The following is a 57671-nucleotide window of genomic DNA, read 5'->3' on the forward strand; positions in this document are numbered from 1 at the left end:
GCGACCGGAGGCCGGTGCGTCCAGCAACGCCACCGGCGTGCGCTCGCCCATGGCCATGGCTTCGCCGGCGTAGCTGTCGTAGGAAACCGTGGTTACCGCACAGTCCGCCACCGGCACCTGCCAGGGACCAACCATCTGGTCGCGGGCCACCTGGCCAGTCACCGTGCGGTCGCCGATGGTGATCAGGAAGCTCTTGCTCGCCACGGTTGGCAGGCGCAGCACGCGTTCGGCGGCCTCGTTCAGGTCGATATCCTTGGTGCTGAACGCCTTGCTTTCCACCACACGCTTTTCCGCATCGCGGTGCATGCGCGGCGGCTTGCCGAACAGCACGGACATGGGCAGGTCGACCGGCTGGGCGTCGAACTCCTTGTCATTCAGCAGCAGGCGCTTCTCTGCGGTCGCCTCGCCGACCACGGCGAAAGGCGCCCGCTCGCGCTCGCAGATCTTCTCGAAACGCTCCAGGTCCTGCGGCATCACTGCCAGCACGTAGCGCTCCTGGGATTCGTTGCACCAGATCTCCAGCGGGCTCATACCCGGCTCGTCGCAGGGCACGTTGCGCAGCTCGAAATTGCCACCGGTGCCGCCGTCCTTGACCAGTTCCGGGAAGGCATTGGACAGGCCGCCGGCGCCGACATCGTGGATAAAGGCGATCGGGTTCTTGTCGCCCAGCTGCCAGCACTGGTCGATCACTTCCTGGCAGCGGCGCTCGATCTCCGGGTTCTGGCGCTGTACCGAGGCGAAGTCCAGGTCTTCGGAGCTGGAGCCGCTGGCCATACTGGAGGCGGCGCCGCCACCGAGGCCGATCAGCATGGCTGGGCCGCCGAGCACCACCAGCTTGGCGCCGGGTGCGAACTCGGGCTTGTCGATATGTTCTTCGCGGATATTGCCGTAGCCGCCGGCGATCATGATCGGCTTGTGGTAGCCGCGGCGCTCGTCGCCGAAATCCTCTTCGAAGGTGCGGAAATAGCCGCAAATGTTCGGGCGGCCGAATTCGTTGTTGAATGCAGCGCCACCGATCGGGCCCTCGACCATGATATCCAGCGCGGTGACGATTCGCCCGGGCTTGCCGTAATCGGCTTCCCAGGGCTGTTCGTACCCGGGAATCTGCAGGTTCGATACGGTAAAGCCGGTCAGGCCCACCTTGGGCTTGGAACCGCGGCCCACGGCGCCCTCGTCGCGGATTTCACCACCGGCACCGGTACCGGCACCCGGGAATGGCGCGATGGCGGTCGGGTGGTTGTGGGTCTCCACCTTCATCAGCATATGGATCGGCTCGATACTGAAGCCGTATTCCTTGGTTTCCGGGTCCGGATAGAAACGACCGGCCCTGTGACCCGTCACCACCGCGGCATTGTCCGCGTAGGCGGACAGCACATTGTCACCGCCCTTCTGGTAGGTGTTCTTGATCATGCCAAACAGGGAGTGCGGCATGTCCTCGCCATCGATAGTCCAGCTGGCGTTGAAAATCTTGTGGCGACAGTGCTCGGAGTTCGCCTGGGCGAACATCATCAACTCCACATCGGTGGGATTGCGCTCCAGATCCTGGAAGCTGGTCAGCAGGTAGTCGATCTCATCTTCCGCCAGCGCCAGCCCCAGGCTGACGTTGGCCTCTTCCAGCGCCGAACGGCCGCCGTCGAGTACATCGACCTTGGTCAGCTGGCGCGGCTTGTCTTCGTGGAACAGCTGTTCCGCCTGGTCGAAGCCGGAAAACACCGACTCCACCATGCGATCGTGCAGCTGGTCCGCCAGGGCTTGCCGTTCAGCTGCGGTTAATTCGACGCCGCTAATGTAATAGGCGATGCCGCGCTCGAGGCGGTGAATCTGGGTCAGGCCGGCGTTGTGCGCGATATCGGTCGCCTTGGACGACCAGGGCGAGATGGTGCCCGGGCGCGGAACAACCAAAAGCAGCTCGCCTTCGGGCTGGTGCTTTTCCTCGGTGGGACCGTACTGCAACAGTCTCTCGAGCAGCGCCTGCTCCTTCTTGTCCAGCTTTTTGCTGTCGGCGAAATGCACGAACTCGGCATAGACATCGCCAATCGCGGGCTGCAGCGCACGCAGTTGATTGAGCAATTTTTGATGGCGGAATTTCGACAGTGCGGGAGCACCACGCAGAACTAGCATCGCGGGAGTTTGCCTCTTGTCTGAATGTGAACCTGAATCAGGTTGGAGACCCCGCGCCGCAGAAGATCGCGCGAGGCCCCGGGAATTGGAGAGGGCGCAATTGTACCTGAAGCATCGCGACTCCAACACTGCCCAGCGGCACTTGTGGGCGCATTGTGCGGTCAAAATTCGCAGCGTACGTCCAGTCGTATCGGCTAGGCGTGTAGGCGCAAAAATTGGCGCGGTATTGATTCCCGCGCCAGGCTCGGCTTGGCAGGGCCTACTAGAATTACCGCATAGATGCAACTCCAGAAGTCACATCGCCACGCGGAATTGGGCAATCTGTCACCTGTTAGGGTAAAATTGCCGATCTTTTGCCGGCCCCGTCGCTCAGGATGAGCAATGCCGGTATCCGCTGCGATAAAAAGCGATAGCAGCTAAGGGACTGAGGGGACTGTGTATGATCATGAAAAGCCGCTTGCTGCGCTACAGCCGCCGCCTCGCCAAAGGCCTGGCCCTGGCTTGTTGCGCCTCGCTGCTGGTGGCGAGTAAGGCACCGGACATGCTGGAGCGCATCAAGAACTCCGGCAAGCTGGTCGTACTCTCCCAGAACGGTCCCACCACTTACTACGAAGATGCCTCAGGCACCCACACCGGGTTCGAATACGGCATGCTGCAGGCCTTCGCCGATGAGCTGGGCGTAATGCTGGAAATCCGCGATGTGCACGACCTGGATCAGATGTTCGCGCGCCTGCGCGACTCCGAGGAAGGCGCTCACCTGGCCGCCGCCGGTCTCACCGTAACTCCGGAGCGCCGGGAACAGGTGCGCTTCACCCCCTCCTACTTTGAAATCCGCCAGCAAGTCATCTACCGCCTCGGTGAACAGCGCCCGCGCAAGGCCAGCGACCTGGAGGACAAGAAGATTGCCGTCATTGCCGGCAGTGCCCACGCCGAGGAAATGCGCAAACTGGCCCACCGCTTCCCGGGGCTGCAGTGGGAAGAGGTCTCCGATGTCGGCGCCATGGAACTGTTGGAGCTGGTCGACCAGGGCAGGTACAACTACGCCGTCGTCGATTCCAATGCCTACGCCGTACACCGCGGCCTCTACCCGAATACCGCCATCGCCTTCAATCTGACCCAGTACCAGCCGGTAGCCTGGGCCCTGCCGCAGGGCGATGACGACAGCCTCTACCGCACCGCCCGGCGCTTTATGCTGAGAGCCAACACCAGTGGCCTGGTGGCGCAGCTGCGCGAGGAATTTTTCGGCCACGTGGGTAAACTGAACCCGGGCGGCGCCCAGGCTTTCGCCAAGAACAGCCGCGACCGCCTGCCCCAGTGGCGCGAAACCATGCAGAAGGTCGCAGACGACTACGAACTGGACTGGCACCTGCTGGCGGCACTCAGCTACCAGGAATCCCACTGGAATGCCCGCGCCAAATCCCGCACCGGCGTGCGCGGCCTGATGATGCTCACCCGCAACACCGCGCGCGAACTGGGTGTCGACCGCCTGAACCCGGAAGAAAGTATCGAGGGCGGTGCCCGCTATATAGTGCAGATCCGCGACAAGATCCCCGAGCGTATCCGCGAACCGGACCGCACCTGGATGGCGCTGGCCGCCTACAATGTCGGCTACGGCCACCTCGAGGATGCGCGGGTACTGACCGAGAAGATGGGCGGCAATCCGGATCTCTGGGCCGATGTGCGCAAGCACCTGCCGCTACTGGCCAAGCGCCAGTACTACAAGGACACCAAACACGGCTACGCGCGCGGCTGGGAGCCGGTCACCTACGTACAGAATATCCGCCACTACCAGGCGCTGCTGACCTGGAGCAGCCGCATCGAGGAACAGCGTCTGGCCGCAGCCAACGACGGCGCTGCCGAAGCGCTGGCCGATAACACTGAAGTTGATGCGGAAGCGGCCGGCGCCACCCCCGCCCTGTAATCGATCTCCCCGGCGCCCCTATAAATCCTGCCGCCAGGAGTCTGGCAAAAACTCCAGGTCCCGCGGCTCATCGATATCCGCGAGCATCTCCAGCCACTCACACCGCAACCCGCAGTGATCGAGGCGCTGCCGGGTCTGCGCCGCCACCACTTCCGTACTCCAGTGGATATTCTCAAACAGCGCGGCTTCGGCTCGTTTCAGGCCTAGTAGCGCGTAACCGCCATCGCGGGTGGGATAGATAACCGCATCGGACTTTTCCATTGCGGCGGCCGCCTTGCGCAGACGCTCGGCGGATAGCTGCGGGCAGTCGGTGCCGAGCAGCAGCACCGCCTCGCCCGCTTGCCGTGCGCGCCTGGCCGCGCGCCAGAGTCGCTGGCCGAGATCGCCGCCGCCCTGACTGCTCAGCGCTACGCCTTCCGGCAACCGGAATGACTGCCAGTAGTCGTGATTGCTGTCCGGCGCTACACACAGTTCGACAGATCCCAGTTGCGCGCGTACACACTGCTCCAGGGTGTACCGCAACATCCTCTCGGCCAGTGCCGCGGCACCCTGCTCGCCCAGGGCCGGAAGCAGTCGCGTCTTGGCGAAACCGGCGAGCGGCGCCTTGGCAAAAATAATCAGGCGCAGTGCACTGTTCGAGAGTTCAGTCATAGCGCCGCGCGAGTGATTCTGCGGGCACGCCGCGCCAGTACGCAAAGCGCAGCCGCCACATCAACAGTACCGTGCGGATCACGCCGTATTTCTGCCAACGTCGTCCCGAAGTCGCAGCTCGATGACCAATACAGGCCGGCCGCGAATGTTTCAGCAGGCGCTTACTGAGTTCTATGTCCTCCATCAGCGGCTGCTCGGGAAACCCGCCCGACGCTCGAAACAGATCGCGACGCACAAATATGGCCTGGTCTCCGGTGGCGATGCCGCTCAGCCGCGAGCGCCGGTTGATCAGGGTGGCGATCAGCGGAAACCAAATGCTGTCGCCGCTGATACGCAGGTCAAAGCGGCCCCAGCTAAATTTTTCTTTGGCCGCCCGCTGAATCTCTTCAAATGCACAGTCGGGCAAGCGGGTATCCGCATGCAGGAACAGCAGCCAATCGCCACTGGCAGCTGCGGCGCCGGCATTCATCTGCCGCGCCCTGCCCCGCTGTGCATCGAGCACATGCAGACCTGCCGCTGTCGCCAGTTCAACACTGCCATCGCTACTGCCGCCATCCACCAGGATCAGTTCGCAGTCCGCCCGCGCCTGCAGATAACGCAGGTGCTCGATCAGGTCCGGCAGCTGCTGCCGCTCGTTCAGCAGTGGAACCACAATGGTGTAACGCACTAGCCGCGCCTCCAGCGGTGAAAGCGCTCCAGCCAGCGCAGCAGCCTTGCCGGTGCATGCGCGCGCTTCCAGTTGCCCGCTGCATATTTATTGGCTTCCGCCATGGTCGGGTAAATATGAATGGTCGACAGCAGCTTGTTCATGCCGAGCCCGTGTTTTATCGCCAGTACAAACTCGGCGATCAGTTCCGCCGCACCCTCACCGACGATAGCGACGCCGAGGATCTTGTCCCGGCCCGGCGCTGTCAGAACCTTGACGAAGCCCTGTGCGGTGCCATCGACAATGGCCCGGTCGAGATCGTCGATACCGTAACGGGTGACTTCATAGGTAATATTTCTCTCGCGGGCCTGCTGCTCGGTCAGGCCTGCGCTGGCAACTTCCGGATCGACGAATACCGCCCGCGGCACCAGCGAATAATCCACGGCAAACTTTTTAAAGTCGCCAAAGAGTCCGTTGACCGCCGCATACCAGGCCTGGTGCGAAGCCATATGAGTAAACTGATAGGGTCCCACCAAGTCGCCAGCGGCGAGAATGTGCGGATGGCGGGTGCGCAAATACGGATCTGTGTGCAGCTTGCCTTCCGCGACAATACCCAGCTCTTCCAGACCGAAACCGGACACCCGTGCCCGACGCCCCAGTGCCAGCAGCAGGTGATCGAAATCCAGCGTCTGCTCCCCGTCGGCGCTGTGCAGGCGCACACTGCCCCCGGTCGATTCCGCGTTACCGCTTTCAAATGCGCGCGCCTCGTGTGCGGTCAACACGGTTACGCCGCTCGCTCTGAGCGACTGCTGCACCGCGTCGGAAACATCGCGATCTTCCAGCGGCAGCAATCGGTCCGCCTTTTCCACCAGCGTCACCCGCGTGCCCAGGCGCGCGAACGCCTGCGCCAGTTCGCAGCCGATGGCGCCGCCACCCAGCACCAGCAAACTGTCCGGCACCTGCGGCAGGCGGGCAAAGTTATCCCATAAGGTGTCGCTGGTAACGTATTGAATCCGGTCCAGCCCCAGCAGCGGCGGCACCAGAGGCTCGGCTCCGGTAGCGAGAATAATTGCGCGCGCAGTGAGTGTCTGCTCACCCCCTGCGTTCAGGGAGATTTTTACTGTCCAGGGATCGACCAGCCGGGCGCGCCCCTGCAGCACCTCCACCCCGAGGCCGGTGTAGCGTTCCACGCTGTCGTGCGGCTCGATCGCGGCGATGGAATTGCGCACGTGCGCCATCACCGCGGGAAAATCGATTTTCGGCTTGTCGAGCGCCACACCGAATTTATGCGCATCGCGCGCCTGCTGTGCCACGCGGGCGCACTTGATCAACGCCTTGCTCGGCACACAGCCGGTATTCAGGCAATCGCCACCCATTGCGCCGGCTTCGACCAGCGTGACTTTGGCCTTGACCGCCGCGGCGATATAGGCGCTCACCAGCCCGGCGGCGCCGGCGCCGAAAACAATCAGGTTGCGGTCGAACTTGCGTGGTTTGCTCATGGTAAAAAATCAGGCCGCACTGCGATGGCGCTTGAGCCAGCTTAAAAAATATTTCGCCAGCAGGGGGAAAATGCCCAGCAGCACGAAGGACAGCAGCAGCTGCGGCGACAGGATATCGCCGAGGCTCTCCACGCGCCCCAATTGCGTGCCCGCGTTCACGTACACGACTGTGGCAGCCAGCATCCCCAGCTGACTGACCCAGTAAAATGTCCAGGTCCGGATACGGGTGAGCCCCATCAGAATATTGATCACGAAAAACGGAAAAAGCGGCACCAGACGCAGTGCGAACAGATAGAAGGCACCCTCCCGCTCGATACCGGCATGCACCGCGGCGAGGCGCTGGCCGAAACGGCTCTGCACCCAGTCCTGCAGTAAATAGCGCGAGACCAGGAACGCCATTGTCGCGCCGATACTGGACGCAAAGGACACGATGACCGTACCCCAAAACAAGCCGAATATCGCACCGGCCGCCAGTGACATGATCGCCGCACCGGGCAGGGACAGCCCGGTGACCAGAATATAAAACAACGTAAACAACAGGCCCACGAGGAGCGGAGACTCCGCGCGCCACTGCTCGAACTGTTCCCGCCCGGCCTTGAGGCTCTCCAGCGTCAGCCACTGGTGCAGGTCGAACAGATAAAAGGCCAACCCCAGCACCAGCAATACTGCGATCAATAAAACTTTTTTGCTCACTTATATTTCTGCCTGATATGAAGTGGCTTCAAAACGTAGCGAGCGGGCGCCTGGTGGCGGCCGCCGGAGCGGAGGCACCGGAGTGTACACCGCGTACATGAGATGCCGACCGGGCTGGCGCACCAGCACCGCCGGACGCCGCCAGGCGCACGCGCAGTAGTTTTGGGGCCGCTTCACAGAGCGCCGCCGCAGCTACTGCCCTGCCCCGCCGTACAGCCGTAACAATGGTCCGCCACGCGAATCGGCGAGTTGTGCAGGTCCTGCAGCAACAGGTCGCGCAGGTGCATTTTGCCCGGCACGGGGATATCCAGCTGCTGGTTGAAATCGCAGTCGTACAGGTTGCCCTGCCAGTCCACGCTGACCAGGCTGCGGCACATCACCCCGTCGAGATTGGCCGCGCTGTAGTTCTCCCGCAGGAGTTGCATGTACTGCACAAACTGCCCTTTGGACACCAGTGTCGAGCCGAATCGCTTGATCGGCATATTCGCCAGGGCAAACAGGTGATTGAAGACGATGCCGAAGTGCCCGGCGAGTTCGCGGCGGTAGTCCGCTTCCAGGGACTGCTGATCGGGCGGCAGGAAAGGCCCCTGCGGGTTGTAGACGAGATTCAGCACCAGGCCGCTGCCCGGCTTGCCGTAACCCAATGCGTTGAGCCGTTGCAGTGCAGCGATGCTCTTGTCGAACACGCCTTTGCCCCGCTGCTTGTCCACGTTATCGAGCGAGTAACAGGGCAATGAGGCCACGACTTCCACCCGGTTTTCTGCCAGAAATTCAGCCAGATCTTCCTGGCCCGGCTCAAACAGGATCGTGAGGTTGCAGCGGTCCATGACATGCACGCCCTGCGCCCGCGCCACCGTCACCAGCGCGCGAAAACCAGAGTGCAGTTCCGGTGCGCCGCCAGTGATGTCCAGAGCTTGGATAGCGCGCGCGCGCAGCACTTCGGCGACCAGCGCCAGATTGTCCTCACTCATCATCTCGGTGCGCGTCGGCCCCGCGTTCACATGGCAGTGCACGCAGCTCTGATTGCAGCGATAACCGATATTGACCTGCAGCGTATCGATTTTCTCGCGGCGGATGGCCGGAAAGTCGGTAATTTCCAGTAGCGGCAGCGTTTCATGCATCTCAGTCAGGTCTCCACTTCTTCCTGTAGCATTTCTGTCGCCGCAAGGAATGGTTTTATTACAGCCGCCTTCTCTTCTGGCATCGCGGCCACCGGAGTCACCAGTCCGCTCGCCAGCGCGGTATGGGCGGCAGACCGGGGTTTCTCTGCGCCCAGCAGCCGAATCGCCTCGGATGCGATCTGCTGGGCGCGAGCGGCATTCTGCTGCAGGTTGGCAATCGCCACCTCCGCAGTGACTGCCTCTTCGCGCGGATGCCAGCAGTCGTAATCCGTGGCCATGGCCAGGGTGGCATAGGCGATCTGCGCCTCGCGCGCCAATTTCGCCTCGGGCATGTTGGTCATACCGATCACCGCGGCGCCCATACTGCGATACCAGTGCGACTCGGCACGGGTGGAAAACTGTGGCCCCTCGATGCAAACATAGCTGCCGCCGCGATGCAGCCGGATCGGCTGGCCGGCCTGGCTGCTGTCGAAGGCGCGCGCCAGGCAGTTCGCCACTGCCGGGCATACCGGATCGGCCATGGAGACGTGGGCGACGGCACCCTCGCCGAAGAAAGTGGTGTCGCGCTTGCGGGTCATATCGATAAACTGATCGGGGATCAGCATGTCCAGCGGGCGCACGTCTTCGCGCAGCGAACCCACCGCCGACAGCGACAGGATGTAGCGCACGCCCAGCTGGCGCAGCGCGTGGATATTGGCCCTGTAGGGCACTTCGGAGGGAATCAGGCGATGACCGCGACCGTGGCGGGCGAGAAAAGCAACCGGCACGCCGTGCAGCTCACCGGTAACGATAAGATCGGACGGCGAACCGAAGGGGGTCTGCAAATTGTGTTCCTGCACATTGCCCAGCCCCTGCATCTCGTACAGACCGCTGCCACCGATGACTCCAATCAAAGCTCTGGCCATGTTCGCTCCCCGATAGATTGCTTTCGCCGCAGTATAAAAGTGACCGCAGACCGTGTATATCGTTCGAAAACCGCCAGATTAACGCACAGTGCGGGTCGTCGCGAAAAACCCAGGCGGCTGCATTCGGCCTGCGGCACAATAAAATCCGCAGGTAAACTCCAGTAAATCAGTCATCAACGGCTGGGTGCATTTCTACGGAATGCACTCAATTGCGGATTAGTGAGGAAGCATCAATGCTGGCCGGCATCCACCACGCGGCGATTATCTGCTCGGACTACGCCAGGTCCCGACACTTTTACACAGAGATCCTCGGGCTGCGGGTGATCGCCGAGAACTACCGCCGCGACAGGGATTCGCACAAGCTGGACCTGGCCCTGCCGGACGGCAGCCAGCTCGAGCTTTTTTCCTTGCCCGGAGCTCCCGCGCGCCCCAGCTATCCGGAAGCGCGGGGATTGCGCCACCTCGCTTTCCGGGTTGAGAGTATCGAGGACGCCGTTGCGCAGCTGTCCGCCGCCGGCGTTACTGTGGAACCTGTCCGCACCGACCCCTATAACGGCAAGCGTTTTACCTTCTTCGCCGACCCGGACCAGCTGCCACTGGAACTCTACGAGGCGTAAGCCCTCCGCCTGCTTCCGCCGAACATAAAAAAAGCCGCCCGAAGGCGGCTTTCTCTAACCGAGCGGCAGTAACTTACCAGCCGGTTACTTCTTTCAGCGCGTTGCCGATCTCGGCCAGGGAGCGCACGGTTTTCACACCGGCGTCTTCCAGTGCGGCGAATTTCTCGTCCGCAGTGCCCTTGCCACCGGAGATAATCGCACCGGCGTGGCCCATGCGCTTACCGGGAGGAGCGGTTACACCAGCGATGTAGGAAACCACCGGCTTGGTGACGTTTTCCTTGATGTAGGCCGCTGCCTCTTCTTCCGCGGTGCCGCCGATTTCACCGATCATTACGATGGCTTCGGTCTGCGGGTCGTTCTGGAACATCTCCAGGATGTCGATGAAGTTGGAGCCCGGGATGGGGTCACCGCCGATACCGACACAGGTGGACTGGCCGAAACCGAAGTCAGTGGTCTGCTTCACCGCTTCGTAGGTCAGGGTGCCGGAGCGGGAAACGATGCCCACTTTGCCCGGCTTGTGAATGTGACCCGGCATGATGCCGATCTTGCACTCACCCGGAGTGATAACACCCGGGCAGTTCGGGCCGATCAGGCGCACGCCCAGCTCGTCACACTTCACTTTGGCGTCCAGCATGTCCAGAGTCGGAATGCCTTCGGTGATGCACACGATCAGCTTGATGCCGCCGTTGGCCGCTTCCAGGATGGAATCCTTACAGAACGGTGCCGGTACGTAGATCACGGAGGCTTCCGCGCCGGTAGCTTCAACCGCTTCTTTCACGGTGTCGAAAACCGGCAGGCCCAGGTGCTCCTGACCGCCTTTGCCCGGAGTCACACCGCCGACCATCTTGGTGCCGTAGGCGATCGCCTGTTCGGAGTGGAAAGTGCCCTGGGAGCCGGTGAAGCCCTGACAGATAACTTTGGTGTCTTTGTTAATCAGTACAGACATGATTATTTACCCTCCGCGGCCTTGACTACCTGCTCCGCAGCGTCAGTCAGGCTGGTAGCCGCAATAATGTTCAGACCGCTGTCGCTCAGTACCTTGGCGCCCAGGTCTGCGTTGTTGCCTTCGAGGCGAACAACAACCGGAATTGTTACGCCGACTTCTTTCACCGCGCCGATCACGCCTTCCGCAATCATGTCGCAGCGCACGATGCCGCCGAAGATGTTGATCAGAACTGCCTTCACGTTTTCGTCGGACAGGATGATCTTGAAGGCTTCAACCACGCGCTCTTTGGTCGCGCCGCCGCCAACGTCGAGGAAGTTGGCCGGCTTGCCGCCGTGCAGGTTGACGATGTCCATGGTGCCCATGGCCAGACCGGCGCCGTTTACCATGCAGCCGATGTTGCCGTCGAGGGCCACGTAGTTGAGGTCCCACTTGGCCGCGTGCGCTTCGCGCGGATCGTCCTGAGACGGATCGTGCATTTCGCGCAGGTCGGCGTGGCGGTACAGGGCGTTGCTGTCGATAACCACTTTGGCGTCCAGGCAGTGCAGGTTGCCTTCGGTGGTGATGACCAGCGGGTTGATTTCCAGCAGGGCCAGGTCTTTCTCTTCGAACATCTTGGCCAGGCCGAGGAAGATCTTGGTGAACTGCTTCACCTGAGTCGGGTTCAGACCCAGTTTGAACGCCAGCTCGCGCGCCTGGTACGGCTGCGCGCCGACCAGGGGATCGATGGTGGCTTTCAGGATTTTTTCCGGAGTTTCTTCCGCTACTTTCTCGATTTCCACGCCGCCTTCGGTGGAAGCCATGAAAACGATACGACGGGTGGAGCGATCGACTACCGCGCCCAGGTACAATTCCTGGTCGATGTCCGTGCAGCTCTCAACCAGGATGCGGGAAACCGGCTGGCCATTTTCGTCTGTCTGGTAGGTTACCAGGCGCTCGCCCAGCCACTTCTTGGCGAATTCTTCAATTTCCGCCTTGGAATCCACCAGCTTTACACCGCCGGCCTTGCCGCGGCCACCGGCGTGTACCTGGGCCTTTACAACCCACTTGTCGCCGCCAATTTCATCTGCCGCTGCTGCTGCCGCTGCCGGGGTTTCCGCTGCAATGCCTTTGGAAACCGGCAATCCGTATGCTGCAAACAGTTGTTTGCCCTGATACTCATGCAAGTTCATAGTCAATACCAATTCACATTTGAAATGTGTTTACCAATTGCAGATTACTCTGCACCTAAGAACAAAATTCGAAATTTCCGTCGTTGCAAATTTCGAATTTCGCAAATGAAACCGGGGCGACCTTTTAGAGCCGCCCCGACATATAACTCGTCGCTTACTTGCGCTTCTTGCGGTTGGCGATATGGATCGCGTGGCCGTTAGCCGCAAGTGCCGCTTCTTTCACCGCTTCAGACAGGGTCGGGTGACCGAAGACGGTCATACCGATGTCTTCCGCACTGGAGCCGAACTCCATCGCAATCGCCACTTGTTGCACCAGGTCCGCCGCAGACGGGCCGACAATATGGGCGCCCAGTACACGGTCGGTCTCCGCGTGCGCGATGATTTTCACCATACCGGCGGTTTCATTCGCAGCAACGGCGCGACCGGAGGCAACAAACGGGAAAACACCCACGTTGTAGGGTTCGCCGTCTGCCTTTACCTGCTCTTCGGTACGACCTACCGCGGCGATCTCCGGGTGGGTGTAGATCACGTTCGGGATCACGTCGTAGTTCATCATCGGCTTCTGGCCGGCGATGCGCTCGGCAACCACCACGCCCTCTTCGGAAGCCTTGTGCGCCAGCATCGGGCCGCGCACAACATCGCCCACCGCCCACACGCCCGGTGCGGAGGTCATGCACAGATCGTTGACGTAAATGAAGCCGCGCTCGTCCAGTTTTACACCGGCGTCTTCAGACAGCAGGCCCTCGGTGAACGGACGGCGGCCAACACACACGATCAGCTTGTCGAAAGTTTCCTGGTGCTCTTTGCCGTCTTTGTCTTCATAGGTGACAACGACTTCCTTGCCCTTGACCTCAGTACCGGTCACACGACAGGAGAGACGGATATCCAGGCCCTGCTTCTTCAGGATCTTCTGGGATTCCTTGGCGATCTGCTGGTCCATGATGGACAGGAAGTTGTCCAGTGCTTCCAGTACCACAACGTCGGCACCCAGGCGGTTCCAGACGGAGCCCAGTTCCAGGCCGATTACGCCGGCACCGATGACACCCAGGCGCTTGGGCACGGAGGTGAATTCCAGCGCGCCGGTGGAATCGACGATGATCTTGTTGTCTACCGGGGCCGGCGGAATATTCACCGGGACAGAGCCGGAAGCCAGGATGATGTTGTCGGCTTCGTAAACGGTGGACTTGCCGTCGTGATCGGTGACTTCAACCTTCTTGCCGGCCAGCAGCTTGCCGCTACCCTCGATGGACGTCACCTTGTTGGCCATGAACAGGCCGGCAATACCGCCGGACATCTGCTTCACGACGCCGTCTTTGCGCTCGATCATCTTCTTAACATCGATCTTCACCTTGCCGGTGTCGATGCCGTGTACGTCGAGGGCATCTTTCGCCTCGTGGTACTTCCAGGAGCTGTCCAGCAGTGCCTTGGAGGGGATACAACCCACGTTCAGGCAGGTACCGCCATTGACGACCTTGCCTTCCTTGTTGGTCCACTTTTCGACACAGGCAGTCTTCAGACCCAGCTGCGCTGCGCGGATTGCTGCTACATAGCCACCGGGGCCGGAGCCGATAACGATTACGTCAAATTTTTCTGACATGGTCTGTTCCAAATTTGGTGAATTCAATTTGCAATGGTGCGGCCTGCGGCCGCTCCTTCAGCAGTTTTGTGGCAACACCGTAGGATGGGCAAAGGAGCCTAGTGACGTGCCCATCTTCCGGCGCTGATGGGCACGCTGCGCTTTGCCCATCCTACAAAAAATACCTGCAGCCACTGCCTGCTTTTAAACTTCCAGCAGAATGCGCGCCGGGTCTTCGATCATTTCCTTGATTGCAACCAGGAAGCCAACCGCTTCCTTGCCGTCGATCAGGCGGTGGTCGTAGGACAGCGCCAGGTACATCATCGGCAGGATTTCCACCTTGCCGTCGACCGCCATCGGGCGCTCCTGGATTTTGTGCATGCCCAGGATTGCAGTCTGCGGCGGGTTCAGGATCGGCGTCGACAGCAGGGAGCCGAATACACCACCGTTGGTGATGGTGAAGGTACCGCCGGTCATTTCCTCGATGGTCAGCTTACCGTCGCGAGCGCGTAAGCCCATGTCGCGGATATTGTTCTCGATATCCGCCAGGCCCATGTTTTCCGCGTTACGCAGTACCGGCACTACCAGGCCCTTCGGCGAGGACACTGCCACACCGATATCCTGGTAGCCGTGGTAGACGATATCGTCACCGTCGATGGACGCGTTCACCGCAGAGTAACGCTTCAGGGATTCCACCGCGGCTTTCACGAAGAAGCCCATGAAACCCAGACGGGTGCCGTTGTGCTTCTTCTCGAACAGATCCTTGTAATTCTTGCGCAGATCCATGATCGGCTTCATGTTCACTTCGTTGAAAGTAGTGAGCATGGCGGTGGACTGGGAAGCGTCCAGCAGGCGTTCGGCAATACGCTTGCGCATGCGGGTCATGGGTACACGCTTCTCCACGCGCTCGCCCGGAGCCACGGCAACTTCAGCAGCGGCCGCCGGCGCAGCGGCAGCTGCCGGAGCAGTGCCCGCTTTCATCACGTCTTCTTTCAGTACGCGACCGCCCTTGCCGGAGCCTTCGACGCCGGCCAGGTCAACGCCCTTCTCGGCCGCCATCTTCTTGGCGGACGGCATGGCGATTTTCTCACCGCCAGCAGCCGGAGCCGCCTCGGCAGCAGGGGCTTCCGCGGGCTTTTCTGCCGCAGGCGCGGCGCCAGCGCCCTCTTCGAATTTGGCAATCACTTCGTTGGACAGGACGGTATCGCCCTCGCCCTTAATGATTTCGGTAAGGGCGCCGTCGGCGGGTGCGACAACTTCCAGTACGACTTTGTCGGTTTCGATATCCACGATCAGTTCATCGCGGGACACGGCTTCGCCGGGCTGTTTGTGCCAGGTGGCAACGGTGCCGTCCTGAACGGATTCCGGGAAAGTTGGCGCTTTAATCTCGATCGTCATTGGTCCTGTTTCCTGAGATTTAATCCTGGGCGATGCATTTTGGTAACGCCCGATTCACTAATTACTGCCGCCTATTACTTGACGGTCAGCGCCTCGTTGATGAACTTGTTCTGTTCTTCCAGGTGCGTGGACATATAGCCCGCCGCCGGTGCCGCCGAGGGCTCACGGCCAACGTACTGCAGGTCCAGCTTCGGATGCGTTTCCGCCAGCAGACGGCGCAGGTGATGCTGACTGTGATACCAGGCGCCCTGGTTCATCGGCTCTTCCTGACACCAGCCCACGCTCTTGATGTTCTTGAACGCGGACACCGCCTCGACGAACTCGTCGTCCGGGAAGGGATACAGCTGCTCGATGCGCACCAGTGCCACGTCTTCCTGCTCGCGCTCCATGCGCGCTTCCAGCAAATGGTAGTAGACCTTGCCGGAGCACAGGATCAGGCGTTTTACCTTGGCGGGATCCACACCGTCGTCCTGGATCACGTTGTGGAACGTGCCGTTGGCCAGCTCGTCCAGGCTGGAAGTGGCCAGCTTGTGACGCAGGATCCACTTCGGGCTCATGATGATCAGCGGGCGGCGCATCGGGCGAACAGCCTGACGGCGCAGCAGGTGGAAAATCTGCGCCGGCGTGGTGGCGTTACACACCTGGATATTGTGCTCGGCACACAACTGCATGAAGCGCTCGAGACGCGCGGAGGAGTGCTCCGGGCCCTGGCCTTCATAGCCGTGTGGCAGCAGCATCACCAGGCCACACATGCGGCCCCACTTGTGCTCGCCGGAAGTGATGAACTGGTCGATCACCACCTGGGCGCCGTTGGCGAAGTCACCAAACTGCGCTTCCCACACCACCAGGGATTTCGGCGTGGTGGTGGCATAACCATATTCGAATGCCAGCACTGCCTCTTCAGACAGCAGCGAGTCGTACATATCGAAACGCGGCTGGCCTTCGTACATGTGCTGCAGCGGCACGTAGGTCTGGCCGTCTTTCTGGCTGTGCAGCACCGCGTGACGGTGGGAGAAGGTGCCACGGCCCACGTCTTCACCGGTAAAGCGGACCATATAGCCCTCTTCCAGCAGCGTGCCGTAGGCCAGGGTCTCCGCCATGCCCCAGTTCAACGGCAGCGCGCCGCCGGCCATCTTGCGGCGGTCTTCGTAGATCTTGGATACCTGGCGCTGCATGACGATGCCGTCGGGCACGGTAGTCATGCGATTGGCCACGTCTTTCAGCTTAGGCAGCGGGAAGCCGGTGTCGGCCGGTGTCTGCCAGTCGTGGTTCAGATACGGGCTCCAGTCCACAAACATGGTGGAATCCGGCTCTTTCACCAGACCGGTGGCCACGTCCTCGCCGCGATCCAGCTTGTCGCGGTAGTCGTTGGCCAGCTTGTCGGCAGCGGCCTTGTCCAGTATCCCCTCAGCAACCAGCTTTTCCGCGTACAGCGTACGGGTGGTCTTGTGCTTGCGGATAATCTGGTACATCAGCGGCTGGGTGCCGGACGGGTCGTCGGTCTCGTTGTGGCCGCGGCGGCGGTAGCACACCAGGTCGATAACGATGTCTTTCTTGAACTCGTAGCGGTAGTCCACCGCCAGCAGCGCGGCCAGTACGACCATTTCCGGATCGTCGCCGTTTACGTGCAGTACCGGGGCGTCGATCATCTTCGCCACATCGGTGCAGTACTCGGTGGAACGGGCGTCTTCGCGCTTGCTGGTGGTGAAGCCCACCTGGTTGTTCAGCACGATATGCACGGTACCGCCGGTGTAGAAGCCGCGGGTCTGGGACATCTGCAGGGTTTCCTGCACCACACCCTGGCCGGCAAAGGCGGCGTCGCCGTGGATATTGATCGGCAGGACTTTCTCGCCGGTGGGATCGTTGCGGCGATCCTGACGGGCGCGCACGGAACCTTCCACCACCGGCGCACAGATCTCCAGGTGCGACGGGTTAAAGGCCAGTGCCAGGTGCACTTCGCCACCCGGGGTCATCACATTGGAAGAGAAGCCCTGGTGGTACTTGACGTCGCCGGAGGTATCCAGGGTCTTCTTGCCCTCGAATTCCTCGAACAGGTCGGTGGGATTCTTACCCAGGATATTGACCAGGGTGTTCAGGCGGCCGCGGTGGGCCATGCCCATCACCACTTCTTTCACACCGTAGGTGCCGGAGCGGCGGATCAGCGCATCCAGCATCGGGATCAGGCTCTCACCGCCCTCGACGCCGAAACGCTTGGTGCCCGGGTACTTGGAGTCCAGGTGGCGCTCCAGGCCCTCGGCGGCCGACAGGCGCTGCAGGATTTCGACCTGGATATCGGTACCGAAGTTGGGCTTGGACTGGCTGCGCTCCAGGCGCTGCTGGAACCAGTGCTGCTCATCCAGGTTGGACAGGTGCATGATCTCAGCACCCAGGTTGCCACAGTAGGTGCGCTCCAGGCCGTGGACGATATCGCCCAGGGTCGCCTCGCCGTTGCCGAAGAAGAGATCGCCGGTCTGGAAAGTCGTGTCGAAATCGCCCTCGGTCAGGCCGTGGTAGTTCAGTTGCAGATCCGGCACCTGCTCGCGCGCCATCAGGCCCAGGGGGTCCAGGGTCGCTTTCTTGTGGCCGCGGTGACGGTAGGAACTGATGAGCTGCAGAACTTTGATCTGCTTGCGTTCGTGTTCGATATTGATAGCGCCGGCACCGGGAGCGGCCAGCGGGCGGGTACGGTGTTTGGCGAGCAGTTCAAAGTGCTGACGCACTGCGGCATGGGATACATCGCCGACGCCACTTACCCGCGGGAGGCTGTCGAAGTAACTGCGCCACTCCTCCGGCACGCCATTGGGGTCGTGCAGATAGGTCTCGTACAGTTCCTCCACATAGGCGGCATTGCCCCCGGAGATATGGGAGCTACGCCACAGCTGCTCCATGGTACTTTCGTGCATGTTGATGCCTACCTCGATTGCAGTGCATGGGGTTTAGCACTGCGCGTTCCTTTCACTCACAAAAGGGGAGGCGCTTTAAAAGACACCTCCCCTTTTCAACTTGGCACCGGCTCTGCGGCCAGCTTATAGATAGGCGCCGCCGTTGGCGCCGAGCCCGCAATGCGGGCTCAACCTGCCCCGCGACCTTTAAACGGCGCGGGTCAGCAGCATATTGCGGATGTGGCCGATGGCGCGGGTCGGGTTCAGACCCTTCGGGCACACATTCACACAGTTCTGGATGCCGTGGCAGCGGAAGACACTGAAGGGGTCATCCAGCTTGGACAGGCGCTCGTCGGCGGCCAGATCGCGGCTGTCCGCCAGGAAACGGTAGGCCTGCAGCAGGCCGGCAGGGCCGATGAACTTGTCCGGGTTCCACCAGAAAGACGGACAGGCGGTGGAGCAGCAGGCGCACAAAATGCATTCGTACAGGCCGTCCAGTTTCTCGCGCTGTTCCGGCGACTGCAGGCGCTCGATCGCCGGCGCCGGCGTGTCGTTCTGCAGGAAGGGTTCAATCTTCTTGTACTGCTCGTAGAACTGCTCCATGTCCACGACCAGATCGCGGATCACCGGCAGGCCCGGCAGCGGGCGCAGCACCAGCTTGCCCTTGGGCGCCGCTTCTGAAATCGGCGTGGTGCAGGCCAGGCCGTTACGGCCGGAGATGTTCATACCGTCGGAGCCGCATACGCCCTCGCGACAGGAGCGACGGAACGACAGGGTCGGATCCTCACCCTTCAGCAGTTCCAGCACGTCCAGCACCATCAGGTCCTTGCCCTGGGTGTCCAGGTCGTAGTCCTGCATGTAAGGAGCTTTGTCGGTCTCCGGGTTGTAACGGTAAATGCTTACTTTCAACATACTCTATTCCGCTCCCGAATCAGTAAGTCCGAGCTTTCGGCTCGAAAGCTTCCACGGTGGTGGGCGCAAAGTTAACTGCGCGCTTGCCGACACGCTTCTCCGCCGGGAAGAACATGGAGTGGCACAGCCAGTTCTCATCGTCGCGCTCCTGGAAGTCTTCGCGGGCGTGGGCGCCGCGGCTCTCGGTGCGCGCTTCGGCGGCAATCGCCGTGGCCTCGGCCACTTCCAGCAGGTTCTGCAGCTCCAGCGCTTCAACACGGGCAGTGTTGAATGCGCGGCTCTTGTCTTCCAGGCGCACATTGGCAATGCGCTCACGCAGATCGGCCAGCTTCTTCACGCCTTCGGCCATGTAATCGCCGCGGCGGAATACGCCGAAGTGGTTCTGCATCACGTTCTGCAGCTCTTTGCGCAGGTCGGCGGCTTTCTCACCGTCGTTGGTATTTTCCAGACGGTTCAGGCGCGCCATGGCGGCCTCGATATCGGAGTCGGAGGCCTCGCGGTGCTCGACACCCTCGCGCAGGGCCTGCTCGATAAACAGACCGGATGCGCGACCGAAGACCACCAGGTCCAGCAGGGAGTTGCCGCCCAGGCGGTTGGCGCCGTGTACGGACACACAGGCAACCTCACCACAGGCATAGAAGCCATCAATGATCTGGTCGTTGCCGGATGCGTCTTGAGTCAGGGCCTGGCCGTGAACATTGGTGGGGATACCGCCCATCATATAGTGACAGGTAGGCACGACCGGGATCGGCGCCTTGACCGGATCCACGTGGGCGAAGGTCTTGGCCAGCTCGCAGATGCCGGGCAGGCGGCTGTGCAGCACTTCCTCGCCCAGGTGGTCGAGCTTCAGGAATACGTGGTCGCCCTCGGGGCCGGCGCCGCGACCGTCGAGGATCTCCAGAACCATGGAGCGCGCCACCACATCGCGGGACGCGAGGTCTTTAGCGTTGGGCGCGTAACGCTCCATAAAGCGCTCGCCATCCTTGTTGATCAGGTAGCCACCCTCACCGCGACAACCCTCGGTCACCAGCACGCCGGCGCCGGCGATGCCGGTGGGGTGGAACTGCCACATTTCGATGTCCTGTACCGGCATGCCCGCACGCAGGGCCATACCGACACCGTCACCGGTATTGATGTGCGCATTGGTGGTGGAGGCGAAGATGCGGCCGGCACCGCCGGTCGCGAATACAGTGGCCTTGGACTTGATGAAGACGACTTCGCCGTCTTCGATGCACATGGCGATCACACCCACCACGGCGCCGTCCTGGTTTTTCACCAGGTCAATGGCGAACCACTCATTCAGGAATTCGGTGTTGTGCTTGACGTTGTTCTGGTACAGCGTGTGCAGCAGCGCGTGGCCGGTACGGTCCGCAGCCGCGCAGGTGCGCGCCGCCTGGCCGCCGCGACCGAAGTCCTTGGACTGGCCGCCAAACGGGCGCTGGTAGATACGTCCTTCTTCAGTACGGGAGAAAGGCAGACCCATGTGCTCGAGTTCGAACACGGTTTCGGGGCCCACGGAGCACATATATTCGATAGCGTCCTGGTCGCCGATATAGTCCGACCCCTTGACGGTGTCGTACATGTGCCAGCGCCAGTCGTCATTCGGGTCGGCACTGGCGATCGCGCAGGTGATACCGCCCTGGGCAGATACGGTGTGCGAGCGAGTCGGGAACACCTTGGTGATCACGGCCGTCTTGAAGCCGGACTGAGCCATTTGCAGCGCCGCGCGCATACCCGCGCCGCCGCCGCCGATCACAATCCCGTCAAAGGAAATAGTACGCATGTTCGCCATCAGTTATACACCCCACAGAATTTCAATGCCCCACACCGTGTAAAACACGGCGACCGCTGCCAGCAGCGCTTCTACGATCAGGCGTAGAACGGTGGCCTTGGGCCCCATCATGCGATTGGTGATGTAGTCGGTCACAACAGACCAGAGACCGATCCAGGCATGAATAATGGTGGAGAGAAGCGCCACCAGGCTGAATACACGCACCCAGCGCTGGGCGAACAGCTCAGACCAGGCCTGGTAGCCGAAGTCATCACTGAAAAAGATGAAACCCACAATAAAGAGGGTATAAGCAACCAGTACAACGGCGGTGACACGCTGATACAGCCAGTCGAAAGTACCGCTGCGGCCAAAGCTTGTTACTGTTCTTACCATAACCACACCCCCGCCAACAGAATAAGGATTACACTCAACACCAGCACCGTAACGGCGCTACGGCGACCACCCTCCAGAGACTCACCAATCCCCAGATCCATCAGCAGGTGACGAATACCGGCGAACAGGTGGTAGATAAGGGCCGCCAGGGAAGCCCACAAAATGAGCTTGGCCGGGATGCTGTTGAAGGCTGCCGCCACATCGGCGAAGCCCTGTTCGGATTCCAGGCTGGTATCCAGCATCCACAGCAGCAGTGCGACTACGGCGAAGAGCACAACGCCGGAAACACGATGCAAAATGGAAACCAGAGCGGCAGCGGGAAGCTTGATAGTGGAAATGTCTAAATTGACAGGTCTGCTTTTGTTCACAGGAAAAACACCTTGTTGCCCTGAACGACGGGGCGCCCGTTAGCTTTTCAAATGGAGGGGCGAACTGCTTGCTGAGCACTTTGCGCACGACTTGCTGAAGACTTGAGCAAACTGGCCTTACCATGGCGCAAGCCGCGCGGATTATAGGCATTCGAACCCCAAAACACAACGAACGCCTCGGGCTTCCCGGCAGAATTGCGACTATGGTCTAAGGTAAAGCCGCGCCAGCGGCGCCGCGGGATTTCCACAGACAATAGCCGGCCCATATAGGCAAAAGCTCTACCAGCCGAGCCACCCACCGGATTTCCTGTTGTTCAGGGACCGACCGTTCATGCGTTTTGGTTTGACAATTTGCGGCGCGCAACTTAAGTTTGGCCCCGCTCAAAAGCCCGCTGCTGCCTCCTCTCCGGTAGAAATGGCAGGGAACAAAGCCGGCATAAGAACAGATTTTAGGAGTCCGCAATGTCCGATAAGAAAGCGCAACTCACGGTCGATGGGTTAGACGGCGCCATAGAGATGCCTGTCCTGTCCGGGACCCTCGGCCCCGATGTTGTCGATGTCAGCAGTCTGGCCGGCAAGGGCTTGTTTACCTACGACCCGGGCTTTATGTCCACCGCTTCCTGCGAATCCCAGATCACCTTTATCGACGGCGCCAAAGGCCAGCTGCTGCACCGCGGCTACCCGATCGAACAGCTGGCGGAGAAGTCCGACTACCTGGAGACCTGCTATCTGCTGATGAATGGCGAATTGCCCAACGCAGAGCAGAAGAAGGAATATGTCGAAAGCATCATGAACCACACCATGGTGCACGAGTCCCTGGTCAACTTCTTCAAGGGCTTTCGCTACGACGCGCACCCGATGGCAATGATGTGCGGCGTGGTCGGCGCCCTCGCCTCCTTCTACCACGACTCTCTCGACATCAACGACCCGGAGCACCGCAGAATTTCCGCGGACCGCCTGATCGCGAAGATGCCGACCCTGGCCGCGATGTGCTACAAGCACTCCAAGGGCCAGCCGTTCATGTACCCGGACAACAACCTGAACTATTCCGAGAACTTCCTGCACATGATGTTCGGCACCCCCTGTGAGCCGAGCAAGATCGATCCAATTGTCGCCAAGGCCATGGACGTGATCTTCCTGCTGCACGCGGATCACGAGCAGAACGCCTCCACCTCTACTGTCCGCCTGGCGGGCTCCTCCGGCGCCAACCCCTTCGCCTGCATTTCCTCTGGCATCGCCACCCTGTGGGGACCGGCGCACGGCGGCGCCAACGAAGCCGTACTGAACATGCTGGAAGAAATCGGCGACGAGAGCCGTATCGACGAGTTCGTCAAACGCGCCAAGGACAAGAACGATCCCTTCCGCCTGATGGGCTTCGGCCACCGCGTCTACAAAAACTTCGACCCGCGCTCCCGCGTAATGCAGAGCATCTGTGATGAAGTCTTCGAGGCCATGGGTGTAGCCGAAGATCCGCTGCTGAAGATCGCCAAGAAACTGGAAAAGATCGCCCTGGAAGACGAATACTTCGTCGAGAAGAAGCTCTACCCGAACGTGGACTTCTACTCCGGCATCATCATGAAGGCGATCGGTATTCCCACCGATATGTTCACCGTGATTTTCGCCACCGGCCGCACCGCCGGCTGGATCGCTCACTGGAACGAGATGATCTCCAACCCCTACAAGATCGGCCGCCCGCGCCAGCTGTACACCGGCTACACCCAGCGCGACTACGTGGCACTGGACCAGCGCTAAGCGTCATTCCAGAGCAGAAAAAACCCGGCGAGAGCCGGGTTTTTTTATGGGCGCAACCCCTTTATATATGAAAATATACATTGTGATACACTTCTTCAGGCTTCGAAACCGAACAGGCTGAACAGACTATGCCGAGCAACTGGATACTGATTGTCGACGATGACCGCGAGCTGGCGGAGCTGTTGGCCAGCTTCCTGCAGAAGAACGGTCTCGAGGCGAAGATTGAGACAGATGGCGCCAGGGCAACCGACAGAATCCTCGAAGAGCAGCCGCGCCTGGTCATTCTCGATGTCATGTTGCCCGGTCAGGATGGCCTCTCTATTTGCCGCCAGGTACTCAGCGGCGGCGCCTATCGCGGCCCCATTCTGATGCTCTCCGCCCTGGAGGACGATGTCGACGAGGTCGCCGGCCTGGAAGTCGGGGCGGACGACTACCTGACCAAGCCGGTGCGCTCGAGGGTACTGCTCGCGCGGATAAGAGCCCTACTCCGGCGCCACGAAGCGCAGACTGAGAGGCCGGGGCCGGCCCAGCCCGCCGGCGATGCCCTGTACAAGTCGGTCAACGGGTTGCAAATCGACCGGGTCGCTCGCCGCGTCACCCTGAACGGCGACGAGATCGAGCTGACCACCTTCGAGTTCGAACTCCTGTGGATGCTGGCTCTCAGGGCCGGGGATGTATTGACCCGGGAGGAGATCTCCGAGCATTTTACCGGCCTCGGCTACGACAGCACCCCACGAACCATCGACCTGCGTATTTCCCACCTGCGAAAAAAATTGGGAGACGACCCCAAGCTCCCCAGAATCATTATTACCGTTCGCGGTAAAGGCTACCAACTGGCATCCGAGCAATGCGCCAGCCACTGAGCATCGCGCGCCGCCCCGCAACGATACTCCGGCTCACAGGCCTGGCGACTCTTCTGATTTGCTTATTCTGCAGCGCATTTGTAGCCGCGCAGCAGGAGCCGCCTTCACAAGAACTGGCCGCCAGCGGCCAGCAAAAAACCGAACAGCTACTGCAGTCCGCCATTCAATACCGCAATACAAACCCCCAAAAGACATTGCAGTTCGGTGCACTGGCACTGGAAAACCTGGAGACGCATCCCGATTCCGCCGCCCGAATCCTGGTGCTGAGCAACATGGCCTGGGCGCATATGGCCCTGGGTCAGTACGAGCGGGGTATTCTGCTGGCGGAACAGGCGGTTTCCATTGCTGAATCCCTGGATGATTCCGATCATTTAATCGTACCCCTCAATATCAGCGGCCTGCTCTACTGGCGACAGGCGGAATTCGAGCGAGCACTCACCAATTTTTTCCGCGCCCTCAAACTCACCCAAACACTAAAGAAAACCGACGCCGAAGCCGCCACCCTAAACAACATCGGCCTGATATATATCGAGCAAGGCGACAGCGCCCGGGCATTTGAATATTTCAGCAGGGCACAAAAAATCCACCGGGCCGCCGGCAATCAGGGAAAACTGACGATAATACTGAACAATATTGCCGGGATATATTCCGCCCAGGGTGACTACAGCCAGGCACTCGAATTACAGCTGGAGGCGCTGAAAATTCGCGAGGATTTACAGGACAACCCAGGTATCGCAGAACTTCAACTGAATATCGGCATCACCTATGACCATATCGGTGACTACGACAAAGCCCTGGATTACTTCCTGGAGGCCAAACACCTGTTCGAGTCTCTCGGTGATAAAAGAGCCATAGCCCAGACTCTCAACGCCATTGGCCTCGCATACCAACACCAATTAGCCCTCACAAAAGCGCAAACAAACTACGAAAGGGCCTTGCGCTACGCCCGGGAGATTAACGATAAATCCATAGAGTGCGGCGTCCTGCTGTCTCTGGCGCAACTAAAAATCCTGCAGAACCAACCCGGCGATGCACAGGCTTTTCTCGATCGGGGATTCCGCCTGGCTAAATCACTGGGCCTTGGCGCCCTGCAATCGCAAGGACACTTGCTGCAAGCCAAAATATACCTTCAGCGAGGCGACTCCGAGGGCGCAACGAAAGAGGCAGAGATAGCGGCGGAAATGGCAGAAGCGTCAAACGAGAAAGCCAAATCCAGTCAGGCACAACTCCTGCTCTCACAGATCCACGCTGCCAGCGGAGATTACCAGCAGGCGCTTTCCGCTTTCAGGCACCACAAAAAGCTCAATGACGAATTGTTCAGCAAGGCGAGTAGCGACAAACTGGCCCAACTGCGGAGCCTGCACGAGGCGGAAACACGCCTCAGGAAAATCGAATTGCTGGAGCGGGACAACGCCGTCCAGGCGAGTCGTATAGAAAAACAGAAAGTGGAGCGCAACGCCTGGATCTCAGGCCTGGTACTGCTGCTCGCGATTTCATTACTGCTGTATGGAAGGTTCAGCCAGAGAAAAGTCAATCTCGCCCTGCAAAAGTCATTGACCACGCAGCGGGAACTCATGCAGGCGATAGCGCACGAGTTTCGCGCCCCGCTGGCCCGCGTGCAGCTGGCGGCGGACATGTTGCAGGAGCAGGAAACCAGTCCAAACACCTCCCTGTTCGGCAACATCAATAAAGGTCTAAAGGAGCTCGACGAGTTGCTGCGGGAAATCTCCCTGTGGCTGCGCAGAGGATCCCCGGAAAGCGCCGAGGAAATCACGCAACAGGTAGATCCGTTCAAACTGCTGCAGGAGCAGGCAGCGCTGCAGCACCAGCTCCATCCCGACAAATGCATCGACGTGACACCCGCAGAGACCGCCGCGCAAAAAGTTCCACTGCCGCGCAAATACCTGGTCTGGACAATCAACAACCTGCTGTCGAATGCGATGCGCTATTCGCACAACCGGGTTGAAGTCAGCTGCCGGATTCAATCGGACCGCATCGATATCTTCGTCGATGACGATGGCCCGGGTATCGCGCCCGCCGACCGGCAGAGGGTGTTTGAACCCTTTGTGCGCCTCGACCCCAGCCGCACCCGCGCAACCGGCGGGACCGGCCTCGGCCTGGCTATAGCGCAGCGGCTGGTGGAAAGCTTCAACGGCACCATCGCCATCTCCGACAGCCGCCTCGGCGGCGCGCAATTCCACCTTAGCTGGCCGATCAGCCAACCGAAAAGCATATAAAATTTTATACACTTCACATCTCCCCTACCCGCCAACCGGCACCCCGACAATTTCCCTAAGATACTGAAATATAAACGGTAAACCGTTCTTCCACAGCGTTCCCCGATATTCCGCGGCCGCTTTCCGGGTACTCCGGCCAACACAATACTGTGAAACACTCTTTACAAATTTGTAATCAAGTGATTAATTTGCACATGTTTGCATAACAAAAAATGCAAATTTGACTGCCGGCCTACACCGGCAATCGACGCAAACTAACTGTCTAGGGTGAATATCGATGAAAAGACCAATAAAAAAGCCTTTCAAGGCGCTGTCTTCGCTACTGGCGGCATCGCTGGTGACGGCAGCCAGCACAGAACTGATCGCAGCAACGACGTCGAAGCCGGGGGATGGTCCTGACTACGACGGCGGATCGGTGCTGGTTAAGTTCGCCGAGAAAAGCACAAAAGAGGATCGCAAGAAGCTGGCCAGACAATTCGGCGCCTCTTTCAAGGATAAGAATGGCGACGGTGTCGATGACCGCTTCCGTCATATCGCAAAAGGTCGCCTGGCCAGGCTGGAACTGCCCGAGGGCCAGAGCCCGCTGGAGGCACTGGAGCAGCTCAAGAACAATCCGCATATCGAATACGCAGAGCTGAACTACAAGTACTACCCCTCTGTGATCCCCAGTGATCCGCGCTACGGCGAACTGTGGGGCATGGCCAAGACCAAGGCCGACCTAGCCTGGGATATGCAGATCGGCGACAGGGAGATAGTTGTCGGTGTGATTGACACCGGCTTTGACTACACGCACCCGGACCTGATCGCCAATATCTGGATCAACCCCAATGAAATTGCCGGCAACAATATCGACGACGACGGCAATGGCTACATCGACGACGTTCACGGAATCTCGGCCATCAATGACGATGGCAACCCGATGGATACCGGGGATCACGGTACCCATGTGGCCGGAACCATCGGCGCGAGCGGTAACAATGGCACCGGTGTTGTGGGCGTAAACTGGCAGACCAGGATGGTCGGCTGCAGTTTCCTGGGCACCAACGGTGGCACCCTTGCGGATGGCGTTGAGTGTATCAACTACATGGTCGACCTGAAGAGCCGCGGCGAGAATATCCGTGTGCTCAACAACTCCTGGGGCGGCGGCGGTTATTCCCAGACTCTGGAGGATGCGATCACCGCGGCGAACAACGCGGACATGCTGTTTGTGGCCGCCGCGGGCAACGATGCCCGTGACAATGATGCCACCCCCTCATACCCCGCCAGTTACGATGTGCCGAACGTCATGGCTATTGCCTCTACGGACAGCGCCGACAACATGTCCAGCTTTTCCCAGTGGGGCCTGACGTCCGTCGACATGGGCGCGCCGGGCTCCGGGGTACTGTCCACGGTACCAGGCGAGAGTTACGCCACCTTTAACGGCACCTCAATGGCGACGCCGCATGTAGCCGGTGCGGGCGCGCTGCTGTTGGCGACGGCCCCGAGCCTGACGACGGCACAGTTGAAAGACGTCCTGATGAGTTCCGGTGATGCAATCGCCGCACTCGACGGCAAGACGGTATCTGGCCGCCGCCTGAATGTGGAGAATGCCCTGCTGATGGTGGGCGGTGGCGGCCCCACTTTTTATCTCGGCGGCAACCCGCTCTCCAGCACTGTGAACCAGGGCGAGGTCGCGACCTACACGATCGATCTGAATGCTATGGGCGGCTACTCCGGCAGCGCAACTTTCTCCGCAACCGCCTTCCCCGCACTCGATGCGGAGATCACTTTCTCCCCAGCTGATGTGCCTGCCGGCGGCTCGACAACCATGAGCGTAACGCCCAGTACCGAAGTACCACCCGGTATCTATACGCTTACGGTGACGGCGCAGGATGGCGAACTGACCAAGTCAACCGACGTGCGACTGAAAGTGTGGCCCGAAGGGACAATTTCCTTCAGTTATGCAAATGTCCAGGGCGGATCCATTCCGGATAAGAGCTCTATCGGCACTTCCAGCACCATCAACGTGCCCGACGACATCGCCATTGTTGCCACTTCGGTCACCGTGGATATCAGCCACACCAGGCCCGGCGATCTGGTGATAAGCCTGACCTCTCCCAATGGTAAAACCGCCGTCTTGCACGATCGTGACAGTGGCTTGAGTGGCACCTACGATTTGGACCAATTCGAATTGGACCGGGCGCTGGGTGACTGGACCCTGAAGGTAACCGATGAGTTGGGAACACAGGTTGGTGCTCTGAACGGCTGGTCGATGGATATCTCCGGCGCGGCGAGCAGCGGCTACAACTATCTGCCCAGCATCAAGGTTAACGGACCCGCTCACGGCAGCCCCTTCCTGGTTGGCGACGTCATCAATTTCAGTGCTGTCGCGACTGACGTTGAAGACGGTGACGTCAGCGGTTCCATAAGCTGGAGTTCGGATATCGATGGCCCGCTGGGTTCTGGTGGTGCAATCAGCACCAGCAACCTGAGCTATGGCAACCATGAGATCAGCGTAACTGCCGTTGACGCGGCCGGGCAGGAATCTTCCAAGAGCTTCAATATTTCGGTACTGACGCCCAACACTTCTGTGACACACAGAATGGATACACCTGTCGTAATGCCGGACAGCCATACGAGTCTCGGATATGCGATCGTCAGTGAAATCGACGTGCCCGAAGCCCTGGTCATCGATTCGTTCAGTGTCAGCGTGGATATCTCGTTTCGCTGGATCGGCGACCTGAAGGTGCACCTGATTGCCCCGTCGGGCAAGGTTTTCACGTTGCACGATATGACCGGCTACAGCAACGAGAACCTGGTGGAGACCTTCACCCCGGCCGACTTTACCGGCGACAACAGCTTTGGGGTATGGAAGTTGCGCGCAGAGGATATGTCCAGTTACACCAACAGCGGTGTGCTGAACAACTGGTCCATCACGCTTGGCAATGGTGATGTTGTGACTCCGCCGCCCGGCAACACCGCGCCGACCGTCAGTATCAGTTCGCCGACGGGTGGCAGCACCGTTACCGAGGGTGATGTTGTTGTCTTCAGTGCGACAGCGGATGACAGTGAAGACGGCAACGTGAGTGCCTCCATCAATTGGCTGTCATCTGTCGACGGATTGATTGGCACCGGTGCCTCGTTCAGCACTACTTCGCTCAGTGCGGGCGAGCACACGGTAATGGCCGAGGCGGTCGATTCACAGGGTGCTTCGGGAAGCTCCGTGGTGACACTGAGCGTTGTTCCTGCGCCCGTGAATCAGGCCCCGGTGGCTGACTATAGCCATGTAGTGACCGGCCTGGACGTGAGCTTCACCGATATGAGCGGCGACAGTGACGGCTCTGTAGTTGCGTGGGCCTGGGATTTCGGGGACGGCAATGGTTCCAGCCTGGCCAACCCGGGGCACACCTATGCGGCACACGGCACCTACCCGGTCACCCTGACGGTCACCGACGATGCGGGCGCTACTCACAGCGTTACCAAATCGGTGGATGTAGTGCCGGTTATTAACCTGAACGCCAGCGCTACCCACTTTAAAGGTCGAGTCAATGTGGAGCTGAACTGGAGTGGCGCCGCTACCGCAGGAGTCGATATCTATCGAGATGGTATTCTGATCAAGAACACCGCCAACGACGGATATTTCAAAGACTCCTTCCGTTCGGATAGCACTGACTTTATCTATGAAGTCTGTCAGGAGGGTAGTCGCACTTGTTCAGCAGAAGTGGCTGTACAGGCGACAGCCCAAACCAAGGGCAAGAAGCAGAATTGAGGACGCTACTGATACGCCCTTCTTAGCAAACTGGCCCGACTACAGGGATAAGCCAAACCGCTATTCCTGTAGTCGCGGCCGGAGCCGGAAAAACTGAATGGCATCGAGTGGTGCAATATTATTTGCGCGACTCGGTGCCTCTCTCGTCCAGCCCGCTGCAGCCTCCCAGGCAATCCCTGCAGTAAAACCGCCACTCGACACACTCTCCAGCGCCAAAGCGCCCCATAGCAGCAGTGCCGGCCCCTCAGGCCTGAGCACAAGGCGACCGCCCGTGTCACCTTCACTGTCGTCCTCCGTCCTTGCCAGTTTCTATTCCAGGTACCGCCAAGCGCAGCCGAACAGTACCTCGAGACCAGTTCACAGCATGCGGTTCTGCCCCTTGACACCCATTTATAGCGACTGTAATTTCGGCATTGGGTAAATACAGCGACTGTAATTACACAGCATCTGTATACAGGCGTGCTTGCGATCCGCTTACCGGCTTGGATGCAAAGTGCTGCCGCTGCCGCCTCCCCGCCGACACCCGGCGGGATGGCGACACAGACAGCAGCCCCCTCACAGGACGCTATCGACTTAGCGATCACGCAGTAGTGAAGGGAGATACCCCCGACGGAGTGACCTCGATAAACAATAAAGACCAGAGGACAGACGTGATGAAACGCAACTTACTTTCCTTAGCAATTGCCACCAGCGTGGCGATGGTTCCGCAAACTTTTGCCCAGACCCTCGAAGAGGTAACGGTAACGGCACAGAAGCGCGCGCAGAGTGTGCAGGATGTGGCCATCAGCATTGCTGCCATGGGCAGTGATGACCTGGAGAAGCTCGGCGTCATGGAAGCCGCGCAAATCACCGAATTTGTGCCCAACATGGAGCTCGGCATGTCGCCCGACTCCGGCATCCCCATTTTCGTGATTCGCGGCGTGGGCCTGCAGGACTACAACGCCAACAACACCCCGACCACCGCCGTGGTGGTGGACGATGTGTACCAGCCCTTTGGCGTCTACGGCGCATTTGCGATGTTTGACACCGAGCGCGTGGAAATACTGAAGGGCCCCCAGGGCGGTCTGTACGGACGCAACTCCACCGGCGGCGCCATCAACATCGTGTCCCGCCGCCCCGAATTTGATCAGAACCAGGCCAACGCCGCCGTGGACGTAGGCAACTACGGTACCTTCAACGTGCGCGCCGGTGCCGACCTGTCCATCGCCGACAACCTGGCGGCGCGGGTGGCAGTGCAGAACGAACTGAGCGAAGGCTGGTTCGAAAATACCTACCTGGACCGCATGCAGGGCGGCCGCGACAAGACCCAGGCGCGCGTCACCCTGTCCTACGAGCCCACCGACACCCTGCGCCTGGACCTGCGCCAGACCTTCGGCCGCGACAAGTCAGAGGTGGGTATTCCGGAGCCCGAAGGTTACTGGAATCCCAACAGCAGCCCTTGGTCCCCGGGAGACTATAACGGCAGCATTGCCCTCCCCGACTTCACCGGTCCGATTCCCGGCGATTACTGCGATGCGATCCTCAACACCGGCATCCCCGATGCCAACTGTGTGAACATTAACGGCAAGGCGCCGGACGGTATCTACCGCGGTGAAGATGCTACCGTGCGCCACTTCGACGACACCTTCAATTCTACCTCGCTGAACGTGGAGTGGGATCTGGGTACCGTGACCCTGGTATCTGTGAGCAACTTTACGAGCCTGGACTTTTATCACGTCAACGGCTCCGGCAGTGTCGGCACCGGCGCGGCCAACCAGGACGAGTGGGAGGCCTATGCCGAGCTGGTCGAGCGCGACATCAACTTCGACGACAACTACATCACCAACTACAGCTCGGATATCAGCTCCGTGTCCCAGGAGCTGCGCCTGCTGTCGAACAACGACGGGCCCTTCAACTGGATGGCGGGCGCCAGCTACGCCCAGGACCAGCTCGACGAAAAGCGGACCTGTACCTTCAGCGCCAACCTGTACGCCGACTGGGTCGCCTTCCCCGGCTGCGGCACCATGGAATACGAGCAGGAGACCAAGGTCAGCTCCGTGTACGGTCAGCTGGTATACGACTTCAACGAAGCCTTCACCCTGACCACCGACCTGCGCTACACCCGCGAGCAGAAAGATTATGTCGGCGGCGTGCTGCTCAACGCCGGCGCCTGGGCCTGCAACGCCTTTGGCATTGCCGATTATGAGACCTGTCGTGATCCCGAACTTGGAGTCGGCGACGGCCCGCTGCCGCTGTCCTCCGGCACCCCGGCGACCTACGACGAGAAGGATCCGTCCTGGAAAGTGACCCTGGACTGGAAACCCACCGAAGACACCCTGGTGTACGCAAGCGTGGGCCACACCTTCAAGTCCGGCGGCTTCTTCGGTGGCTTCTTCTTCAATGCCGAGGCGGTGGAATCCTACAAGCCGGAAACCAACACAGCGGTAGAGCTGGGCTTCAAGTCCACCCTGGCGGAGGACACCGTGCAGCTGAACGGTGCCATCTTCCACTACGACTACGAGGGCTTCCAGTCGCCGCTGGAAATCCAGAACAACAACGCCACCTTCTCGGGCCTGACCAACATGGGTGACGTCGAGACCCGCGGCGCCGAGCTGGATCTGCGCTGGCTGCCGATCATGGGGCTGGATCTGCGCGTGGGCGTCGGCTACATGGACACTGAAATCGTGAAGGGCCCGAGCGGCACCGGCCGTATCTACGATCTCTTCGGTCAGGAAGTGGATGTGGTGGGCAACGAGCTCAACAACGCCCCGGGCCTGAGCGTAAGCTCCCTGGCGCGCTACGAGTTCAGCGTGACCGACGAGCTCGGCGCGGCACTGCAGCTGGGTGTTAACTGGACCGATGACTACTACCTGAGCATCACCAACGAGCCCTACGCCAAGGAAGACGGCGGCGCGCTGGTCAATGCCCGCGCGGAACTGTTCCAGGAGGCCGGAGACTGGACCGTGTCACTGTGGGGCAGAAACCTGACCGATCGTCACTATCGCACCAGCACCAATGACGACGGCATTTTAAATAACTACTCCAGCTGGAGCGCGCCGCGCACCTTCGGCGCCACCCTGGCCTACAACTTCTGATGTAAGCCAGCCGACCACCGCGCGGTGGTCAAACGGAAAAGCGGCCCACGTGGCCGCTTTTTTGTTTCTTCCTTCCGGGTACAGTGGAATATCGACCACGTCCCTCATCGACAACGACATTCCACATTGGTCGCACAAACCGGAAAAATAACTAAAAATTCAGCAACATTTAATCTGGATGTTTTGTCTTTGCTGTGATGCTTGGCATTCGGTTCTGCCGGACTGCAGGTGGAAAATTTTGTGGCAGGCACAAAGAATTAGCGGCCGAAATCATTTCGACCGCTCCCTCTTTAAGCTGACTGGCTCTACTCCCGCTGTTCACCTCGCTGAAGTCTTTCGTTCAGACCAGTGGTTACCCGCTGTGGGTCTATTTACGGGTTAGTCCAAGTCTCCCGTTGCGGACCGCTTCTTCTTGCTCCCCTTTTCCTTCGGGGACTGCTTTTGCCCAGGCACTTATATATTAGTGTGGCAAAGCGCGCGCACCAACTGCGGCCGCGCCAGTCCAGAGTCGCATTGACACAAAATAAAATTGGCGCAAAGTAAAAAAAGCAAGGCGCAGAGCGCCCTGCCAAGCACGACGCGATCAGGGTGCGATGCTACTGATAGCTTACGTCCGCATCTTCCAGTTGTACCTGGAAGTTCGATATCAGCTCTTCGGCCCGCTGCCTCTCTTCTGCATTCAACTGGTTCAGCGCATTGTTCACGTCGGACAGCCAGAAATCGTGCGAATTCGTATGCACGTTGTTGTCCAGAATCAGGCGCTTTTGATAGATCCAGAAGTTGGACCAGTCATACCACTCCGGCAGGCCGTCAAACCACTTGTTGGGATTGCCCGTGCGCATAAACTGGCTGACATACCGGATGAAAGTGTCGGAGAGCACTTCGCGCTGTGACTGGTTCTGGGCACTGATCATATAACGCATGAAATCCGGCTGGTCGGATCCGGGAAAATTGCCAAACAGGAACGGCAGGTCCATACCGTGCACAGCGCCAAAGGCTTCCTTCCACGGCTGCGGCGCGTCGTCCCAGTCAAAGTTGTAGCGATAGATATTGCCCTGCAGCAGACGCAGGTAGCGGCATATATTGTCGATCGTCAGGTCGACGGCGAGGCTCAGCGTGCGGTGTACCGGGTAGTAGGAGGGATAGAGATCCGGTTCGATGATATCCGTCACCGCGAGACTGGCGGGATCCTGGTAGTTGGCCATATCCCACAGCTCGGTCAGTGACGGCCTGAGGTAGCCAGCCAGGACACCGGCGAACAGGGAGCCTTCGTCCTTGGTGGTCCCCAATATCATCGGCACCTTGTGATAGCCGCCGGCAGTCAGGTCCGCGTAGCCGGCCCAGGGTATTACATGACCGTCGGTGAAATGTCCCATCACTACCGGACTCGGCGTGTGCCGCACAATCGCCTCTGCCGGCAGCGCGCGCAGGAAGTTGCGAATCCAGATATCGCTCTGGCCGAGCCGAAACTGTGCCGCAGACAGCTTGTCCGCGGCGTAGCCGTTTTCTACCAGCAAACTGTCAATCACATCATTGGACTGCACTTCACCCAGGGCTTTCGGGTAAGCGTTGGGCAGCCCGGACATGCACAGCATACGGTCCACCAACGCATCCGCCAGCGGCGACTGCAGCAGGCCCCACGCATTTATGCAGCCTGCGGACTGGCCGGCAATCGTCACCTTGTTCGGATCGCCGCCGAATCCGCGAATATTGTCCCGCACCCATTCCAGGCCCTTGATCAGGTCCAGGGTGGCGAAATTGCCCGAGTCGTCCTTCGGGTCGCCCTCCGCCAGGGCGCCGTTGAAGAACCAGCCGAGGCTGCCGACACGGTAGTTTACGGTGACCACCACCGCGTTGGCTTTCTGCGCAAAGTTTGCGCCGCTATAGAGCACTTCGGATCCCGCGCCCAGGCGGTTGGAGCCGCCGTGAATCCAGAAGAGCACCGGCAGATTTTCGGCACTGCTCCGGGGGCGCCAGACATTCAGATACAGGCAGTCCTCGGAGCCGATCGGCAGATCGAAAGTGGCCGGATTCGGTTCGCCAAAAAAGCTGCCGAGCTGTGAACAGATGCTGCCGAATTGACTCGCATCGCGCACGCCCGACCACGCCTGCGGATCGCGCGGCGCGCGCCAACGCAGATCACCGAGCGGCGCCTCGGCAAACGGGATACCGCGCCAGGACTGGGTATTGTTGGTATCGGCAACGCCCTGCACCTGGGCGCCGCCGAGAGAAGTAATACTGCGCAAAAGGGACTGGCTGTCTGCCGCGTCGGCGACCTGGCTGATACAGAGGATGGTGATCAGCGCGACCAGTCGCCGGCCGAACCGGGAGATCATCGCTGGAGGCTTTTCGAAGGCATACATTATTATTTTCCTCGATAGGTTTTTTCCGCGACTACAGAAATTCTGTGTGCTACCCGACTCCTCTTTCTCGCAGAATGTTGGTTGATTTCCGCCAGGCGTCGATGCAACGCCATCATTGCGGCTCAGTTTGCGGCCAGCGGTACTCGGTGAGCTGGTCACGCAGATCTTTTTTGCTGATCTTGCCGGTAGCGGTATGGGGGATCTCGTTTACCAGCAGGCAGTCGTCGGGAATCCACCAGTTGGCCACCCGACCGCGGAATCCCTCGAGAATCTGCTGCGCATCGAGTTGCACGCCGGCACTCGGCACGACTACCAGTAACGGCCGTTCATCCCACTTTTCGTGCGCGATGCCGATGACGGCAGCTTCCTGTATCCCCGCCATGGCCACAGCGAGATTTTCCAATTCGATGGAAGATATCCACTCACCGCCGGACTTAATGACATCTTTAGTGCGGTCGGTAATACCCAGGTAGCCGTCGGCATCTATGGTCGCCACGTCGCCGGTATCGAACCAGCCATCATCGGTGAGCGCGGAAGTTTCCGCCTTGAAATAGCGCTCGCAGACCCAGGGTCCGCGCACCTGCAGCGCGCCGCAGGCAGTGCCGTCGTGCGGCAGGCTGTTGCCGCACTCGTCGACGATACGCATCTCCACGCCGAAGACGGTGCGGCCCTGTTTGAGTCGCAGTTTTCTGGCCTCTTCTGCGGGCAGAGCGCCTGGCACCCGCGCATTGAAGGTGCCGAGGGGACTCATTTCCGTCATGCCCCAGGCGTGGTGCGTGTAGACGCCGTGGCGCGCCTCGAACTCCTCCATGATCGACCAGGGACAGGCGGCACCGCCGACAATGACCCGCCGCAGGCTGGGAATCTGCTGGCCCGTTTCACGCAGGTATCGCTGTAACGCCAGCCACACCGTGGGCACGCCCGCGGCGACGTTGACGCCCTCCTCCCGAATCAGGTTACACAAGGTTTCGCCGCAGCCCATTTTCGGACCGGGCAAAACGAGCTTGGCCCCCATCACCGGAGCCGCGTAAGGCAGGGACCAGGCGTTGACATGGAACATGGGCACGACCGGCATGACTGCCTCCTGCCCCTGCAACGCGAAAGCGTTGGGCATCAGCACACCGTAGGTATGCAACACCATCGCACGATGTGAATAGAGCACTCCCTTGGGGTTGCCGGTGGTACCGGAGGTGTAACACAGCGCCGCCGCGCTCTGCTCGTCCAGCTGCGGCCAGTCAAACGCCCCGCTTTCCGCCGCCAGCAACTCCTCATAGCAGTGCGCATCCGGCAGGCTGGTCTGCGGCATATGGGCACTGTCCGTAAGAATCACGCAACCCTTTACGCCCGCGAGCCTGTCGGCGATCGATTCCAGTAATGGCACAAACGAGGGATCGATAAACAGCCAGCGGTCCTCTGCATGCTGGATGATGTAGATGATCTGCTCGGCAAACAGCCGCGGGTTGATGGTGTGACAGATGAGCCCGCTGCAGGAAGTGGCGTAATAGAGTTCGAAGTGACGGTAGTCATTCCACGCCAGGGTGCCGATACAGTCCCCCTGCCGGGCGCCAAGTTTTTGCAGCGCACTGGCCAGCTGCGCAGCGCGGTCGAAGGCCTGGCCATAGGTATAGCGATGGCGCGGGTCGTCTGCAGTAATGGAAACGATTTCCCGGTCAGCAAAATTTTGTTGCGCATGGCGCATTATGCCGGTGAGGGTCAGCTGCCCCTGCATCATCAGGCCGTGCATGGTTTCTCCACTGTTTATTTTTGCTTGTTAAACGCGACCGATTGCCGCGATCTATACCGGGAGGCACAGGGCGAGGTCCTGACGCCGGGGGCCATCCGCCAGACGATTGCCGAAGAGGCTGTTTGTCGGATGGCCACCGGCGGCAGGACCGATTCGAAGCGACGGGCTCCGATCGCGGCCAACGGCCTCTCCTACCAGGTTCGCTTAGAGATCGAGATTCAACCGCAATGCCCAGACCCGCGGATCGCCGTAATAGCCACTCACGATCGGGAATCCGGAGCCGCGCAGGTCATAGCCGGTATTGCGATACTCCTCGTCGGTGAGGTTCCTGCCTTCCAACGCCAGACGCCAGCTCTCCGCGGGAGGGGTGAATACCAGTGCCGCGTTCCACAGCCCGTAACCCTCCTGGAAAACGATGTCGCTCAGGTCGGTGGTGGGATAGACATCGTCGCGGTAGTTGTAACTCAGGCGGGCATCCAGCCGGCCCAGTTCGGCCAGCGGAAAGGAAAAGTCCCCGTTGACGGTGTAGGTCAGTTCCGGCGTATTGGTGAACTCCTGCTCGTCGGCGACATTCACGCCGCCGGAGATATATTCCTTGTAATAGGCATCCAGCCAGGTCGCGTTGCCACTCAGGGCAAAGAACTCGCTGGGCGCCCACTGGTATTCGAGTTCCACACCGCGAATCACGCCGGCACCGGCATTGGTGAAGTCGCCGAAGAAGCTGTCGTTATTGCCGTCGCCGGTGGTATCCACGCCGGTAAAGATACTCAGCTGGATATCTTCGTAGTCGCTGTAGAAAGCCGCCGCATTGACGCGCAGCGTCTCGCTGAGATCTGCCTTGATACCCAGCTCGTAGCTGCTGACCCGCTCCGGCTTGTACGGATTCTGTGAGTCCGGCACCTGGACCGTATTGGCGCGGATATTGAAGCCGCCGCTCTTGAAGCCTTCGCTGTAACTGGCATAGACCAGTGTGCTGTCGTTCAGTTGATGATCGAGGCCAATGCGCGGGGAGAAATCCGTCCAGCTTTCCGAGCCTTCGAAATCCGCAGTCACCTGGCCGGTGGGAATGGTGAAGTCCTCATCCGCCATACTCTGGTTCAGCACCAGCGCCTGCTTTTTCTCGCGATTAAAACGCCCGCCCAGGCTGAGCGAGGTCGCCTCGGTGAGGCTGTAGCTCAGGTCGCCGAAGAGCGCCGCCGCATCGGTTTCCACCTCACCGCCGCTCGCGCCGTAAATCGCCAGGGTCGGCCCGAGTATGGATTCCAGCCCCGGAGCGACCAGTGCCGTCGGCAGGCCAAAGCGATTGCGCACGACGCCGCCGGCGCTGGCATCCAGCAGGTAGAGACCAAAAACACCGTCCAGTCGCTCGCCGCTGTACTGCCACTGGAATTCCTGGCTCAGCTGCTCATCGTATTGCACACCGTCCACGTCGGCGATCGGATAGGGGCCGCCGTCAAAATCAATGGCCTGATTGAATTCGCCCTCGCGGCGCGCGGTAATCGATTTGAAGCCCCAGTTGCCCTCGCCCTCCCAGCTGATGGTCAGCGCCGTACCGGAGTTGTCGGTATCGTTGTTCTGGTTGGCAAAGCCGTTGTCCACGTCGTAGCGGTCATCGCTTACCGGCAGTGGCGCCGCGCCACTGAAGAAGGACTCGATCACGTTCGGCACCATGCGCTGGGCGCCGGGCACCGCGGATCTGTCGTAGACAACGTCGTGGGCGAGGTTGACAGTCCAGCGCTCACTCGGCCGCCATTCGATCGCGGCGCGTCCGGCGTAGAGCTGTTTATCGGAGACCGCGGCACCGGTGAGGCGATTCTCGCCGAAGCCGTCGCGCTCGAAGGATCCGACGGCCAGGCTGGCATAGAGGTTTTCCGTCAACGGTGTGCTGACGGCGGCTTTGAAATCCCGCTGGTTGTAACTGCCGAGCGCGGCCTGCAGCGAGATTTCCGTTTCCTCAGCGATGGGCCGGCTTACATATTTGATCGCCCCGCCGATGGTATTGCGCCCATATAAGGATCCCTGCGGGCCGCGCAGTATTTCCACCCGCTCAACGTCGAGCATTTCCAGCAGTGCGCCCTGCGGGCGCGCCAGATAGACATCGTCCACGTAGATACCGACACCGGGCTCGACACCCCAGAGTGGATCGGACTGGCCGACACCGCGGATATAGGCGGTGACCGTGGAACTGGTGGCACGCGCGGGATAAACGGTAAGCCCCGGCGCCTGGGACTGCAGATCCGCGAGGTCGGAAACTCCGGCAATCAGCATTTCTTCCCCGCTGAGTGCGCTGACCGCTTGCGGCACTTCCTGCAGTGACTCCTCGCGCCGGCGCGCGGAAACGACAACCTCCTCCATCGCCTGGGCACTCTGCTGTGCAAAAACCTGTGGCGCCGCGACCCAGCTCATGCTGCTCAATCCGGCGACGGCCAGCGGCAGAATTTTTTTACGAAAACCAGGTACCACGTTATTGTTATTCGACATACCCAATCCCTCTCTCGCTGTAGTTATATTTGTAAACTCAGATGTAGTTGGCTGACTCCAACGGTTTTTCTGTCCTTTTTGCGTGTTCGCGCAGGAATGCACGAATTTGTGCATTGCACTGCTCCGGCCGGTCCATCGGCGAAGCATGGCCGGAGTTTTCGATCACCGATAATCGCGCATTGCCCAGCGTTGCCGCGTACGCGGCCTTGTAGGAAACCGGTGTGTAATCCCGGTCCGCGGTCAGTATCAGCACAGCGACAGGACTGCCGGCGACCTCGCGCCACACATTGAAGTTGCCGATAGCGCGCAGGATTTTCAGATAGGTTTGTTCATCGGCTGCAGCGATGCTCTGCAGGAATTTTTCCCGCAGCGGCTGTTGATCGGCGCGGGGAAAGAGTTTCGGCGCAATGCGCTTTGCCAGTGTCTTCAGGCCAAAGCCGCGAATCAGCAGTGTGCGCAGTGCAACCACCAGCTGCAGGCGCCAGCGCCCGGAAGCCATACCCGGGCCGGAATTGATCACTGTCAGCGAGTGCAGCCTTTCGGCACTGCTGGCCAGCAGCTGGAAGGCCACCATGCCCCCGAGGGAAAGGCCGGCCACATGGGCGCGGGCGATGCCGAGATGATCGAGCAGCGCCAGGGCATCTTCGGCCAGGGTCTTCATGGAGACAGGTCCGGCACAGATATCGCTGTTGCCATGACCGGGAAAATCCAGGGTCAGCACGCGAAACTCGCCTTGCAGCTTGTCGAACTGCGGCTGCCAGTCAGTGCCCTGGGAGCCGAGACCGTGCAGCAGCAACAGCGGCGCGCCCTGACCGGCGCTGTCGGTAAAGAACAGGTTGCGACCATCGCGGGAAAAGTACGGCATGGTTTTTTCTCATATCGCTTTTGTTATTTTTCTGCTCGGATTCCGGGCCCGGCTTCCAGCTCGGGCTCTCTCGGGCTTTACTGCAACCGAAGAGGCCGCAAGGCCAAAATGGAATCGGAATATGAATTCCGATACCGAAAGACTACTCTTCGACGATGACTATGGCAAGGGGCTTAATGCATCGGGGGTGTAAACAGGTGCCAGTGTGTGGGCGGGATCTATTGAGGGCCGCGCAGGTATCCCAGCAGCAAGCGGGCTATCTCATCCCGTAGCTCGCCTGCGGGAAGACCACCGAGGGTGCCGGTGACCGTGTGCTGGTTGAGGGCACCCAGTACCATGTGCACCCCGGAAGCCACTGCCTGCTGGGGGTTGCTGTGCAATACCTGCTCCATGAAAGGCTCCAGGCAGTCACAGGCGGTAGAGGAAATATGGGTATTGAGCTGATGGACCCGATCGCGGAAGGCCGCGCTGCGCGACGCACGCAGAATCACCGCGCGCAGCACGCCCCGCCGACCGGTATAAATATCGATATAGGTATCGGTCAGCAGGCGCACTCCCTCGGCCAAATCCCGGCACCCGGCACCGGCATCGCGCAGGGACGCAGTGGTATCCGCGAGTTTTTGCATGAAACGCTGCAGCAACAGTAGCGAAAGGGTGTCCTTGTCCCCAAGCAAGCGATAGAAGGTACCCACGGAGGAATCCGCCAGGCTCGCAATTTCCGCCACGCTGGCCTCTTCAAACCGGTTGTTGGCCAACAACTCCTCGCCGACAGCCAGTAAGCGCTCCAGAGCCTGACGGCTGCGAATCTGGCTGGGCTCAGGGACCTGAACCAGCGTGAGGTCTGGGTGGGTCATCACTATCCTTCTTTCAGCGGTTGAATCAGGCCCTGCAGACCTTCAATTTTGATTTCAAGCGTCAGCGCCATCAATCGTCCCAGCCTGCCCGCAGGAAACTCTTTCTTGGCAAACCACAGCAGGTATTCTTCCGGCAGGTCGATCAGCACACGTCCGGCGTATTTACCAAACGGCATAGGGGTGCGCGCTATATCCAGCAGGTCTTGTTGTTCAAACATTGCCAATCTTCTTGTCGCAGCGCCCGGGCGCGGGGCTGGTTGCAGTGATCCAGCTTACCCGATTGCACCCTGCGGCGATAAGGTCAATTTTACAGCCACCCTGCGTCGCCATTTGTTGCACCAAACTCGCCACCCTACACTGGCTTCGACATAGGCCGGCGAAATTCTTAGCCCGGCTCACTCAGCCTCAACCGAGTTGTGAGAGAGGTGTCTATGCGTATCAAAGTCTTTAAATCTCTGGGCCTGGCTGCCTTCCTGGTTGTCGGTCTTCTATTCCAGGGCTGCGCCAATATGAGCGACAAAGACCGTCGTATCGGTACCGGGGCCGGTATCGGTGCGGTAACCGGTGCCCTGATCAGCGGCGGCCGCCCGGGAGCCACGGCAGCGGGTGCCGTTATCGGTGCCGGTGCCGGCTATGTCTACGACCGGGAGAAGAAGAAGAGATACTACCGCGGCCGTTACTACCGCTATTAATCAGCCCAGCCACTTGAAGTTAACCCGGCAATCGAATTTGCCGGGTTAACTTTTTACCAGGTCGGCTACAGCAGCTCGGTCTTGGTTTTGCCGCAGCGCTGGCATCGGTACTCGGTCACCAGCTTGCCCTGCTTTACGTCGAACTTGCGCTCGGTAACCACCTGCCACTTGTGAAAACCGTCGCGGCACAGGCTGCTGCCCTTGTGTTTCTGCCAGGCAGTTTTTTTCTTGAACGGAATCACATCGCCCATTGTTTCATCCACTCCGCTTATGCGACTTCACCAGCCGCGTGACCCGAAGCCCAGGCCCACTGAAAATTGTACCCGCCCAGCCAGCCGGTCACATCCAGCACTTCGCCGACAAAATAGAGCCCCGGCTGCGTCTTGCACTCCATGGTGCGCGAAGAGATAGCATCGGTATCCACACCGCCCAGGGTCACCTCAGCGGTGCGATAACCCTCGGTGCCGGCGGGCACCAGCTGCCAGGTTTGCAGCTTGGTGCCGATTGTGGCCAGTTCGCTTTCACCGTACTGCTTCAGTGCCCGGCTGTCGATTCCCTGCCGCTGCAGAAAATACTGCACCAGCTTCTTGCTCCAGATTTCCGCCAGCACACTGTGCAGGTGGCTGTCCGGATTCTCCGCGCGTCGCTGCAGCAGCCAATCGCCCAGATCGCGCCCGGGCGCCAGGTCGAATTCAACCGCCTGCCCTTCGCGCCAGTGGCTGGAAATCTGCAACACCGCCGGGCCGCTGAGGCCGCGGTGGGTAAACAGCATCTGCTCATTGAAACTGCCCTCGCCGCAGCTGGCGGTCACCGCCAGCGCACTGCCGGGCAGATCCTGCTGCCGCTCGAGCTGGCGCCTGTGCTGGGTAAAGGGCACCAGGGCGGCGCGGGTTGGGATAATGCTCAGGCCGAACTGGCGCGCGACCTCGTAGCCGAAGCCAGTAGCGCCCATGGTCGGAATCGACAGGCCGCCGGTGGCGATTACCAGGGATTCACAGGCCACCCGCCCGAGGGAAGTATCGACCAGATAGCCTTGTTGCAGCGGCTCTATCGACTGGATACTGCAGCGGGTGCGGACCTGCGCCTTCGCCGCGCGGCACTCCGCCAGCAGCAGGTCGACAACATCCTTGGATTTGTTGTCGCAAAACAGCTGGCCGAGAGTCTTCTCGTGATACGGAATACCATGCTTCTCGACCAGCGCGATAAAGTCCCATTGGGTGTAGCGGGCCAGCGCCGATTTGCAGAAGTGCGGATTTTCGCTGTAGAAGTTCTCCGGCGCGGTATACAGGTTGGTGAAATTGCAGCGGCCGCCGCCGGACATCAGGATTTTCTTGCCGACCTTATTCGCGTGGTCGAGCACCAGCACGCTGCGCCCGCGCTGCCCGGCAGTAGCCGCGCACATCAGCCCCGCCGCACCGGCACCGATAATCAGTACATCGACACTTTCGGGCAATTGGCTGGGAGAGGTTTCATTCATGGAGGGAAGATCGGCCGCCCGCAGGAGCGCGGGCAGCCCGGGAATCAGGCCCGCGGCAGGGTGACGCCGCGCTGGCCCTGGTACTTGCCGCCGCGATCCGCGTAGGACACGTCGCAGACTTCATCGGATTCGAAGAACAGCATCTGCGCCACACCTTCGTGGGCGTAGATCTTCGCCGGCAGGTTGGTGGTGTTGGAGAATTCCAGGGTCACATGCCCTTCCCACTCCGGCTCCAGCGGCGTCACGTTCACGATGATGCCGCAGCGCGCATAGGTGGACTTGCCCAGGCAGATGGTCAGCACCGAGCGCGGGATGCGGAAGTACTCGACGGTGCGTGCCAGCGCGAAGGAGTTCGGCGGGATGATGCACGAATCGCCTTCCACATCGACAAAGCTGTTCTCGTCGAAAGTCTTCGGATCCACGGTGGCGGAATGCACATTGGTAAAGATCTTGAATTCACTGGCGCAGCGCACGTCGTAGCCGTAGCTGGAGGTGCCGTAGGAGATCAACCGCTCACCATTGCCGTTCTGGCGCACCTGGCCCGGCTCAAACGGCTCGATCATGCCGTGTTGCTCGGCCATACGGCGAATCCACTTGTCGGACTTGATACTCACACCGCCCCCCTAGGTACATTTGTGACTGGTCGATTCTTTGTCTTTGGTTTGTTGTCTGGACCGACAACGAGGCCGAATCATAGCCGTTTTACGCTGTGCAAAAAAGTGCCAATCACATCACTACCCCCTTGTTGCCCCCAATCAACTACTGTATAAATTGCCAGTAACTGCTGTACGCATATACAGTTATCGCCTCGACAGGGCGGACAACGAGGGCCGAAATCGTGAGCAACGCCGAAAACCTATTACAAAACAATCAGTTAGCCGATCCGTCAAAACAGCAGCGCCTGAGTCAGCTGCTCGCCCGGCCGGATATCTGGCAGGCCGCCAACGAACACAAGCGCCAGCGCGGCGGCATCGCCAGCGGCTTCAGCAGCCTGGATGCCCTGCTCACCGGTCGCGGCTGGCCCCGCGGCGCCACCACCGAACTGCTGGTCAACCAGTCCGGTATCGGCGAGATCTCCCTGTTACTGCCTGCTCTGGCGGAACTGACCCAGCGCGAGCAGATGGTGGTACTGGTGAACCCGCCCTTCATTCCCTACGCCCCGGCACTTGCCAGCGCCGGCGTGCAGCTGGAGAAGCTGCTGATCATCCACCCTCGCGGCCAGAAGGACGAACTCTGGGCCACCGAACAGGCACTGCAGTCCGGCTGCTGCGGTGCCCTGCTCAGCTGGCAGGGCCGCCAGGCGCCGGTGGACAAGGACCTGCGCCGCCTGCAGCTGGCCGCCCGCGAGGGCGACTGCCTGCACTTCCACTTCCGCCCCCAATCCTGCGCCGCCAGCCCATCGCCGGCCAGCCTGCGCCTGCAGCTGGGCAGTGACGGCGATCAGCTGGCGGTACAGCTACTGAAGCAGCTCGGCGGCCAGTCCGGCCAGCGACTGCACCTGGCCCGCAGTGCAGACCTGGTCCGCCGCGACCAGCCGCTGCACTGACAAACGCGGGCCCCAGGCCCGTCCGTAGGAGCCTGCTTGCAGGCGAACAGATAGCGATTCGCTTGCAAGCAAGCTCCTACGAGCGATGTAGGAGCGGCCGTTGGCCGCGATCGATCTATCCGAATAAGCGACCTGCAGTAGGCAAAAACGGAAACCCAAAATGCTCTGGCTCTGTATTCAGTTCCCCAAACTCCCCCTGGAAGTGCTGACCCGCGCCCAGCGCGGCGGCGCAGAATCCCATGCCCAGGCCGTGGTGGAACAGCAGCTGATCGTGGACGCCAACCAAACCGCCGCCGAGCGCGGCGTGGAGACCGGTCTCACTATCGCCACCGCCTGCGCCCTCTGTGCGAACCTGCAACTGCTGCAGCGGGACAGCCAGCGGGAGGATCAGCAACTGCAGCAACTGGCCCAGTGGGGCTACAGCTTCACCCCGGTAGTCTCCCCCCAGGCCGCCGGTTCGGTGGATGCCGGCGACGATCACTTCGCCTGCCTGTACCTGGAACTGAGCGGCTGCCTCAAGGCCAGCGGCGGACTGCAACCGCTATTGCAACAACTTAAGCGCGAACTGCGCCAGATGCGCATCAGCTGTTTTATGGGCCTCGGCCACAGCCCCAGCGCCGCGCGTATGCTCAGCCAGCTGCCGGAACACCGCCAGTGGCTGCGGGAAACCCAGGCTCCCCCCAGCCCGCAGCAGTGGCGCCAGTGGATCAGTTTCTCCCCGAGCAAACTGCTCGACTGCGACAACAAGACCATTGCCAAGCTCTACGCCTGCGGCATCAAACGAGTCAGCCAGTTGCTGGCGATCCCGCTGTCGGAAGTGGGCAGCCGCTTCGGCCGCAATTTCGTCGACTATCTGGCGCGCCTCAACGGCACCCGCCACGACCCAGTCCCCAGCTACCAGCCACCGCCGGAATTCCACAGCGAACTCTTTTTCCCGAGCCCGCTGGACAACAGCGAACAGCTGCTGTTTCCGGCCGGGCGCCTGGTGCGCGAGCTCTGCCAGCAGCTGCAGCGCCGCCAGCTGTACAGCCACCAGCTGCGCTGGAAACTGGATTTCGGCCAGCAGGGCTGCAAGGTGTTCAGCGTCGAGGTCTCGCGCCCATTGCTGGATGCGCAGCGACTGATCGCGCTGACCAAGTTACAGCTGGAAAGAATCAAGCTCGAACAGCCGATACAGGCCCTCAGCCTGACCTGCGATCAGTTGCTACCGATGGAACAGGACAAACTCGACGACGACCTGTTCGGCAAAGACACCCAGGTACAGCGCAGCCACCAGCTGCTGGACAAACTCAAGGCCCGCCTCGGCCACGAGGCCCTGTCCGGCGTCACCCTGAAAGAGAGCTACCTGCCGGAACAGGCCTGGCAGAGCGCCGACACCCTGGTACTGCAGAGCAACCGCCGCAAAAAGGGCCACCAGCTACAGCCCATCAACGCCCCCCGCCCCACCTGGCTGCTGTCCCGGCCCGACAAACTGCACAGCCGCGAACACAAACTGTTTTACCGCGGCGAGATCAAACTCCTGCAGGGGCCCGAACGCATCGACGGCTACTGGTGGCAACACGGCCGCCACGGGCGGGATTACTACATAGCGCGGGGAGAGGAAGGCGGGCTCTATTGGGTGTTTCAGGATCTGACTTCGGAAGATTGGTATCTGCACGGGGTCTACGCCTGAAATGAGACCCGCTGGTCAAAATGTACACACAGATCAGTTGTCGGTTGATCGATGCACGTCTAACATTGTTGTACTTTGATAAACAGTGTTAAACGCAGGTAATTGTCATGCTGGGTGTACGACTGGATGAACAACTCGAGCAACGCTTAACCGCACTGGCCAAGAGAATGCAACGATCCAAAAGCTATATCGCCAAAGAAGCCCTCAAGCTCTACATAGAGCGGGAGGAAACCAAGGAGCGTGAGAAGCAAATAGCCCTGGCACGCTGGGAGAGTTACCAACGAAGCGGTGAAGCCATCAGCAACGATGCCGTGATGGAGTTGCTGGATACCTGGGGAACTGAGCAGGAGAAGCCATGCCCAGAGAAATAGCGTGGCTTCCCGACGCCGTGACCGATCTACATCGACTGAAAGAATTCATACGGCAAGAAAACCCCCAGGCAGCACAACGAGCGGCAAACCGAATTAAAGAGGCAATGCAAATTTTGAAGCTAAATCCTGAAGCAGGGAGGCCTGTAGAAGAGGCCATGCCGTTCCGGGACCTGATTATTCCCTTCGGTAATGGAAATTATGTTCTCCGATATCGGGAGGATGGCCACCGACTGATTATTGTACGAATCGGACATAGTCGGGAACAGAGCTTCTAGGGATTCAACCTCAATCAAAGAGGCTAGCCAGAATGAGCAAGCTGCAAAAACTGAAAGAGCGAGCACTTCAGAACCCTGAAGTGCAGTGCGAGTACGACGTTCTTGCAGAAGAATACGAGCTGATACCAAACGAAGTAGTTGGCATGGTGATTGAGCAGAACATGACACCCATGCGCGCCTGGCGGGAGTACCTGAAACTGACCCAAGCCGAAGTCGCCAAGCGCCTGAACATTACCCAGGTAGCTTACGCTCAGCTGGAGGCCAGCCAGCGACCGCGAAAACCCACCTTGCAACGGGTATCTGCTGCACTAGGAATCACAGTAGAGCAACAGGCAATTTAGCCCATCGTGCCACAGGAATTGTGTTTAGCACCGTTTCGAGCTTGCACTCAATGATTGCTAATGATTGTTGTAGGAGCCTGCTTGCAGGCGAACCGATAAACGCTCCGTAGCCATTCGCTTGCAAGCAAGCTCCTACAGAAGAATCTCACTACGGAATAGCATTGTAGGATGGGCAAAGCGAAGCGTGCCCATCAGGACCATGGAAGATGGGCACGTCACTAGGTTCCTTTACCCATCCTACAGAGGGAGCGACATCTAAGTCAGCGCCATTCAGCAGCAAGCGCAAGGTGCGCCATGCCGCACCAAACAAAACCCCGCGTCCACCACCGGCCCGAACATGCAGTACGCCGAACTCTTCAGCCAAAGCAATTTTTCTTTCCTGCAGGGCGCCTCGCACCCGCAGGAACTGATCCAAACCGCGCACCAGCTGGGTTACAAAGCCCTGGCCATTACCGACGAATGCTCCCTGTCGGGCGTCGTGCGCGCCTACAAGGAATTGCAAAACCTGAAGTCGACCGGCGGTGATCTCAAACTGATCTGCGGCAGTTTCTTTCGCCTGCAGGAAGGCGAACAATTGGTGCTGCTGGCACCCAACAAATCCGCCTACAGCGAACTCTGCCAGCTGATCTCCACCTCCCGCCTGCGCGCGGAAAAAGGCCAATACCAGACTTACCTGCAAGACTTGCTGCAACTTTGCCATGAGGCGATTGCCCTGTGGCTACCACACAGAACACCACTGCATATTCCCGCAGAACTGAAACAACATTTCAGCCAACGCCTGTATATCGCGTTCAGTAACCAGCTGTTGCCGCAGCAAAATCTCCAAAATCATACGCTGATCAAGTTCGCCCAACAGGAGCAGCTGCCGCTGGTCGCCACCAATGCCGTATTGATGCACTGCCGCAGCCGCAAACCCCTACAGGATGTACTCAACGCCAACTACCACAACTGCACTCTGGATCAGCTGGGCTATCGCATCGAGCAAAATGCCGAGCGCTATCTGCGCACACTGGCGGATATCCAAGACCTGTATCCCCGCGAAGCGATAGAGAACACCATCACCATTGCCGAGCGCTGCCATTTCAGCCTCAGCGAACTGCGCTACCAGTACCCGTCAGAAGTAATCCCCGCGGGAAAAGAGCGCAGTGAGTACCTGCGCGAGCTGGTGGCAATTGGCCGGAAGGTGCGCTGGCCCCAGGGCCCCGAGCCGCGCATCGACGCGCAGATCGAAAAGGAGCTCGCACTGATTGCCGAGCTGGAGTACGAGCACTACTTCCTGACCATCTACGACATCGTGCAGTACGCCCGCAGCCAGCATATCCTCTACCAGGGGCGCGGCTCCGCCGCCAACTCGGTGGTCTGCTACTGCCTGTTTATCACCGAGATAGACCCGCACAAGATCGGCCTGCTGTTCGAGCGCTTTATCTCCCGCGAGCGCAACGAGCCACCGGATATCGACGTGGATTTCGAGCACGAAAGGCGCGAGGAGATCATCCAGTACATCTACGGCAAGTACGGCCGCGAACGCGCCGGCCTCGCCGCCACCAAAATCACCTACCGCTTCAAGAGCGCCCTGCGCGATATCGGCAAGGCCCTGGGTATCAGCGCCGCCACCATCGAGCAGCTGGTGGCCGAACGCGCCTGGTGGGACAAGCTGGAGGACTTCCCGCAGCAGATGGAAAAAGTCGGCATAGATCCAGCCAGCTCTGCCGGCAGGGCCCTGCCGCTATTGCTGGAGCAGATCTACGGCTTCCCCCGCCACCTGTCCCAGCACGTGGGTGGTTTCGTCATCACCGAACAGCCGCTGCACAAACTGGTGCCGATCGAAAACGCCGCCATGGAGGACCGCACCATCGTGCAGTGGGACAAGGAAGATATCGAAGACCTGCGGCTGATGAAGGTGGATATCCTCGCGCTCGGTATGCTCACCGCCCTGCGCAAATCCCTGAGCTATATCGCCCTCTACGGCCCCAGGCTGCGCCTGCAGGATATTCCGCCGGAAGACCCGGCCGTCTACGAAATGATGTGTCGCGCCGATACCGTCGGCGTCTTCCAGATCGAATCCCGCGCGCAGATGAGCATGCTGCCCCGGCTGCAGCCGCGCAGCTTCTACGAACTCACCATCGAAATCGCCATAGTGCGCCCCGGCCCGATCCAGGGCGGCATGGTGCACCCCTACCTGAAGCGCAAGCAGAAACTGGAACCGGTAACCTATCCCCACGAAAACCTGCGCCCGGTACTGGCGCGCACCCTCGGCGTGCCGATCTTCCAGGAACAGGTGATCCAGCTATCGATGGTCGCCGCCGGCTTCAGCGGCGGCGAAGCCGACGAACTGCGCCGCGCCATGGCCAGCTGGGGCAAGAATGGCAATCTCAATAAATTCAGGGACAAACTGATCCACGGCATGCTCGCCAACGGCTACCGGGCCGACTTCGCCGAACAGCTGTTCAACCAGATGAAAGGCTTCGGCTCCTACGGCTTCCCCGAATCTCATTCCGCCAGCTTCGCCCTGCTGGCCTACTTCTCCGCCTGGATCAAGCACCATCATCCAGCGGCCTTTTACTGCGGCTTGCTCAACAGCCAGCCGATGGGATTCTATGCGCCCGCGCAGCTGGTCTACGACGCCCAGCGAAAGAATGTGAAGGTTCTCCCCATCGATGTCCTCTACAGCCACTGGGAACACCGACTGGAACTCCCCCCTCCGCCGTCATTCCGGCGCAAGCCGGACCACGAAGGCATGGACGCCGAAGTGATCATTCGCAATGCGAATGACGCGAAGGGTGTGGTGCAGGAGCACCACATAATCCAAGCCCTCAGACTCGGCATGTGCCTGGTCAAAGAACTGAATGAAGAATCCGCAACCACCATCGTTGCCGTGAGAGAGCAGCATAACTTCACGTCCCCAACCCAGTTCCGCGAATTAACCCAACTCCCGAAGGAACAGGCCGCCGCCCTCGCCAGCGCCAACGCCTTCAAAAGCCTGAGTGAAAACCGCTACCTGGATACCTGGCTGTCACTGAACGGAGAAATGGAAGTAAACGCTATTAGCGAACACAGCCCGAGCAATTCCGTAGAGGACAACACTTTCAGCGACTACACCAGCACAGGCCTGACCCTGCGCGAACACCCCATAGCCCTGCTGCGCCGCCGCGACCGCTTCCGCAAGCACACCAGAGCCCAGGATCTAACCCGCTACCGCAACGGCCAACAGGCAACCGTTATAGGCCTGGTCACCTGCCGGCAGAGACCGGGAAGCGCCGCCGGCGTAATGTTCCTGACAGTGGAAGACGAAACCGGCGTGGTCAATGTGGTGCTGTGGGAGCAGGTGCAACAGCGCTACCGAACGGAAATAAAGCGGGGGAATGTGCTGGAAATCGCTGGGACGGTGCAACTCAATGCAGACCAGGAAAAGCAGGATTATTCAGTTATTCACCTGGTGGGGCAGAAAATCCGCTGCCTGGCATGGCAAGAAATCCAAGCCGTCAGGAGCTTCCACTGAAGAAAGAGGGCCGTCTCGGAAAGCGGGTAATTACCCGGATTTAGCGGTTACTATTTTCCCGTGTATCGAAAAAAAGTAACACAGTCCAAGCCCTCGAAGTGATCATCTGCCGTAATCAACTCAGCACCATGTTGGCGTGCAGACGCGTAAATAATCGCATCAGCAAAAGACAGGCGGTAATGAAGAGCAAGGTCTGCTGCCAGCAGGGCAATATTGCTGTCCAGCGCAATCACCTTGCCCTGCTCTGTCCAGGCCACGGTTTCCAACGCCGCCACCTCCCCGCGCTCTCGCTTAACCCATTTGTAAAGCTCGAACTGAATGGAAGTGGGCACCAACAGCTGTTCGGTATCGGCAAGCCACGGCTTGAAATTCTCCGCCAGCGCGCCGTCAATTAACCATTCGATCCAACCGCAGGTATCCACGACAACCATCAGAACCGATCCCGACGATCGCGCACCTCAACTGTCGAAGCGCCACGCAGCAGGCCGCGCATATCATCCATCGACCGTACCGGCACCAACTCAATCACAGAGCCCTTGGCAATAACCGTGAACTTCTGACCGGCCTTCAATCCGAGTTCCTCGCGCACAGACTTCGGGATCCCGAGCTGAAACTTGCTTGAAAGCGTAGCGACAGCCATTCTTACCAACCTCACATCGTTATCAATTTGGTAAGAATAGTGCCGGGTTAACCTCCGGGCAAGCAGTTAGACGGGGACCAATGCGATCAAGGACCAATGGGGTCAGACTCGAATGGCACTAAGTTAAGAGTCGGCGCGACAATTTTCGTAGGATGGGCAAAGCGAAGCGTGCCCATCAAGGCCGTGGAAGATGGGCACGTCGCTGCGCTCCTTTGCCCATCCTACAAGGAGAACCAGCTTATCTTAGTGCCATTTGGGAGAAGTTTTCACTGATAAGCCTGTCACCCGACAGCCCACTCGCAATAACCCCCTTTAGCGCCATATACTTACCCCAAGTGCGCCCCAGGAGCCGGAATCATGCCCAGTAGCGAAAGCCGCAATCGAGACCCTAAACTCGATCGGATCGTAGAGCGGCTGGAAGAACAGGAAAAAATAGCCGCCGCATGGCTTTACGGTTCAAGAGCCAGGGGAGACCACCGCCCGGGCAGCGACTACGACATAGCCATAGCCCTGAACAATTTCGATCGGCCCTACGCCGAGCGGCGCCTAGCCCCCGAGCTGCTCAGCATGGACCTGAGTGCCGAGCTTGAGCACGCGGTACAAGTGGTGGATATCAACCTGGTGCCCATCACCTTGGCCATCGGCATTCTCGACGATGGCACCCCGCTACTGGTCCGGGACGAGCTGCGTTACTGCCGGGAAATCAACCGCATTCACGGACTCTGGGCCGATCATCTCTGGCATCAACAGCAACTGCACAAGGAAAGCGGCGCGTGAATTACACAGCCTATTGCACCGCGCTTACCGAGCAAGTGTCCGTCCACCAACAATTGCTCGACCAAATCAGAGCAACAAGCGAACTCGGGCTACTCGAACGCAGCGCCGCCGAACGCAGCCTGCAAATATTGGCAGAAGCGGTTATCGGCGCATCTAAACATGCCAACAGAAAGCTGGGATTGCCAGAACGCAGCGATGCTGCCAGTAGCGCAACGCAACTGCTTGAACAATCCCCCTGCCCCGGAGTCACCAAGGACGAGATCCGCGGCGCCATCGGTATGCGCAATGCCATAGTGCACGACTACCTGAACCTGGACTGGACGCTGATTGAGCAGGTCATCCGCAACAGGCAATACGTCAAACTGGGCAAGTTTGTAGAACACTACTGCAAACTCCTACATTCAGGTCAATAGACCAACGGGGTCAGACTCGATCGCAACCCATTGATTCATTGATTCAAGCCGGCACCACTACCTCTTCCGCCAGCTTCTCATTCGATATCCGCTGCCTCAGGATCTGCTTGGCCTGCGCATCACCGTGTACCACCCGTATGCATTGGGGGGCGTTTTTTCATTTTGCGGATGAAGCCGAGCAGATCTTCCTGATCCGCATGGGCCGAATAGCCGCTGATGGACGCCACCCCGGCCCCAATGCGATATCGCTCGCCCTCGATATCCACATAGCCTTCGTTCGGGCGATAGGTCTGTCCGGCGTGCCCTTGGCCTGCCGGTGGATGATGCCTCCCAGTTCGTAAAGCAGTTCCTGGATGCGGCCGATGCTGAAGGCCGGAATCAGCACGCTGCCGCCATCTTTCCAGGGCGCGCCCTACGGTGTCTTGCAGAATCTGCACGCGCTGTTTGCGGCTTGAGTCAATCGAGTCTGACCCCATTGATGTGGGCTTTGACCACAGCTTCTTGTCGACCTACAATTGAGGTCATATAACCACCATTGGAGGTCATATGCTTGAAGCACTATTGGGCTCCGAGGGAGCTGAGCGAACATTGCTCTTTATTGAGGCCAGGGAGTCCGGGTATGCACGCGAAATCAGCGAGACCTATGGCATCAGCCTGAACGTCGTGCAGAAGCATCTCTACCGCATGGAGGCTGGAGGACTGTTGGTCAGCCACCAAGTTGGACGAACCCGGGTATTCCGCTTCAACCCACGGTTCCCGTTTCTAAACGAGACCAGAGCCCTGCTCCGCGCAGCTCTGATGCGCTTGCCAGGCCCAGTAAAAGAACAATTGCTAATGAATCGCCGGCGCCCACGCCGAACAGGAAAAGTTCTGTGAACCTTTCCGAACTTCCCCGCGTGGAATTGGCAGCCATGATCTGTCAGGAATTGGAATCCAAGGGGTGCTCACTGGAGGTTCGTGCGTATCCATATACTCGGTAGAAGAATACGTCTCCCACGATCTGGATTTCGTGGATGTCAGCTATGCCAGCGCAACCAATATAAAGCGGGCTTTGGCAAGGATCGGTTTCATCGCGCCAAAACCCGGTCGCAGGTATTTCGAGTCAGAGGGATGCGCATATGCAGTGGAATTTCCAAGCGCCCCACTTGCTATAGGAGATGAATCCGTCAGTCTGGAGCAAACGTCGTCAGTGAAAACTCCGAAAGGCGTTTTACGTCTACTGAGCCCCACTGACTGCGTAAAAGACAGACTCAGCCACTATTGCCACTGGAAGGATGCCCAGGGATTAGCCCAGGCAGTTTTGGTCGCTCGGCGGCAACCGGTAAAAATGGGCGAAATAAAACGCTGGTTGATTTCTGAAGGGTTTCCCGAACTCTACGCAGAATTTGCCACGCAACTGGAAAAGTGAAGTAATGGCCCCCCCCTGGGCAACCCCCAGTCACTGTTATCGCAAACTGGCAGCGACCGCCCCACGAAAACACACATCAGCTCAAGACAGATCAGACAGGGTATTCATTGGTCCAGCGCCGCACAATGCGGGCTGAAAGTTCAGTGAGTGATCAATCCGGCACCACTACCTCTGCCGCCAGTCCCTCCTGCTCTATCCGCTGCCTCAGGACCTGCTTGGCCTGCGCATCACCGTGTACCACCCGTATGCATTGCGGGCGTTTTTTCATTTTGCGGATAAAGCCGAGCAAATCTTCCTGATCCGCATGGGCCGAATAGCCGCTGATGGACGCCACCCCGGCCCCAATGCGGTAACGCTCGCCCTCGATATCCACATAGCCTTTTTGCGGGCCATAGGTCTGTATATCCCGCCCCGGCGTGCCCCTGGCCTGATAGCCCACGAACAGGATGTTGTGGCGCTCGTCCTCCAGCATGGCCTTCAGGTAGTTCACGATCCTGCCGCCGCTGCACATACCGCTGGCGGCGATGACGATGGCCGGGCGCTTGCTGTTGGCGAGTTCGGCCACCAGTTTCCGGTGCGCCTCGTGCTCGTCCACGGTGATCAGCTGCTCGAAGCTGAGCGGGTGGCGGCCGCGGCTTAGCAGGCGCCGGGCCTCTGCGTCCCAGTAGGGCTGCAGGCGGCGGTAGACTTTTGTGAAGCGGCTCGCCAGGGGCGAGTCCACGATGACCGGCAGATCGCGCCAGGGGTTGTCCCGCCGCCTGCCCCCGGCCTGCCGGTGGATGATGCCCTCCAGTTCGTACAGCAGTTCCTGGGTGCGACCGATGCTGAAGGCCGGGATCAGCACGCTGCCGCCATCTTTCAGGGCGCACTCTATGGTGTTCTGCAGAATCTGTACACGCTGTTTGCGGTTCTGGTGCAGGCGGTCGCCGTAGGTGCTTTCTATCACCAGCTCATCGCAGCCCCAGGGGGCCTTGGGGGCGTAGAGCAGTGGCGTGTGGCGGGCGCCCATGTCTCCGGAGAAGATAATGCGGCGTTTGTAGCTTCTGCCGGATTGGCTTCCCGGACTGCGCCGCGCGGCATCCGGGCTGCCGTGGTACTTCAGTTCGCACTCCACGTAGGCCGAGCCGAGAATATGGCCGGCGCGCTGCAGGCGGATGCCCAGGGTGCCGCCCTTTTCCGCGACGACCGGTTGCCAGCGGTTGTAGGGCAGCGGCCGCAGCTGCTTCTTGATGTAGCGGATGAATTTCCCGATCAGAGCCTCGTCTCGGCTGATACCGATTTTCAGCGCATCCTCCAATACCAGCGGCAGCAGTTCGGCGGAGGGCTCGGAACAGTAGATGGGGCCGCGAAAGCCGGCGGCGATCAGGTAGGGAATACGGCCCACGTGGTCTATGTGCACGTGAGTGGCCACCAGCGCCTTCACCGTGCTGATGTCGAACTCGATCGCCAGGCTGTTGTGACGGCTGCCACCGGGAGAGGTTTCCGCCCCCTGGAAGAGGCCGCAGTCGATCAGTATGGAGTTGTGTGCATCCACAAATAACTGGTGGCAGGAGCCGGTGACGCCATTGACCGCGCCGTGATGGGCTATATGGCCGGGTTTGATGCCGTGTGATGCTGACAGGCCTGGCCGCGCGGTGCCCTCGGCCGGGAAATCAAACACGACTGACCCCGCTGGTTACAGCCACCGCTTCAGGCTTTTTCAGATAGTGCCGGCAGTCGTCTTCAGCACAGAAAATTTCCCGGCGATTGTTGCCGCGTCGATTAACGTGTCGTGGTTGGCGGGGGATTACGATACAGCGCAGGCGTGCCATGGAAATCCCTTCCCTGACATTAATAGAAGAGACAAAAACTAACTTAAACAGAGAGGTGAATCAATCGGGTCTGCGCCCAAATCAATCGAGTCCAACCCCATCTATCCGCGCCCCATTTATCCGGTGCCTGGCATGGCAGAAAATTCAGGCGGTGCCAAGTTTTCACTGAAAATTACTAACCGCGACAGGAGCTCGGCAAGTAATTACGATCTATGGTCGTACCATCACTCTGAAGGCCACAGCGCCAGCTATAAATTGGCACGCCCACATCAGATGCGCTAAATGCCGTGCCATCGGATTTTAACGGAACCATGGATAACTTACCCGAGACTCCTGGAATATTCTGCACAGTCATCAAGACTTTTCCCGTACCGGTAGTTTCGATTCTTGCAACGTATTTTGTCGTTTCGGCCGATGATTCACATCCCCAGTTGTTATCGGACGGAAGGCTTGATCCAACCGGGGACTGCACCGCCTCGGTAATCGTATCCCGGCAACTACTGGCAGCCAAAACAACCTCTGACATCTTCGCCCGGTTAGAGTAGTTCTGGTAGGCGGGTATCGCTACCGCTGCCAATATACCGATGATTGAGACTACAATCATCAATTCAATTAGCGTAAATCCTTGATTGACTTTCATCGAAAGCTCAGTCCTTTGATCCTAAAAATCCCAAAATCCATAAGTACACCTCATCTCGCCAAGTCCACAATATCGAGACTCGAATAAATCACAGGCAGTTTAGTTCAGGCTTGAAACATTTGGAGTCTAAGAAAGAGTTCGCGTACCTATTTGCGCCAACAAAAAAACAGGAGAGCCTCTTTATTTATGGCGTAGAATTCAATAACTGCAATCGAAAAAGCAGGATTAAATGAAAAAAAAGTTACCTTTGAAAATTGAATATATAGCGCACAATAGAGAATCAGCCGTGACGAAAAAATGTACAGTAAGAATTTTCATCTGACAGCCCCCCGTGTGACCTGCCCCCAATCTTCAATCCAATCTCGACTTAGTAATGTCCGTATTGGTTGATTATTTTTTATTCGCTCGGAACGGAAGAAAGAGCACTAAGAAAGCTTCTGCCCTCTTAATGCCCGACGAGATGAATCGTACGCACTGGTAGACCAATTAAGTGAGCAGCAGGGCTTGGAAATGGCATGTGAAGGCGCGTGAACTGCCTT

At 59.6% G+C, this 57671-nt stretch carries 48 protein-coding genes and 1 other RNA gene (1 of these 49 running past the window's edge); 18 read left to right on the top strand and 31 right to left on the bottom strand.

Annotated elements, in window-relative coordinates; all coding sequences use genetic code 11:
* On the bottom strand, positions 1 to 2121 hold the 5' portion of the coding sequence (gene purL, locus BUC36_RS04865) for a phosphoribosylformylglycinamidine synthase (protein ID WP_073272230.1). It extends 1746 nt beyond the left edge of the window; 2121 of the gene's 3867 nt are visible here — the first part of the coding sequence; it begins with the start codon at positions 2119 to 2121; its stop codon lies beyond the left edge, outside the window.
* 439 nt (positions 2122 to 2560) lie between these two features.
* On the opposite strand from purL, the gene mltF reads away from it, so the two are divergent.
* Positions 2561 to 4042: a membrane-bound lytic murein transglycosylase MltF gene (gene mltF, locus BUC36_RS04870; RefSeq protein ID WP_073272233.1), complete on the top strand. Its 1482-nt coding sequence runs from the start codon at positions 2561 to 2563 to the stop codon at positions 4040 to 4042.
* Positions 4043 to 4060: 18 nt separating this feature from the next.
* Here the strand turns inward: mltF and BUC36_RS04875 are convergent, their stop codons facing one another.
* From BUC36_RS04875 to mtnP, 7 genes are all read right to left on the bottom strand, one after another.
* Positions 4061 to 4693: a TIGR04282 family arsenosugar biosynthesis glycosyltransferase gene (locus BUC36_RS04875; RefSeq protein WP_073272236.1), complete on the bottom strand. Its 633-nt coding sequence runs from the start codon at positions 4691 to 4693 to the stop codon at positions 4061 to 4063.
* Positions 4686 to 5360, bottom strand: a complete 675-nt coding sequence (locus BUC36_RS04880; RefSeq protein ID WP_200797183.1) for a TIGR04283 family arsenosugar biosynthesis glycosyltransferase — start codon at positions 5358 to 5360, stop codon at positions 4686 to 4688. Before BUC36_RS04880 ends, BUC36_RS04875 begins: the two co-directional genes overlap by 8 nt.
* Positions 5360 to 6838, bottom strand: coding sequence for a dihydrolipoyl dehydrogenase family protein (locus BUC36_RS04885; protein WP_234994887.1), 1479 nt, complete (start codon positions 6836 to 6838; stop codon positions 5360 to 5362). Before BUC36_RS04885 ends, BUC36_RS04880 begins: the two co-directional genes overlap by 1 nt.
* A gap of 9 nt (positions 6839 to 6847) precedes the next feature.
* Entirely contained in the window at positions 6848 to 7531 is a 684-nt protein-coding gene (locus tag BUC36_RS19170; protein WP_234994888.1) for a TVP38/TMEM64 family protein, read from the bottom strand.
* 24 nt (positions 7532 to 7555) lie between these two features.
* A non-coding RNA gene (locus BUC36_RS04890) (sX9 sRNA) lies at positions 7556 to 7630 on the bottom strand.
* Positions 7631 to 7704: 74 nt separating this feature from the next.
* Positions 7705 to 8652: an arsenosugar biosynthesis radical SAM (seleno)protein ArsS gene (gene arsS, locus BUC36_RS04895; protein ID WP_073272241.1), complete on the bottom strand. Its 948-nt coding sequence runs from the start codon at positions 8650 to 8652 to the stop codon at positions 7705 to 7707.
* Positions 8653 to 8657: 5 nt separating this feature from the next.
* Positions 8658 to 9557, bottom strand: coding sequence for an S-methyl-5'-thioadenosine phosphorylase (gene mtnP, locus BUC36_RS04900; protein ID WP_073272244.1), 900 nt, complete (start codon positions 9555 to 9557; stop codon positions 8658 to 8660).
* A gap of 233 nt (positions 9558 to 9790) precedes the next feature.
* On the opposite strand from mtnP, the gene gloA2 reads away from it, so the two are divergent.
* Positions 9791 to 10174 carry an SMU1112c/YaeR family gloxylase I-like metalloprotein gene (gloA2, locus tag BUC36_RS04905; protein ID WP_073272247.1) on the top strand — a complete coding sequence of 128 codons (384 nt, stop codon included), beginning with the start codon at positions 9791 to 9793 and terminating at the stop codon, positions 10172 to 10174.
* Between the two features lie 73 nt (positions 10175 to 10247).
* Here gloA2 and sucD read toward each other — a convergent pair whose 3' ends face one another.
* The 9 genes from sucD to sdhC all read right to left on the bottom strand — a co-directional run bounded on the left by sucD (position 10248) and on the right by sdhC (position 21589).
* Positions 10248 to 11120, bottom strand: a complete 873-nt coding sequence (sucD, locus tag BUC36_RS04910) for a succinate--CoA ligase subunit alpha (RefSeq protein ID WP_073272249.1) — start codon at positions 11118 to 11120, stop codon at positions 10248 to 10250.
* A 2-nt stretch (positions 11121 to 11122) separates the two neighbouring features.
* Positions 11123 to 12289 carry an ADP-forming succinate--CoA ligase subunit beta gene (sucC, locus tag BUC36_RS04915; RefSeq protein WP_073272252.1) on the bottom strand — a complete coding sequence of 389 codons (1167 nt, stop codon included), beginning with the start codon at positions 12287 to 12289 and terminating at the stop codon, positions 11123 to 11125.
* A 154-nt stretch (positions 12290 to 12443) separates the two neighbouring features.
* Entirely contained in the window at positions 12444 to 13886 is a 1443-nt protein-coding gene (gene lpdA / locus BUC36_RS04920; RefSeq protein WP_073274586.1) for a dihydrolipoyl dehydrogenase, read from the bottom strand.
* A gap of 183 nt (positions 13887 to 14069) precedes the next feature.
* Positions 14070 to 15263, bottom strand: coding sequence for a 2-oxoglutarate dehydrogenase complex dihydrolipoyllysine-residue succinyltransferase (odhB, locus tag BUC36_RS04925; RefSeq protein WP_073272257.1), 1194 nt, complete (start codon positions 15261 to 15263; stop codon positions 14070 to 14072).
* 74 nt (positions 15264 to 15337) lie between these two features.
* Positions 15338 to 18166: a 2-oxoglutarate dehydrogenase E1 component gene (locus BUC36_RS04930; RefSeq protein WP_073272260.1), complete on the bottom strand. Its 2829-nt coding sequence runs from the start codon at positions 18164 to 18166 to the stop codon at positions 15338 to 15340.
* Between the two features lie 186 nt (positions 18167 to 18352).
* Complete coding sequence (locus BUC36_RS04935) at positions 18353 to 19057, bottom strand: succinate dehydrogenase iron-sulfur subunit (protein WP_073272263.1); 705 nt, start codon at positions 19055 to 19057, stop codon at positions 18353 to 18355.
* Positions 19058 to 19076: 19 nt separating this feature from the next.
* Entirely contained in the window at positions 19077 to 20849 is a 1773-nt protein-coding gene (sdhA, locus tag BUC36_RS04940) for a succinate dehydrogenase flavoprotein subunit (RefSeq protein ID WP_073272266.1), read from the bottom strand.
* A gap of 3 nt (positions 20850 to 20852) precedes the next feature.
* On the bottom strand, positions 20853 to 21221 hold the full coding sequence (sdhD, locus tag BUC36_RS04945; RefSeq protein ID WP_073272269.1) for a succinate dehydrogenase, hydrophobic membrane anchor protein: 369 nt from the start codon (positions 21219 to 21221) through the stop codon (positions 20853 to 20855).
* Entirely contained in the window at positions 21215 to 21589 is a 375-nt protein-coding gene (gene sdhC, locus BUC36_RS04950; RefSeq protein ID WP_073272272.1) for a succinate dehydrogenase, cytochrome b556 subunit, read from the bottom strand. Before sdhC ends, sdhD begins: the two co-directional genes overlap by 7 nt.
* A gap of 462 nt (positions 21590 to 22051) precedes the next feature.
* Here sdhC and gltA point away from each other — a divergent pair, with 462 nt between their 5' ends.
* From gltA to BUC36_RS04975, 5 genes are all read left to right on the top strand, one after another.
* Positions 22052 to 23341, top strand: a complete 1290-nt coding sequence (gene gltA, locus BUC36_RS04955; RefSeq protein WP_073272275.1) for a citrate synthase — start codon at positions 22052 to 22054, stop codon at positions 23339 to 23341.
* A gap of 128 nt (positions 23342 to 23469) precedes the next feature.
* On the top strand, positions 23470 to 24204 hold the full coding sequence (locus BUC36_RS04960; RefSeq protein WP_073272278.1) for a response regulator: 735 nt from the start codon (positions 23470 to 23472) through the stop codon (positions 24202 to 24204).
* Positions 24189 to 26441: a tetratricopeptide repeat protein gene (locus tag BUC36_RS04965; protein WP_073272284.1), complete on the top strand. Its 2253-nt coding sequence runs from the start codon at positions 24189 to 24191 to the stop codon at positions 26439 to 26441. The genes BUC36_RS04960 and BUC36_RS04965 overlap by 16 nt, the downstream gene beginning before the upstream one ends.
* A 277-nt stretch (positions 26442 to 26718) precedes the next feature.
* Positions 26719 to 30189, top strand: coding sequence for a S8 family serine peptidase (locus BUC36_RS04970; protein ID WP_073272287.1), 3471 nt, complete (start codon positions 26719 to 26721; stop codon positions 30187 to 30189).
* 653 nt (positions 30190 to 30842) lie between these two features.
* Positions 30843 to 33263 (top strand): TonB-dependent receptor, encoded by a 2421-nt coding sequence (locus tag BUC36_RS04975; RefSeq protein ID WP_073272290.1) that lies wholly within the window; start codon positions 30843 to 30845, stop codon positions 33261 to 33263.
* A 596-nt stretch (positions 33264 to 33859) separates the two neighbouring features.
* Here BUC36_RS04975 and BUC36_RS04980 read toward each other — a convergent pair.
* From BUC36_RS04980 to BUC36_RS05010, 6 genes are all read right to left on the bottom strand, one after another.
* The gene (locus BUC36_RS04980; RefSeq protein ID WP_073272295.1) at positions 33860 to 35626 is read right to left on the bottom strand and encodes a carboxylesterase/lipase family protein; all 1767 of its coding nucleotides are present in this window, start codon (positions 35624 to 35626) and stop codon (positions 33860 to 33862) included.
* A 112-nt stretch (positions 35627 to 35738) separates the two neighbouring features.
* Positions 35739 to 37370: a long-chain fatty acid--CoA ligase gene (locus BUC36_RS04985; protein ID WP_073272298.1), complete on the bottom strand. Its 1632-nt coding sequence runs from the start codon at positions 37368 to 37370 to the stop codon at positions 35739 to 35741.
* Positions 37371 to 37574: 204 nt separating this feature from the next.
* Positions 37575 to 39851, bottom strand: a complete 2277-nt coding sequence (locus BUC36_RS04990; RefSeq protein ID WP_200797184.1) for a TonB-dependent receptor — start codon at positions 39849 to 39851, stop codon at positions 37575 to 37577.
* A gap of 37 nt (positions 39852 to 39888) precedes the next feature.
* Positions 39889 to 40716: an alpha/beta fold hydrolase gene (locus tag BUC36_RS04995; RefSeq protein WP_073272301.1), complete on the bottom strand. Its 828-nt coding sequence runs from the start codon at positions 40714 to 40716 to the stop codon at positions 39889 to 39891.
* A gap of 218 nt (positions 40717 to 40934) precedes the next feature.
* A complete protein-coding gene (locus tag BUC36_RS05005; protein WP_200797185.1) occupies positions 40935 to 41570 on the bottom strand; it encodes a TetR/AcrR family transcriptional regulator in 636 nt (211 codons plus the stop codon).
* 2 nt (positions 41571 to 41572) lie between these two features.
* Positions 41573 to 41788, bottom strand: coding sequence for a DUF3820 family protein (locus BUC36_RS05010; RefSeq protein WP_073272308.1), 216 nt, complete (start codon positions 41786 to 41788; stop codon positions 41573 to 41575).
* Between the two features lie 213 nt (positions 41789 to 42001).
* Between BUC36_RS05010 and BUC36_RS05015 the strand changes: the two genes are divergently transcribed.
* Complete coding sequence (locus BUC36_RS05015; protein ID WP_073272310.1) at positions 42002 to 42262, top strand: glycine zipper domain-containing protein; 261 nt, start codon at positions 42002 to 42004, stop codon at positions 42260 to 42262.
* Positions 42263 to 42327: 65 nt separating this feature from the next.
* Here the strand turns inward: BUC36_RS05015 and BUC36_RS05020 are convergent, their stop codons facing one another.
* The 3 genes from BUC36_RS05020 to dcd are packed head-to-tail and all read right to left on the bottom strand — an operon-like array spanning position 42328 to position 44353.
* Positions 42328 to 42513 (bottom strand): hypothetical protein, encoded by a 186-nt coding sequence (locus BUC36_RS05020; protein ID WP_073272312.1) that lies wholly within the window; start codon positions 42511 to 42513, stop codon positions 42328 to 42330.
* 17 nt (positions 42514 to 42530) lie between these two features.
* A complete protein-coding gene (locus BUC36_RS05025; protein WP_073272314.1) occupies positions 42531 to 43739 on the bottom strand; it encodes a BaiN/RdsA family NAD(P)/FAD-dependent oxidoreductase in 1209 nt (402 codons plus the stop codon).
* A gap of 44 nt (positions 43740 to 43783) precedes the next feature.
* Positions 43784 to 44353 (bottom strand): dCTP deaminase, encoded by a 570-nt coding sequence (gene dcd / locus BUC36_RS05030; RefSeq protein ID WP_073272317.1) that lies wholly within the window; start codon positions 44351 to 44353, stop codon positions 43784 to 43786.
* A 224-nt stretch (positions 44354 to 44577) separates the two neighbouring features.
* Here dcd and imuA point away from each other — a divergent pair, with 224 nt between their 5' ends.
* The 6 genes from imuA (at position 44578) to BUC36_RS05060 (ending at position 51443) form a co-directional block, all read left to right on the top strand.
* Positions 44578 to 45285, top strand: coding sequence for a translesion DNA synthesis-associated protein ImuA (gene imuA, locus BUC36_RS05035; RefSeq protein ID WP_073272319.1), 708 nt, complete (start codon positions 44578 to 44580; stop codon positions 45283 to 45285).
* A gap of 160 nt (positions 45286 to 45445) precedes the next feature.
* Positions 45446 to 46957, top strand: a complete 1512-nt coding sequence (locus tag BUC36_RS05040; RefSeq protein ID WP_073272321.1) for a Y-family DNA polymerase — start codon at positions 45446 to 45448, stop codon at positions 46955 to 46957.
* Positions 46958 to 47064: 107 nt separating this feature from the next.
* Complete coding sequence (locus BUC36_RS05045) at positions 47065 to 47328, top strand: CopG family ribbon-helix-helix protein (RefSeq protein WP_073272323.1); 264 nt, start codon at positions 47065 to 47067, stop codon at positions 47326 to 47328.
* Positions 47313 to 47603 carry a type II toxin-antitoxin system RelE/ParE family toxin gene (locus tag BUC36_RS05050; RefSeq protein ID WP_073272325.1) on the top strand — a complete coding sequence of 97 codons (291 nt, stop codon included), beginning with the start codon at positions 47313 to 47315 and terminating at the stop codon, positions 47601 to 47603. The genes BUC36_RS05045 and BUC36_RS05050 overlap by 16 nt, the downstream gene beginning before the upstream one ends.
* Before the next feature lie 32 nt (positions 47604 to 47635).
* Positions 47636 to 47944, top strand: a complete 309-nt coding sequence (locus BUC36_RS05055; protein WP_073272328.1) for a helix-turn-helix domain-containing protein — start codon at positions 47636 to 47638, stop codon at positions 47942 to 47944.
* A 337-nt stretch (positions 47945 to 48281) separates the two neighbouring features.
* The gene (locus BUC36_RS05060; protein WP_073272330.1) at positions 48282 to 51443 is read left to right on the top strand and encodes an error-prone DNA polymerase; all 3162 of its coding nucleotides are present in this window, start codon (positions 48282 to 48284) and stop codon (positions 51441 to 51443) included.
* 50 nt (positions 51444 to 51493) lie between these two features.
* Here the strand turns inward: BUC36_RS05060 and BUC36_RS05065 are convergent, their stop codons facing one another.
* Together BUC36_RS05065 and BUC36_RS05070 are read right to left on the bottom strand one after the other, a co-directional pair.
* Positions 51494 to 51874: a type II toxin-antitoxin system VapC family toxin gene (locus tag BUC36_RS05065; RefSeq protein ID WP_073272332.1), complete on the bottom strand. Its 381-nt coding sequence runs from the start codon at positions 51872 to 51874 to the stop codon at positions 51494 to 51496.
* On the bottom strand, positions 51874 to 52083 hold the full coding sequence (locus tag BUC36_RS05070; RefSeq protein ID WP_073272334.1) for an AbrB/MazE/SpoVT family DNA-binding domain-containing protein: 210 nt from the start codon (positions 52081 to 52083) through the stop codon (positions 51874 to 51876). The genes BUC36_RS05065 and BUC36_RS05070 overlap by 1 nt, the downstream gene beginning before the upstream one ends.
* Positions 52084 to 52440: 357 nt before the next feature.
* Between BUC36_RS05070 and mntA the strand changes: the two genes are divergently transcribed.
* Positions 52441 to 52860, top strand: coding sequence for a type VII toxin-antitoxin system MntA family adenylyltransferase antitoxin (gene mntA / locus BUC36_RS05075; protein ID WP_073272336.1), 420 nt, complete (start codon positions 52441 to 52443; stop codon positions 52858 to 52860).
* On the top strand, positions 52857 to 53273 hold the full coding sequence (gene hepT, locus BUC36_RS05080; RefSeq protein ID WP_073272338.1) for a type VII toxin-antitoxin system HepT family RNase toxin: 417 nt from the start codon (positions 52857 to 52859) through the stop codon (positions 53271 to 53273). The genes mntA and hepT overlap by 4 nt, the downstream gene beginning before the upstream one ends.
* A gap of 119 nt (positions 53274 to 53392) precedes the next feature.
* On the opposite strand, the gene BUC36_RS19025 is transcribed toward hepT, so the two are convergent.
* Positions 53393 to 53539: an MBL fold metallo-hydrolase RNA specificity domain-containing protein gene (locus tag BUC36_RS19025; protein ID WP_200797187.1), complete on the bottom strand. Its 147-nt coding sequence runs from the start codon at positions 53537 to 53539 to the stop codon at positions 53393 to 53395.
* A 280-nt stretch (positions 53540 to 53819) separates the two neighbouring features.
* On the opposite strand from BUC36_RS19025, the gene BUC36_RS05090 reads away from it, so the two are divergent.
* Both BUC36_RS05090 and BUC36_RS18725 read left to right on the top strand, forming a co-directional pair.
* The gene (locus BUC36_RS05090) at positions 53820 to 54149 is read left to right on the top strand and encodes a helix-turn-helix domain-containing protein (RefSeq protein WP_073272341.1); all 330 of its coding nucleotides are present in this window, start codon (positions 53820 to 53822) and stop codon (positions 54147 to 54149) included.
* 133 nt (positions 54150 to 54282) lie between these two features.
* The gene (locus BUC36_RS18725) at positions 54283 to 54681 is read left to right on the top strand and encodes a hypothetical protein (RefSeq protein ID WP_143186885.1); all 399 of its coding nucleotides are present in this window, start codon (positions 54283 to 54285) and stop codon (positions 54679 to 54681) included.
* Between the two features lie 151 nt (positions 54682 to 54832).
* Here BUC36_RS18725 and BUC36_RS05100 read toward each other — a convergent pair whose 3' ends face one another.
* The gene (locus BUC36_RS05100; protein ID WP_234994889.1) at positions 54833 to 56341 is read right to left on the bottom strand and encodes an MBL fold metallo-hydrolase RNA specificity domain-containing protein; all 1509 of its coding nucleotides are present in this window, start codon (positions 56339 to 56341) and stop codon (positions 54833 to 54835) included.
* 326 nt (positions 56342 to 56667) lie between these two features.
* Positions 56668 to 57132: a pilin gene (locus tag BUC36_RS05105; RefSeq protein WP_073272345.1), complete on the bottom strand. Its 465-nt coding sequence runs from the start codon at positions 57130 to 57132 to the stop codon at positions 56668 to 56670.
* Positions 57133 to 57671 lie beyond the last annotated feature (539 nt).

The organism is Microbulbifer donghaiensis (assembly GCF_900129095.1).
GTDB lineage: Bacteria > Pseudomonadota > Gammaproteobacteria > Pseudomonadales > Cellvibrionaceae > Microbulbifer > Microbulbifer donghaiensis.

Bases quoted from the DNA above. Each gene is read 5' to 3' on its own strand.
- mltF (WP_073272233.1), top strand. From the start codon at position 2,561: ATGATCATGAAAAGCCGCTTGCTGCGCTACAGCCGCCGCCTCGCCAAA.
- BUC36_RS04875 (WP_073272236.1), bottom strand. From the start codon at position 4,693: ATGACTGAACTCTCGAACAGTGCACTGCGCCTGATTATTTTTGCCAAG.
- BUC36_RS04885 (WP_234994887.1), bottom strand. From the start codon at position 6,838: ATGAGCAAACCACGCAAGTTCGACCGCAACCTGATTGTTTTCGGCGCC.
- arsS (WP_073272241.1), bottom strand. From the start codon at position 8,652: ATGCATGAAACGCTGCCGCTACTGGAAATTACCGACTTTCCGGCCATC.
- mtnP (WP_073272244.1), bottom strand. From the start codon at position 9,557: ATGGCCAGAGCTTTGATTGGAGTCATCGGTGGCAGCGGTCTGTACGAG.
- gloA2 (WP_073272247.1), top strand. From the start codon at position 9,791: ATGCTGGCCGGCATCCACCACGCGGCGATTATCTGCTCGGACTACGCC.
- sucD (WP_073272249.1), bottom strand. From the start codon at position 11,120: ATGTCTGTACTGATTAACAAAGACACCAAAGTTATCTGTCAGGGCTTC.
- sucC (WP_073272252.1), bottom strand. From the start codon at position 12,289: ATGAACTTGCATGAGTATCAGGGCAAACAACTGTTTGCAGCATACGGA.
- lpdA (WP_073274586.1), bottom strand. From the start codon at position 13,886: ATGTCAGAAAAATTTGACGTAATCGTTATCGGCTCCGGCCCCGGTGGC.
- odhB (WP_073272257.1), bottom strand. From the start codon at position 15,263: ATGACGATCGAGATTAAAGCGCCAACTTTCCCGGAATCCGTTCAGGAC.
- BUC36_RS04930 (WP_073272260.1), bottom strand. From the start codon at position 18,166: ATGCACGAAAGTACCATGGAGCAGCTGTGGCGTAGCTCCCATATCTCC.
- BUC36_RS04935 (WP_073272263.1), bottom strand. From the start codon at position 19,057: ATGTTGAAAGTAAGCATTTACCGTTACAACCCGGAGACCGACAAAGCT.
- sdhA (WP_073272266.1), bottom strand. From the start codon at position 20,849: ATGGCGAACATGCGTACTATTTCCTTTGACGGGATTGTGATCGGCGGC.
- sdhD (WP_073272269.1), bottom strand. From the start codon at position 21,221: ATGGTAAGAACAGTAACAAGCTTTGGCCGCAGCGGTACTTTCGACTGG.
- gltA (WP_073272275.1), top strand. From the start codon at position 22,052: ATGTCCGATAAGAAAGCGCAACTCACGGTCGATGGGTTAGACGGCGCC.
- BUC36_RS04960 (WP_073272278.1), top strand. From the start codon at position 23,470: ATGCCGAGCAACTGGATACTGATTGTCGACGATGACCGCGAGCTGGCG.
- BUC36_RS04965 (WP_073272284.1), top strand. From the start codon at position 24,189: ATGCGCCAGCCACTGAGCATCGCGCGCCGCCCCGCAACGATACTCCGG.
- BUC36_RS04970 (WP_073272287.1), top strand. From the start codon at position 26,719: ATGAAAAGACCAATAAAAAAGCCTTTCAAGGCGCTGTCTTCGCTACTG.
- BUC36_RS04975 (WP_073272290.1), top strand. From the start codon at position 30,843: ATGAAACGCAACTTACTTTCCTTAGCAATTGCCACCAGCGTGGCGATG.
- BUC36_RS04980 (WP_073272295.1), bottom strand. From the start codon at position 35,626: ATGTATGCCTTCGAAAAGCCTCCAGCGATGATCTCCCGGTTCGGCCGG.
- BUC36_RS04985 (WP_073272298.1), bottom strand. From the start codon at position 37,370: ATGCACGGCCTGATGATGCAGGGGCAGCTGACCCTCACCGGCATAATG.
- BUC36_RS04990 (WP_200797184.1), bottom strand. From the start codon at position 39,851: ATGTCGAATAACAATAACGTGGTACCTGGTTTTCGTAAAAAAATTCTG.
- BUC36_RS04995 (WP_073272301.1), bottom strand. From the start codon at position 40,716: ATGCCGTACTTTTCCCGCGATGGTCGCAACCTGTTCTTTACCGACAGC.
- BUC36_RS05005 (WP_200797185.1), bottom strand. From the start codon at position 41,570: ATGACCCACCCAGACCTCACGCTGGTTCAGGTCCCTGAGCCCAGCCAG.
- BUC36_RS05010 (WP_073272308.1), bottom strand. From the start codon at position 41,788: ATGTTTGAACAACAAGACCTGCTGGATATAGCGCGCACCCCTATGCCG.
- BUC36_RS05015 (WP_073272310.1), top strand. From the start codon at position 42,002: ATGCGTATCAAAGTCTTTAAATCTCTGGGCCTGGCTGCCTTCCTGGTT.
- BUC36_RS05020 (WP_073272312.1), bottom strand. From the start codon at position 42,513: ATGGGCGATGTGATTCCGTTCAAGAAAAAAACTGCCTGGCAGAAACAC.
- BUC36_RS05025 (WP_073272314.1), bottom strand. From the start codon at position 43,739: ATGAATGAAACCTCTCCCAGCCAATTGCCCGAAAGTGTCGATGTACTG.
- BUC36_RS05040 (WP_073272321.1), top strand. From the start codon at position 45,446: ATGCTCTGGCTCTGTATTCAGTTCCCCAAACTCCCCCTGGAAGTGCTG.
- BUC36_RS05045 (WP_073272323.1), top strand. From the start codon at position 47,065: ATGCTGGGTGTACGACTGGATGAACAACTCGAGCAACGCTTAACCGCA.
- BUC36_RS05050 (WP_073272325.1), top strand. From the start codon at position 47,313: ATGCCCAGAGAAATAGCGTGGCTTCCCGACGCCGTGACCGATCTACAT.
- BUC36_RS05055 (WP_073272328.1), top strand. From the start codon at position 47,636: ATGAGCAAGCTGCAAAAACTGAAAGAGCGAGCACTTCAGAACCCTGAA.
- BUC36_RS05060 (WP_073272330.1), top strand. From the start codon at position 48,282: ATGCAGTACGCCGAACTCTTCAGCCAAAGCAATTTTTCTTTCCTGCAG.
- BUC36_RS05065 (WP_073272332.1), bottom strand. From the start codon at position 51,874: ATGGTTGTCGTGGATACCTGCGGTTGGATCGAATGGTTAATTGACGGC.
- BUC36_RS05070 (WP_073272334.1), bottom strand. From the start codon at position 52,083: ATGGCTGTCGCTACGCTTTCAAGCAAGTTTCAGCTCGGGATCCCGAAG.
- mntA (WP_073272336.1), top strand. From the start codon at position 52,441: ATGCCCAGTAGCGAAAGCCGCAATCGAGACCCTAAACTCGATCGGATC.
- BUC36_RS05090 (WP_073272341.1), top strand. From the start codon at position 53,820: ATGCTTGAAGCACTATTGGGCTCCGAGGGAGCTGAGCGAACATTGCTC.
- BUC36_RS05105 (WP_073272345.1), bottom strand. From the start codon at position 57,132: ATGAAAGTCAATCAAGGATTTACGCTAATTGAATTGATGATTGTAGTC.